Annotated in this window: 52 protein-coding genes, 1 tRNA gene and 1 pseudogene (2 of these 54 running past the window's edge); 23 read left to right on the top strand and 31 right to left on the bottom strand. The window is 68.0% G+C overall.

Annotation, left to right across the window (positions count from 1 at the left end; all coding sequences use genetic code 11):
* From PWF70_RS03700 to PWF70_RS03690, 3 genes are all read left to right on the top strand, one after another.
* Positions 1–52: the 3' portion of an RNA polymerase sigma factor gene (locus tag PWF70_RS03700; RefSeq protein ID WP_372512905.1), read on the top strand. 482 nt of this gene lie to the left of the window's left edge; only the last 52 of its 534 coding nucleotides appear in the window; its start codon lies off the left edge, out of view; it ends in the stop codon at positions 50–52.
* Positions 49–1374 carry a VOC family protein gene (locus PWF70_RS03695; RefSeq protein ID WP_042376238.1) on the top strand — a complete coding sequence of 442 codons (1326 nt, stop codon included), beginning with the start codon at positions 49–51 and terminating at the stop codon, positions 1372–1374. Before PWF70_RS03700 ends, PWF70_RS03695 begins: the two co-directional genes overlap by 4 nt.
* 163 nt (positions 1375–1537) lie before the next feature.
* Entirely contained in the window at positions 1538–3097 is a 1560-nt protein-coding gene (locus PWF70_RS03690) for an HNH endonuclease signature motif containing protein (protein WP_286352832.1), read from the top strand.
* Here PWF70_RS03690 and PWF70_RS03685 read toward each other — a convergent pair.
* The gene (locus PWF70_RS03685; protein ID WP_042376867.1) at positions 3094–3567 is read right to left on the bottom strand and encodes an anthrone oxygenase family protein; all 474 of its coding nucleotides are present in this window, start codon (positions 3565–3567) and stop codon (positions 3094–3096) included. The genes PWF70_RS03690 and PWF70_RS03685 overlap by 4 nt on opposite strands.
* Before the next feature lie 52 nt (positions 3568–3619).
* Here PWF70_RS03685 and PWF70_RS03680 point away from each other — a divergent pair, with 52 nt between their 5' ends.
* Positions 3620–4930 carry an outer membrane protein assembly factor BamB family protein gene (locus PWF70_RS03680; RefSeq protein ID WP_042376870.1) on the top strand — a complete coding sequence of 437 codons (1311 nt, stop codon included), beginning with the start codon at positions 3620–3622 and terminating at the stop codon, positions 4928–4930.
* Between the two features lie 185 nt (positions 4931–5115).
* Positions 5116–5882 (top strand): annotated as a pseudogene (locus PWF70_RS03675) (lytic transglycosylase domain-containing protein).
* 1 nt (position 5883) lies between these two features.
* Here the strand turns inward: PWF70_RS03675 and PWF70_RS03670 are convergent.
* The 4 genes from PWF70_RS03670 to PWF70_RS03655 form a co-directional block, all read right to left on the bottom strand.
* Positions 5884–7176, bottom strand: coding sequence for a M18 family aminopeptidase (locus PWF70_RS03670; RefSeq protein ID WP_042376872.1), 1293 nt, complete (start codon positions 7174–7176; stop codon positions 5884–5886).
* Between the two features lie 10 nt (positions 7177–7186).
* A complete protein-coding gene (purQ, locus tag PWF70_RS03665) occupies positions 7187–7867 on the bottom strand; it encodes a phosphoribosylformylglycinamidine synthase subunit PurQ (RefSeq protein ID WP_005201295.1) in 681 nt (226 codons plus the stop codon).
* Positions 7868–7872: 5 nt separating this feature from the next.
* Complete coding sequence (gene purS / locus PWF70_RS03660) at positions 7873–8112, bottom strand: phosphoribosylformylglycinamidine synthase subunit PurS (protein ID WP_005201292.1); 240 nt, start codon at positions 8110–8112, stop codon at positions 7873–7875.
* 68 nt (positions 8113–8180) lie between these two features.
* Positions 8181–8663 carry a glutathione peroxidase gene (locus tag PWF70_RS03655; RefSeq protein WP_042376874.1) on the bottom strand — a complete coding sequence of 161 codons (483 nt, stop codon included), beginning with the start codon at positions 8661–8663 and terminating at the stop codon, positions 8181–8183.
* Between the two features lie 171 nt (positions 8664–8834).
* Here PWF70_RS03655 and PWF70_RS03650 point away from each other — a divergent pair, with 171 nt between their 5' ends.
* Together PWF70_RS03650 and PWF70_RS03645 are read left to right on the top strand one after the other, a co-directional pair.
* Positions 8835–9329: a MarR family winged helix-turn-helix transcriptional regulator gene (locus PWF70_RS03650; protein ID WP_006358391.1), complete on the top strand. Its 495-nt coding sequence runs from the start codon at positions 8835–8837 to the stop codon at positions 9327–9329.
* Between the two features lie 61 nt (positions 9330–9390).
* Complete coding sequence (locus PWF70_RS03645; protein ID WP_006358390.1) at positions 9391–10938, top strand: DHA2 family efflux MFS transporter permease subunit; 1548 nt, start codon at positions 9391–9393, stop codon at positions 10936–10938.
* A gap of 76 nt (positions 10939–11014) precedes the next feature.
* Here the strand turns inward: PWF70_RS03645 and PWF70_RS03640 are convergent, their stop codons facing one another.
* Together PWF70_RS03640 and PWF70_RS03635 are read right to left on the bottom strand one after the other, a co-directional pair.
* On the bottom strand, positions 11015–13162 hold the full coding sequence (locus tag PWF70_RS03640) for a S9 family peptidase (RefSeq protein WP_042376877.1): 2148 nt from the start codon (positions 13160–13162) through the stop codon (positions 11015–11017).
* Positions 13159–14058 carry a phosphoribosylaminoimidazolesuccinocarboxamide synthase gene (locus tag PWF70_RS03635; protein ID WP_035751984.1) on the bottom strand — a complete coding sequence of 300 codons (900 nt, stop codon included), beginning with the start codon at positions 14056–14058 and terminating at the stop codon, positions 13159–13161. Before PWF70_RS03635 ends, PWF70_RS03640 begins: the two co-directional genes overlap by 4 nt.
* 61 nt (positions 14059–14119) lie before the next feature.
* Here PWF70_RS03635 and PWF70_RS03630 point away from each other — a divergent pair, with 61 nt between their 5' ends.
* Complete coding sequence (locus PWF70_RS03630; RefSeq protein ID WP_035751986.1) at positions 14120–14407, top strand: Rdx family protein; 288 nt, start codon at positions 14120–14122, stop codon at positions 14405–14407.
* A 3-nt stretch (positions 14408–14410) separates the two neighbouring features.
* Here the strand turns inward: PWF70_RS03630 and purB are convergent, their stop codons facing one another.
* From purB to PWF70_RS03615, 3 genes are all read right to left on the bottom strand, one after another.
* Positions 14411–15838, bottom strand: a complete 1428-nt coding sequence (purB, locus tag PWF70_RS03625; protein WP_006358386.1) for an adenylosuccinate lyase — start codon at positions 15836–15838, stop codon at positions 14411–14413.
* A gap of 65 nt (positions 15839–15903) precedes the next feature.
* Positions 15904–16290: a hypothetical protein gene (locus PWF70_RS03620; RefSeq protein WP_006358385.1), complete on the bottom strand. Its 387-nt coding sequence runs from the start codon at positions 16288–16290 to the stop codon at positions 15904–15906.
* Between the two features lie 55 nt (positions 16291–16345).
* On the bottom strand, positions 16346–16936 hold the full coding sequence (locus PWF70_RS03615) for a TetR/AcrR family transcriptional regulator (protein ID WP_197028075.1): 591 nt from the start codon (positions 16934–16936) through the stop codon (positions 16346–16348).
* A gap of 298 nt (positions 16937–17234) precedes the next feature.
* Here PWF70_RS03615 and PWF70_RS03610 point away from each other — a divergent pair, with 298 nt between their 5' ends.
* The 3 genes from PWF70_RS03610 to PWF70_RS03600 all read left to right on the top strand — a co-directional run bounded on the left by PWF70_RS03610 (position 17235) and on the right by PWF70_RS03600 (position 18974).
* Positions 17235–17504 (top strand): metal-sensitive transcriptional regulator, encoded by a 270-nt coding sequence (locus PWF70_RS03610; protein WP_005201272.1) that lies wholly within the window; start codon positions 17235–17237, stop codon positions 17502–17504.
* 32 nt (positions 17505–17536) lie between these two features.
* Positions 17537–17932, top strand: a complete 396-nt coding sequence (locus PWF70_RS03605; RefSeq protein ID WP_035752099.1) for a DUF302 domain-containing protein — start codon at positions 17537–17539, stop codon at positions 17930–17932.
* Between the two features lie 94 nt (positions 17933–18026).
* Positions 18027–18974, top strand: coding sequence for an alpha/beta hydrolase (locus tag PWF70_RS03600; RefSeq protein ID WP_286352831.1), 948 nt, complete (start codon positions 18027–18029; stop codon positions 18972–18974).
* Between the two features lie 25 nt (positions 18975–18999).
* Here PWF70_RS03600 and purD read toward each other — a convergent pair whose 3' ends face one another.
* From purD to PWF70_RS03585, 3 genes are read right to left on the bottom strand one after another with little or no spacing between them, the layout of a single operon-like run.
* The gene (gene purD / locus PWF70_RS03595) at positions 19000–20253 is read right to left on the bottom strand and encodes a phosphoribosylamine--glycine ligase (RefSeq protein WP_197028074.1); all 1254 of its coding nucleotides are present in this window, start codon (positions 20251–20253) and stop codon (positions 19000–19002) included.
* 55 nt (positions 20254–20308) lie between these two features.
* Positions 20309–22264 (bottom strand): ArnT family glycosyltransferase, encoded by a 1956-nt coding sequence (locus tag PWF70_RS03590; RefSeq protein WP_042376880.1) that lies wholly within the window; start codon positions 22262–22264, stop codon positions 20309–20311.
* Positions 22261–23514 (bottom strand): bifunctional glycosyltransferase family 2/GtrA family protein, encoded by a 1254-nt coding sequence (locus tag PWF70_RS03585; RefSeq protein ID WP_042376936.1) that lies wholly within the window; start codon positions 23512–23514, stop codon positions 22261–22263. Before PWF70_RS03585 ends, PWF70_RS03590 begins: the two co-directional genes overlap by 4 nt.
* A gap of 106 nt (positions 23515–23620) precedes the next feature.
* Between PWF70_RS03585 and PWF70_RS03580 the strand changes: the two genes are divergently transcribed.
* Positions 23621–25732, top strand: coding sequence for a RecQ family ATP-dependent DNA helicase (locus PWF70_RS03580; RefSeq protein ID WP_127961691.1), 2112 nt, complete (start codon positions 23621–23623; stop codon positions 25730–25732).
* A 28-nt stretch (positions 25733–25760) separates the two neighbouring features.
* Here the strand turns inward: PWF70_RS03580 and PWF70_RS03575 are convergent, their stop codons facing one another.
* Both PWF70_RS03575 and PWF70_RS03570 read right to left on the bottom strand, forming a co-directional pair.
* Positions 25761–27137 carry a wax ester/triacylglycerol synthase domain-containing protein gene (locus PWF70_RS03575; protein ID WP_006358376.1) on the bottom strand — a complete coding sequence of 459 codons (1377 nt, stop codon included), beginning with the start codon at positions 27135–27137 and terminating at the stop codon, positions 25761–25763.
* Between the two features lie 144 nt (positions 27138–27281).
* Positions 27282–27707, bottom strand: coding sequence for an HIT family protein (locus tag PWF70_RS03570; RefSeq protein WP_006358375.1), 426 nt, complete (start codon positions 27705–27707; stop codon positions 27282–27284).
* Here PWF70_RS03570 and PWF70_RS03565 point away from each other — a divergent pair.
* Positions 27682–28899: a DNA adenine methylase gene (locus PWF70_RS03565; RefSeq protein ID WP_006358374.1), complete on the top strand. Its 1218-nt coding sequence runs from the start codon at positions 27682–27684 to the stop codon at positions 28897–28899. The two genes, PWF70_RS03570 and PWF70_RS03565, sit on opposite strands and share 26 nt — an antisense overlap.
* 10 nt (positions 28900–28909) lie before the next feature.
* Entirely contained in the window at positions 28910–29752 is an 843-nt protein-coding gene (locus PWF70_RS03560) for a hypothetical protein (RefSeq protein WP_035751999.1), read from the top strand.
* On the opposite strand, the gene PWF70_RS03555 is transcribed toward PWF70_RS03560, so the two are convergent.
* From PWF70_RS03555 to PWF70_RS03540, 4 genes are all read right to left on the bottom strand, one after another.
* Positions 29745–31187: a sensor histidine kinase gene (locus PWF70_RS03555; protein ID WP_006358372.1), complete on the bottom strand. Its 1443-nt coding sequence runs from the start codon at positions 31185–31187 to the stop codon at positions 29745–29747. The genes PWF70_RS03560 and PWF70_RS03555 overlap by 8 nt on opposite strands.
* Positions 31187–31909 (bottom strand): response regulator transcription factor, encoded by a 723-nt coding sequence (locus tag PWF70_RS03550; protein WP_280088814.1) that lies wholly within the window; start codon positions 31907–31909, stop codon positions 31187–31189. Before PWF70_RS03550 ends, PWF70_RS03555 begins: the two co-directional genes overlap by 1 nt.
* A 91-nt stretch (positions 31910–32000) precedes the next feature.
* Complete coding sequence (locus PWF70_RS03545) at positions 32001–32687, bottom strand: DUF899 domain-containing protein (RefSeq protein ID WP_075862795.1); 687 nt, start codon at positions 32685–32687, stop codon at positions 32001–32003.
* Between the two features lie 74 nt (positions 32688–32761).
* Positions 32762–33964, bottom strand: coding sequence for a winged helix DNA-binding domain-containing protein (locus tag PWF70_RS03540; protein ID WP_279939904.1), 1203 nt, complete (start codon positions 33962–33964; stop codon positions 32762–32764).
* A gap of 441 nt (positions 33965–34405) precedes the next feature.
* Between PWF70_RS03540 and PWF70_RS03535 the strand changes: the two genes are divergently transcribed.
* On the top strand, positions 34406–38176 hold the full coding sequence (locus PWF70_RS03535; RefSeq protein WP_286352830.1) for an nSTAND1 domain-containing NTPase: 3771 nt from the start codon (positions 34406–34408) through the stop codon (positions 38174–38176).
* On the opposite strand, the gene PWF70_RS03530 is transcribed toward PWF70_RS03535, so the two are convergent.
* Positions 38163–39809 (bottom strand): carboxylesterase/lipase family protein, encoded by a 1647-nt coding sequence (locus PWF70_RS03530; protein WP_196222025.1) that lies wholly within the window; start codon positions 39807–39809, stop codon positions 38163–38165. The two genes, PWF70_RS03535 and PWF70_RS03530, sit on opposite strands and share 14 nt — an antisense overlap.
* Positions 39810–39894: 85 nt before the next feature.
* Here PWF70_RS03530 and PWF70_RS03525 point away from each other — a divergent pair, with 85 nt between their 5' ends.
* Positions 39895–40248 carry a hypothetical protein gene (locus PWF70_RS03525; protein WP_035752012.1) on the top strand — a complete coding sequence of 118 codons (354 nt, stop codon included), beginning with the start codon at positions 39895–39897 and terminating at the stop codon, positions 40246–40248.
* Here PWF70_RS03525 and PWF70_RS03520 read toward each other — a convergent pair.
* The 3 genes from PWF70_RS03520 to PWF70_RS03510 all read right to left on the bottom strand — a co-directional run bounded on the left by PWF70_RS03520 (position 40238) and on the right by PWF70_RS03510 (position 41124).
* Positions 40238–40495, bottom strand: a complete 258-nt coding sequence (locus PWF70_RS03520) for a hypothetical protein (RefSeq protein WP_006358364.1) — start codon at positions 40493–40495, stop codon at positions 40238–40240. The two genes, PWF70_RS03525 and PWF70_RS03520, sit on opposite strands and share 11 nt — an antisense overlap.
* A gap of 116 nt (positions 40496–40611) precedes the next feature.
* A tRNA-Thr gene (locus tag PWF70_RS03515) sits at positions 40612–40686 on the bottom strand.
* 51 nt (positions 40687–40737) lie between these two features.
* The gene (locus PWF70_RS03510) at positions 40738–41124 is read right to left on the bottom strand and encodes a RidA family protein (protein WP_035752015.1); all 387 of its coding nucleotides are present in this window, start codon (positions 41122–41124) and stop codon (positions 40738–40740) included.
* Positions 41125–41289: 165 nt separating this feature from the next.
* Between PWF70_RS03510 and PWF70_RS03505 the strand changes: the two genes are divergently transcribed.
* The 4 genes from PWF70_RS03505 (at position 41290) to otsB (ending at position 45392) form a co-directional block, all read left to right on the top strand.
* The gene (locus PWF70_RS03505; protein ID WP_035752109.1) at positions 41290–42771 is read left to right on the top strand and encodes a threonine/serine exporter family protein; all 1482 of its coding nucleotides are present in this window, start codon (positions 41290–41292) and stop codon (positions 42769–42771) included.
* Between the two features lie 113 nt (positions 42772–42884).
* Positions 42885–43046, top strand: a complete 162-nt coding sequence (locus PWF70_RS03500) for a hypothetical protein (RefSeq protein WP_005200235.1) — start codon at positions 42885–42887, stop codon at positions 43044–43046.
* 4 nt (positions 43047–43050) lie between these two features.
* Positions 43051–44610, top strand: coding sequence for an alpha,alpha-trehalose-phosphate synthase (UDP-forming) (locus PWF70_RS03495; RefSeq protein WP_005200237.1), 1560 nt, complete (start codon positions 43051–43053; stop codon positions 44608–44610).
* Positions 44607–45392, top strand: a complete 786-nt coding sequence (otsB, locus tag PWF70_RS03490) for a trehalose-phosphatase (protein ID WP_005200239.1) — start codon at positions 44607–44609, stop codon at positions 45390–45392. Before PWF70_RS03495 ends, otsB begins: the two co-directional genes overlap by 4 nt.
* Before the next feature lie 6 nt (positions 45393–45398).
* Here otsB and PWF70_RS03485 read toward each other — a convergent pair whose 3' ends face one another.
* Positions 45399–46208, bottom strand: coding sequence for a transglutaminase-like domain-containing protein (locus PWF70_RS03485; protein ID WP_035752111.1), 810 nt, complete (start codon positions 46206–46208; stop codon positions 45399–45401).
* Between the two features lie 69 nt (positions 46209–46277).
* Positions 46278–47405 carry an ROK family transcriptional regulator gene (locus tag PWF70_RS03480; RefSeq protein WP_035752017.1) on the bottom strand — a complete coding sequence of 376 codons (1128 nt, stop codon included), beginning with the start codon at positions 47403–47405 and terminating at the stop codon, positions 46278–46280.
* Positions 47406–47490: 85 nt separating this feature from the next.
* Between PWF70_RS03480 and PWF70_RS03475 the strand changes: the two genes are divergently transcribed.
* Positions 47491–48267 (top strand): SDR family NAD(P)-dependent oxidoreductase, encoded by a 777-nt coding sequence (locus PWF70_RS03475; protein ID WP_035752019.1) that lies wholly within the window; start codon positions 47491–47493, stop codon positions 48265–48267.
* Here PWF70_RS03475 and PWF70_RS03470 read toward each other — a convergent pair.
* Entirely contained in the window at positions 48264–49520 is a 1257-nt protein-coding gene (locus PWF70_RS03470) for a L,D-transpeptidase (protein ID WP_035752020.1), read from the bottom strand. The genes PWF70_RS03475 and PWF70_RS03470 overlap by 4 nt on opposite strands.
* 50 nt (positions 49521–49570) lie before the next feature.
* Positions 49571–50158, bottom strand: a complete 588-nt coding sequence (locus PWF70_RS03465; RefSeq protein ID WP_005200248.1) for a helix-turn-helix domain-containing protein — start codon at positions 50156–50158, stop codon at positions 49571–49573.
* A 48-nt stretch (positions 50159–50206) separates the two neighbouring features.
* Here PWF70_RS03465 and PWF70_RS24100 point away from each other — a divergent pair, with 48 nt between their 5' ends.
* Positions 50207–51982 (top strand): FAD-dependent oxidoreductase, encoded by a 1776-nt coding sequence (locus PWF70_RS24100; RefSeq protein ID WP_316042958.1) that lies wholly within the window; start codon positions 50207–50209, stop codon positions 51980–51982.
* Here PWF70_RS24100 and deoC read toward each other — a convergent pair.
* Entirely contained in the window at positions 51950–52696 is a 747-nt protein-coding gene (deoC, locus tag PWF70_RS03450) for a deoxyribose-phosphate aldolase (RefSeq protein WP_035752116.1), read from the bottom strand. The two genes, PWF70_RS24100 and deoC, sit on opposite strands and share 33 nt — an antisense overlap.
* Between deoC and purU the strand changes: the two genes are divergently transcribed.
* Complete coding sequence (gene purU, locus PWF70_RS03445) at positions 52655–53548, top strand: formyltetrahydrofolate deformylase (RefSeq protein ID WP_035752119.1); 894 nt, start codon at positions 52655–52657, stop codon at positions 53546–53548. The genes deoC and purU overlap by 42 nt on opposite strands.
* A 13-nt stretch (positions 53549–53561) precedes the next feature.
* On the opposite strand, the gene PWF70_RS03440 is transcribed toward purU, so the two are convergent.
* From PWF70_RS03440 to PWF70_RS03430, 3 genes are all read right to left on the bottom strand, one after another.
* Positions 53562–54554: an alpha/beta hydrolase gene (locus PWF70_RS03440; RefSeq protein ID WP_035752022.1), complete on the bottom strand. Its 993-nt coding sequence runs from the start codon at positions 54552–54554 to the stop codon at positions 53562–53564.
* Positions 54555–55317: 763 nt separating this feature from the next.
* The gene (locus tag PWF70_RS03435) at positions 55318–57096 is read right to left on the bottom strand and encodes an ABC transporter ATP-binding protein (protein ID WP_075862799.1); all 1779 of its coding nucleotides are present in this window, start codon (positions 57094–57096) and stop codon (positions 55318–55320) included.
* On the bottom strand, positions 57089–57390 hold the final stretch of the coding sequence (locus PWF70_RS03430) for an ABC transporter ATP-binding protein (protein WP_035752024.1). The gene runs 1462 nt beyond the window's last position; 302 of the gene's 1764 nt are visible here — the last part of the coding sequence; its start codon lies beyond the right edge, outside the window; the stop codon is at positions 57089–57091. The genes PWF70_RS03435 and PWF70_RS03430 overlap by 8 nt, the downstream gene beginning before the upstream one ends.

Below are 57390 nucleotides of genomic sequence, written 5' to 3'. Positions count from 1 at the left end.
GGCCTACCCCGAACCACAACGCCAGAGCAGCGGGAGAGGAGGTCACGCATGAGCCCCCGGAACAGCACACGCTTCGGCGAGGCACGGGATCCGTTGCACGTCCTGCGCGCAGCCGATACGCCCGGCTTCGACGATCCCGTCGAACCCGACCGCGGTTTCGCCGCGTCCTTGCGCGACCGACTCGAACGCGGGGCGACACTACCGCAAGGAGTCATCATGTCCACCGCAACACAATTCGACGAGGCCGCCACCGTAGAGGCGACGAGCAGCACGGTGCCCGTGGTCGAGCGACCGGGAGCGCTCCCCTACCTCACCGTGGCAGAGTCGCAGGCCGCCATCGACTGGTACACCGCAAACCTCGGTGCTCGGCTCCGTGGTGAGCCGATCGTGATGGACGACGGGTCCATCGGCCACGCCGAACTCGAAATCGGTGGCGGGGTCATCTATCTCGCCGGCGAGTTCCCTGACCTCGGTTTGCGGGCGCCCGCCCCGGGCCACGTCTCGGTGAGCCTGATGCTCGAGGTTGGCGACACGGACGCCGCGGTCGCCACCGCGTCACGCGCGGGCGCCTCCGTGACCCGCGAGCCCAACGAGGCGTACGGTTCACGCACCGGTGTCATCGTCGACCCGTTCGGTCACCGCTGGATGCTGACCGGGCCGTCGAAAAGCCGGCTGTCCAACCGGATTCGTCAGGGCGACATCGGCTACATGTCGCTGAACATCCCCGACGCTGCGCGCGCCCGACGGTTTTACGCCGCGGTCCTCGGCTGGGAGTTCGATCCCGAGGGTCGCCGCGTGACCAACGTCGGGCATCGACTCGGAATCTTCGAGACCGACGGCGCGCCAACGGTGTTCTGCGCGTATGCCGTCGACGATCTCGAGGCAGCACAAGCCCGTATCGTCGCGGCCGGCGGACAGGGCGAGTTCGGGACGAGCCCCGACGGTCACCGAGTCGTCGATGCCGTCGATGCGCAGGGCGTGCGTTTCGCAGTGTTCGCCCCCGAACCCGGCGACGTCCGACCCGACCAACACCCGCGCGGCATCGGAGCGATGAGCTACCTCACCGTGATGACCCCGGACAGCGCCCGCTTCCGCGACTTCTACGGTTCGGTACTCGGCTGGACGTTCCACGGCGGGCGGATCGACGACGGCTGGGAGGTCGACGACGGCCGACCCCAGGTCGGGATCGCCGGTGGCGCCGACACTTCCGTCGCAGTACCGATGTGGGTGACCGATGATGTCGAAGCAGCGGTCGAGCGTGTCCGCGCCGCCGGCGGCGGCGTCCTCGAGGAACCCCGCACTGCGCCATACGGCGTCTCGGCCCGATGCACCGACGACCAGGGAGCGGAGTTCTACCTCGGTCAGTTGTTCTGAGCGGCCCGACGGCCAGACTTCAATCCGAGGAGACCTGCTGCCGCACAACCGGTTACCTCGAATTTCCTGTGGATGAGGATCCGAGTATGTCGGTGGGTTGATCTACATTGGTTGGTAACAGATTCAGCCATCCAGGTTGGGCTGTAGACGTTGTGGGGGCAGCGTGAGCAAGTGGACCGATCTACCGAGCGGGTTCCTCGCCGGGGTCGATGCTGCCCACCCCGAATTGTCTGACACCGCAACCCATATGGAACGGTTCGGTTCGATCCGCCATGGTGAGGCTTATCTGGCGTGGTGCCGGTATGAGTCGATCGTCACCGTCTACGACCAGCTCGTGGTCAACACTCAGGGCGGGTTCTTCATCGACCGCTACACCGAGATGGTGACCCGGGTCTGCCGTGAAGCCGCCATCACCCGCTACCAGGCCGATCAGTGGGTGGGTGAAGCGCTCGCCCTGCGTGACCGGCTACCGAAGGTGCTGACCACCCTGCGCGACGGCATCCTGTCGCGGCAGTTGATCCAGACGGTCATCTCCCGCACCGACCTCATCTCCGACGCCGCGGCCATCGCGGACCTCGATACCGAGATCGAAACCATCCTGCGCACCAGGAAGGGCGCCTGGACCACACCGAAGCTGCGTGACATGGTCGACCGCCTCGTCTTCCGTCACGATCCTGATGCGGTGCGGGAGCGGCGTCGTGAAGCGTTGGACAAGCGCGGTATGTGGACCGAGAACTTCACCGACGGGACCGGTGAGATCACCGGCGTGATGGCGGCGGAGAACATTCGCATCGCGGCACAAGCGGTGAAAGCGTTGGCCGATACCGTGTGTGCGCACGACGGCCGGAACCGTAACCAGCGCAACTCCGATGCCATGTTCGCGCTGTTGACCGGCACCATCTTCGACTGCCAATGCCAGCGAGAGGACTGTGACGCCGAGATCCCCGACCCCGCCGAGGTGGTCCGGTCGGTGAGTACCGAGGTCGTCATCCACGTCGTCACCGACGCCGCCACCCTCGCCGGGGCACCAGGGATCGGTTGGGTCGACGGCGCCGGCGTCATCTCCGACGACCACGTCCGCGATCTCGCCGAACGGTCGGACTCCACCATCACACCCGTCACCCCGGTCCGCACACCACCGGCCCGCATCGTCGTCGAGGACGTCCCGTCGAAAGACGTCGTGATCGTCTATCCCGGTGCGCAAGCCGCCGACCCGTACAGACCCACGGCGGCGTGCGCCGATTTCGTGCGTGTCCGCGATGGGTACTGCACCGAACCCGGCTGCGCCCACTCAGCTTTCGGTAGCGATCTCGACCACGTCACCGAGTACGACCACACCAACCCCGCCCAGGGTGGGGCGACGGCGAGTGAGAACTTGAACGCCAAGTGCCGGTTCGGGCATCTACACAAGACGTTCGGCGACTGGATCGACGTCCAGTACCGCGACGACGACGGCCACCTGGTCACCGAATACCGCACGTCCGAAGGGTTCGTCATTCCCGGTGACGCCGAGAACCTCGAGGACTCCTTCCCCAACCTGCGTCGTATCCGCTACGAACAGCCACCCCAGGCCCCACCGACACCACGGGTCATCACCGGGGACGACACCCCGCCCACCAGCAACCGGCTCGCGCACAAACACGCACGCCGGCGGGCCGAACGTGCCCGCAACCTCCGCGAGCGCGAACGCCGCGAGGCCGCGGACGGCCCGCCCCCGTTCTAACCCACGAGCAACCCGACCACCAGGACGACGACCGCAGCGGTGGTGAGCACCGATCGAACGATGTTCCACGGCATCCACACTGACGTGAATTCCGCCCAGACCCGGTCTGCCTCCGTGCCGTGGACATCGGCGGCGGCATCGAGGCGGTTGTTGGCCGGGACGTTCACCGTCATGGTGATGACGATGCCGAGCAGCGTGAGGAGGGTCGCGGCGAGGACCCACCAGCGCAGCCCGTCATTCCATGCGGCCCAGGTACCGAGGGCACCGAACACGACTCCACCGCCGAAGATGACCGCGAACAGCGGATTGAGGATGGCAGTGTTCATTCGTTGCATCGTCACGACCGCGACGTCGGCGCCGGCGCGGGTCAGTCCGGGGATCACGGCGTAGCCGAAACCTGCCAGCACACCGGCGCTGAGTCCCGTGGTCACGACCGTGAGGGTCACCAGTACATCCTGCAGTGGGTCCATAGAGAACAGTGCACCTCGTGGCCCACGGAAACGCCATGGTTCACTCTTAGCCATGTCCTCACGCTCCCGCGCCCGGGCGCTTTCCGCGCGCCTGCCGTTCGGCATCGGGACGGCCGTACTGATCCTCTGCGCAGCAATGCTCGTCACCGTCGGAGTGGTGCTCTCCGGCGGCAAGTACCAGGTGGACGACGCCGAGTACGCCTACGGGGAACTGCGCGACTACCACCGTGCGCCGTCCATCGCCTGGACCATCGTCGGCCACGAGGATCTCCCCGACTATCGCGACGAGGTGACCATTCAGGTCGTCGACACCTCCGACGAGGGCTGGCTCATCGCCTACCCGTCGGGTCTGGGCCGCTCGTTCACGATGGTGGACCGCCGCAACGGCCGTCTCCTCTGGGACTCCCCGGTCAACGCCGGCCAGGGCGACTGCGCCTTCAACGAGGCCGGCCAGGTCGGGTGCGCTGTCCAACTCGGCACCCCGCTCGACGACGGCTTCTATCTCGTCGACGACGCCGGGGTCCCGACGCAGACGGCCCGATACCTCGACACCAAGAAGGTCGTGGGACTCGGCAACAACTTCCTACGGGTCAACCGGGTCGGTCACCAGCTCTCGTTGAACACGCCGGCCGGCAAGACCATCTGGGCACGCACCTTCGCGGCACCGGTCGTCGACATCGAGGTCACCGGCGACATCGTCGTCGTCAAGACCGCCGATGCCAGCCAGTTCCTGGTCAACCCGACGAACGGCGACAACCGCATCGCCTGCGACCAGTGCGACATCGCCCTCTATCCGACGGGCGTCACCGTCGAGCACCAGGACTACAACGCCGAGCGTGTCACCACGTACGCCACGATCAACGGACGCGTCGACCCCGACCCCGTCGACGACTCGGAGGGCCTGCAGGTCGAATCCGGGCCGTCGACGCTGCCGCTGCTGACCGCCTCCAACCGCATCTTCGCCGATCGCGGCGAGTACGAGGTGCGCGATCCGGCTCGGCAGGGCGCACTGTGGCGGATCAGCGACCGCGAACTGTCGAAGTCGGGCGCCATTGCCTGCGGCTCACTGGTGAACTTCGGACGCCTCGACGGGTCGCGGACGACGTACGCGCTCGCCGACGGCGATCACATCGGCAGCGGTCCGCCGCCCGGTCCGGAGCAGCCAATCCTGGCCAATCCGGCCTGCATCGGATCGACGGGCACCACCATGATCCTGTCGAACCAGGGCCAGCTGACTGCCCTGACACCTGAGAACAGTGTGGCCTGGGAACAGGGCGTCGGTTCGCCCGGATTGATCAAGGTCGTCGAGGGTTACATCGTGCTCAGCGAGGGTTCCACGATGTCCGTTCTGCGTCCGAATTGAGGCGCGTGTGGGCCGTCTCACATCGGAGACCGGCTGCCCCCGACTACCTGCGAAGACACAAACCTGACCCGCTGTCCATACCCTTGTTGGTCACGGGAAGATAACGCTTTGCTCACGACCACGTGTACGGTCGGCTCGGTTCCGAGAGCACGAACCACGAGCAGTACACGTGAGGTCAGTAAGTTTTGGGTAAGCATTCCAAGCCACGGAAGAAAACACGCACACCGCTGTGGGCCACGGCCCTCCTCCCCGTCGGAGTCCTGGCGGGCGCGGCCACCGCAGGAGCCGAGCTGTCGCACCCGACAGCCGCCCCGGAGCCCAGCAGCCTCTCCACGGGCGTGACGGCCACCGCGGCCCCCGCGCTCACCCCGCCGCGCGGGCGCATCCGATCGCCCCGGCCCCGACGCCGGCACCCGCCCCGGTCATCCGCCCGGCGAGCGTCACCTCCGGCGCGGTCCCCGTGACCAACTACGACGCCTACAAGAAGGCCGCGAGCACCCTCGCCGACACCACCCCGCGCTGCGGCATCGACTGGAAGGTCATCGCCGGCATCGGCAAGGTCGAGTCCCACCACGCCGACCAGGGCAACGTCAATCCCGACGGTGTGCTGCGCAGTGCCATCTTCGGCCCCGTCCTCGACGGCTCGCTCGGCGGCAACGAGGTCATCAGCGACACCGACGGCGGTGAGCTCGACGGCGACGCGGCCTACGACCGCGCGGTCGGCCCCATGCAGTTCCTGCCGTCCACCTGGAAGGCCTACGCCGCAGACGGCAACGGTGACGGCAAAGCGGACCCGCAGAACATCTTCGACGCCGCGCTGACCACCGGTCGCTACCTGTGCGACGAGGGTCTCGACCTGCGCAACCCGGCGTCGCTGACCACCGCGATCCTGCGCTACAACAACTCCATGGAGTACGTGAACAACGTGCTCGGGTTCGCCCGCTCCTACTGATTCAGTTCCGAGCCAAGAAGGCTTGCAACGCAGCGGAATACATCGGCACGTCGGCGGCACCCATCAGTTCGCGCGCGGAGTGCATCGCGAGCTGCGGCGCGCCGACGTCGATCGTGGTGAGGCCCGTGCGGGTCGCGGTGATCGGTCCGATCGTCGAGCCGCAGGGCAGATCCGCGCGGTGGACGTATCGCTGCATCGGCACGCCCGCATCGTCGCACGCCACCGCGAAGATGGCTTCTCCCAACGCATCCGAGGCGTAACGAAGATTCTGGTTCACCTTGAGCACCGGGCCGCCGCCGATCGAGATGCGATGGCCGGGCTCGTGGCGTTCCGGATAGTTCGGGTGCGTCGCATGCGCCATGTCGCCGGACAGGCACACGCTCCCGGCCATCGCTTGCAGATAGTCGGAGCGGGAACCGCCGCGCGACAACACGATCCGCTCGCAGATCGAGGCCAGGAAGTCCGATGCGGCACCACGCTCGGAGCCGCTACCGACCTCTTCGTGGTCGAACAGTGCCAGCACTCGCGTATGCGCCGACGACGAGCCGTCGAGCAGTGCGCGGAGTCCGGCGTAGCAGGTGCCCTGGTTGTCCAGACGCGGTGCGCTGAGCAGGTTCTCGGCCGCACCGATCACCGCCGACGGCGCGACGTCGTGGGTCATCAGTTCCCAGCCCAACAGGGTGTCGGGGTCGATGCCCGCGTACTCCGCGACCCAGCCGAGAACGTCCGGGGTGGCGTCGTCGAGACCCCAGAGACCGTTGACGTGTCGCTGCGGATCGGGTGAGACACCCTTGCGGTCCTCCGACAGGTGGATCGCCAGCTGCGGTACCCGCACCACCGCCTCGGTGACGTGGACGAGGGTGTGCGCCACCCGATCTCCCGCCCGATAGGCGAGCCGACCGGACAGACCGAGATCTCGGTCGAGCCAGGAGTTGAGCCAGGCGCCGCCGTAGGGTTCGAGCGCGATCATCGCCATCCCGGCCGACGTGCGGTCGGGGTGCTGCTTCAACCGGAGGTTGGGGCTGTCGGTGTGGCCGCCGACGATGCGGAAGGCGGGACCGTCGCCGGCCTCCCAGGCGATGATCGAACCGCCGCGGATCACATAGGACTTCGACGACGCCGCGCTGACCGCAGCCGGCCACGCCTGCTCCTCGAAAAGCCTTGTGTATCCAGCATTCTCGAGCTCGCGGGCGACCGTGGCGCAGACGTGGAACGGCGACGGCGAGGCGTCGATGAACTCACCGAGCCCGGTCGCCGACGCACTCGTCGGGATCTTCGGCGCTGCGTCGCTCATCCGGACGCACTCACACCGAGGCGAGGACCGAGTCGATCACCGAGTAGAACAGGCCGAGCCCGTCGTCGCTCGGGCCGGTCAGGGCCTCGGTCGCGTGCTCGGGATGCGGCATGAGACCGACGATCCGGCCGTTCGGGCTGGAGATCCCCGCGATGTCGAGTGCCGACCCGTTGGGATTGCGCTCCGGGTAGGTGAAGACGATCAGACCCTCGCCCTCGAGTTCCTCGAGCTTGCGCTCCGACGCCACGTAGCGGCCCTCGCCGGACTTCAGCGGGATCAGGATCTCCGCGCCGCGCTCGAAACGCGTCGTCCACGCGGTCGTGTTGTTCTCGACGCGCAGCCACTCGTCGCGGCAGATGAAGTGCAGACCCTCGTTGCGGGTCAACGCGCCCGGCAGGAGCCCGGCCTCGCACAGGACCTGGAATCCGTTGCAGATTCCCAGGACCGGCATACCCTTGCCCGCTGCCTCGACGACCGACCCCATCACCGGCGCGAAACGCGCGATGGCACCGGCCCGGAGGTAGTCGCCGTAGGAGAAGCCGCCCGGCACGATGACCGCGTCGACGCCCTTCAGGTCGGCGTCGCCGTGCCACAGCGCAACGGGTTCGGCGCCGGCGAGCCGGACCGCGCGGGCGGCATCGACGTCGTCGAGGGTGCCCGGGAAGGTGATGACACCGATACGAGCTGTCATGCCGCCTACTCCGAGACCCGGGAGACGTTGAAGTTCTCGATCACCGTGTTGGTCAACAACTCTTCGGCGATCCGCTCCAGGGTCACGTCGTCGACGGTGTCGTCGACCTCGAGCTCGAAGCGCTTGCCCTGACGGACGTCGCCGATCCCGGTGAATCCGAGCCGACCCAGTGCGCCGACGATGGCCTGCCCCTGCGGGTCGAGAATCTCGGCTTTGGGCATCACGTCGACCACCACTCGCGCCATGGCACCGCTCCTCAATCTCTGCTGATCAGTTCTCGCCTGGTCAGCTTACCGGGTGCCCCCAAATCGACTCAGAGCACGGATTCGATCGCGGCGACGACAGTCGGATCGGTCGGCTCGGTGCGGGGACGGAAACGGTTGACGACCTCACCGTCGGCGTTGACGAGGAACTTCTCGAAGTTCCACTGGATGTCGCCGGCCTCGCCGTCGGCGTCGGTGGCCTGGGTCAGCTCGGCGTACAGCGGATGGCGCGCGTCGCCGTTCACATCGGTCTTCTCCAGCAGCGGGAACGTGACGCCGTAGGTGGTCGAGCAGAAGGTCGCGATCTCCTCGGCGGTGCCCGGCTCCTGGCCCATGAACTGGTTGCAGGGCACGCCCACGACGGTCAGCCCCTTGTCGCCGTAGGTCTTCGCGAGCTGCTCGAGGCCCTCGTACTGCGGGGTGAGGCCGCACTTGCTGGCGACGTTGACGATCAGCAGCGGCCCGCCGAAATCGCGCAGCGAGACGTCGGAACCGTCGAGGGAGTTGACCGGGATGTCCTTGATGTTGCCCATGGGGAGAGATTAACCGGTCGCCAGAAGGCTGTCCGGCGCAGGACGAGACGGTCAAACTCTGTACCTGCACCGAGCCTCCCGTGAGACGGGGGTCACACCATCGCGCAGATCATGTGCGATCTCACGCATATTGCGCTTCTGCAATAGTTGCGTCGGAGTTACTATTTTCCGGTGCCTGAGGAACCCACGTGCGCAGCGAGCGCCGACGAGTCGATCGAATCCGCTTCGGCGGCGCTCGTCGCATTCCTCGACCGTCTGCTCGACCTCGGCCGGCCGGAAACCATGGAGAGTCTCGCCGCCACCGACATCACCTTCTCCCAGCTCCGCGTGCTCTGTGCGCTCGGCAGCCACGACGGGCCGATGCCGGTCAACGCCATCGCCGACCAGGTCCAGTTGTCCCTCGCGGCCGCGGGCCGGACGGTCGACAAGCTGGTCAGCTCCGGTCTCGCCGATCGTCGTGAGGACTCGGCAGACCGTCGCATCAAGCGCGTCTCGCTCACCGACGACGGCATGCGCTACCTCGAGACACACCTGGCACTGCAACACGACACCGTGCGACGGTTCGTGGCCGGCCTCCCCGCCGAACTCCGGGACAACCTGTGTTCGGCGCTGCGACCCATCGTCGACGACGGCGTCGACCACTTCTGCAATCTGGCCACCCGTTGACCGCGAACACCTCCCGACACCTACTTCTCAGTCGCATCCCGACCGATAGGACAAACACCGCATGACATCCTCCACCGGAGGCCATCTCCACGAAGGTCCACCAGACACCAAGCTGGACAAGAACGTCCTGCTGGTCGCCGGTGTGGTCGTACTCGGCGCGATCATGTCGATCCTCGACGTCACCGTGGTCGGCGTCGCCCAGAACACCTTCCAGCAGGAGTTCAACACCGACGCCGCGGGTGCCGCGTGGACCGCGACCGGTTACACCCTCGCCCTCGCCGCCGTGATCCCGCTGGCCAGCTGGGCCGCGTCGCGTTTCGGCACCAAGAAGGTGTACCTGACCTCGCTGGTCCTGTTCACCCTCGGTTCGATCCTCTGTGCCTTCGCACCGAACATCGGCATGCTGGTCGCGTTCCGCGTGGTCCAGGGCCTCGGCGGTGGTCTGCTGATGCCGATCGGCATGATGATGCTGACCAAGGCGGCGGGTCCCGAACGCGTCGGTTCGGTGATGGCCGTCCTCGGTATCCCGATGCTCCTGGGCCCGATCTCGGGTCCGATCCTCGGCGGCGTGCTCATCGAGCAGCTCAGCTGGCACTGGATCTTCCTGATCAACGTCCCGATCGGCATCATCGCCTTCGTCTTCGCCTGGATCGTCCTGCGCGACGACGCCGAGACCAAGCGGTCCTCGATCGACTTCGTCGGGTTGCTGCTGTTGTCGCCGGGTCTGGCGCTGTTCCTGTTCGGCATCTCCTCGAGCGCCGAACACCGCACCTTCGTCAGCGGCTCGGTGCTGATCCCGACGATCATCGGCGCACTTCTCATCGTCGCGTTCATCGTCCATGCGCTGCGCGCGAAGAAGCCGCTCCTCGACCTGCGTCTGTTCAAGAACCGGACGCTGAGCATCGCGGTGATCACGATGGTCTTGTTCATGATCGCGTTCTTCGGTGCCGCACTGCTGTTCCCGCAGTACTTCATCGGTGTGCGCGGCGAGTCGACATTGACCGCGGGTCTGCTGCTCGCCCCGCAGGGTCTCGGCGCCATGCTGACGATGCCGATCGCCGGCAAACTCACCGACAGGATGGGCCCCGGCAAGTTCGTACTCGCGGGCATCGTGTTGATCCTCCTCGGCATGACCGCGTTCACCATGCTCGGCTCGGACACCTCGTACTGGCTGATCTGCGGTTCGCTGTTCGTCCAGGGCCTCGGTATGGGTATGACGATGATGCCGATCATGTCCGCGGCGCTCGCCACCCTGAGCAACGCCCAGGTGCCGGACGGTTCGACGTTGATGAACGCCATCCAGCAGACGGCCACCTCGATCGGCACCGCGGTGATCTCGGTGATCCTCGCCAGCAGCCTGGCCGGCAAGCCGGAGGCCGGTCTCGCGATCATGGCGAACACCTCCGACAAGCCGCTGCCCCCGGGTGTCCCGAACCCGTTGCCGGAGTCGTTCTTCGACACCGCCGCCGACGTGTTCTCCAACACCTTCCTGATCTCCGTGGTGTTGATCGCGCTCACCGTGATCCCGGCATTCTTCCTGCCGCGCAAGAAGATCGCGTCCCCTCTCGTCGAAGAGGACATGGATCGCGGTCCGATCATGATGCACTGATCGACCTCCTGGTCGAAACCAGAAGAGCCCCACCGCCCGCGAGGGTGGTGGGGCTCTTCTGATTCCTCTGTACCTTCTAGCCGTCGAGTGCGCCGGACTGCTGCAGAATCCAGGCGATCTCGAAAGCGACTTCCTCCCACTGCTTGTAGCGTCCGCTGACTCCGCCGTGACCGGCCGTCATCTCCGTTTTCAGCAGGATCGGGTTGCCCGACGTCGACTTCTCCTGGAGCCGCGCCACCCATTTCGCCGCCTCGGTGTACAGCACCCGGGTGTCGTTGAGCGAGGTCAACGCGAGGATCGGCGGATACGGCTTCGCGTCGACGTTCTCGTACGGCGTGTAGGTCTTCATGTACTCGTAGACCTTCGGGTCGTGCAGCGGGTCGCCCCACTCGTCCCATTCGATGACCGTCAGCGGCAGCGACGGGTCGAGGATCGAGTTCAGCGCGTCGACGAACGGCACCGACGCCAGGATGCCGTTGAACAGCTCCGGCGCGAGGTTGGCCACCGCACCCATCAGAAGACCGCCGGCCGAACCGCCCTCGGCGACCATCTGCTGCGGCGTCGTCCATCCCGTCTCGACGAGATGGTGTCCGGCCGCGACGAAGTCGGTGAAGGTGTTCTTCTTGCTGAGGTCCTTGCCGTTCTCGTACCAGTAGCGACCCATCTCGCCGCCGCCACGGATGTGGGCGAGGACGAAGACCATGCCGCGATCGAGCATGGACAGCCGGGACACCGAGAAATAGGGATCGATGCTGGCCTCGTACGAGCCGTACCCGTACAGCAGCAGCGGGGCAGGCTTCGCTGCGTCGGTCTCCTTGCGGCGCACCACCGACAGCGGGATCCGGGTGCCGTCGTCGGCGACCGCCCACTCACGGGACTGGACGTAGTCGGCGGGGTCGTAGCCGCCGAGCACCGGCTGCCGCTTCAGCAGGGTGCGTTCGCCGGTGGCGACGTCGAGTTCGAACAACTCCGCGGGTTCGATGAAGCTGCCGTAGCCGATGCGCAGCTTCGGTGACCACCACTCGGGGTTGCCGCCGAGCCCGGCCGTGCTCAGTTCCTGATCGAAGTCGACCTCGTGGAAGTCGGATTCGGCGGGGATGCCGTCGATCCGGCGGAGGTCCGCAATGGCCAGGCGCGGCAGCGCCTCTCGCCGGTATGACAGCACCAGGTAGTCGGCGAAGGCGTCGAGGTCCTCGACGCGGCGGGCCGGATCGTGTGCGATCAGCGGACGCCGGTCCGCGGGGCTGTCCACCGGCGCGATGTCGATGGCGAAGTTCTCCGCCTTCTGACCGTCCACGACCTCGTTGTGCACGATGACGAAGTAGTCGTCGCCGCCGATGACGGCATGTTCGACGCTGTACTCGACGCCGTCGACGCGCGGCACGACGCTGCGGAACTCACCGGTCGGGTTGTCGGCTTCGAGAACGTAGCTCTCCGAGGTGATCTTGGAGCCGACTCCGATGACGAGGTATTTGTCGCTGCGGGTGGTGCCCATGCCGACCCAGAACCGCTCGTCGGGTTCGTGGAAGACCTTGACGTCCTCGGTGCCCGCACCGATGTCGTGTCGCCACACCGTGTCCGGCCGCCATGCGGCGTCGACCGTCGAATAGAAGACGTGGCGGGCGTCGGCCGACCACACCGCGCTACCCGAGGTGTCGGTGACGACGTCGTCGAGGACCTCGCCGGTACGAAGGTCCTTGATGCGCAGCGTGTATCGCTCGTCGCCGACGACGTCGGTGCTGTAGGCCAGCCAGTTGCCGTCGTCGCTGACGGTGAGCGCACCGAGGCTGAAGAAATCGTGTCCCTCGGCCTCGACGTTGCTGTCGAGCAGGACCTCCTCACCGGGCAGCGTCACACCGTCGTCGACCTTCGGCGCGGTCCAGTCGTCATCGCCGGCGATCGGGCACCGGCAGGACATCGAATACTGTTTGCCCTCTTGCGTTCTGGCGTAGTACCAGAAGCGTCCACGTCGGACGGGCACCGACATGTCGGTTTCCTTGGTGCGGCTCTTGATCTCGTCGAAGATCTGCTTGCGCAGATCCGACAGGTGACCGGTGTGCGCCTCGGTGAACGCGTTCTGCGCCTCGAGGTAGGCGGTCACCTCCGGATCGTCCTTGTCGCGCAACCATTCGTAGTCGTCGACGAAGGTGTCGCCGTGGTGGGTGCGTTCCTTCGGGACCTTCTTGGCGACCGGCGGTGTCGCGGTGTTTCGCTCGTCGGTCACGAGGCCACCTCCGCAGTGGGCCAGTCGGCGAAGGACTTCTGCGAAATCCATTCGTAGGCATCGATGTACCGCTGGCGCGTCTTCTCGACGACGTCGTCGGGCAGCGATGGCGGAGCGACATCGGAGGCACGGTCCCAACCGGATTCGGCGCTGGTGAGCCAGTTCCGGACGATCTGCTTGTCGAAGCTGGGCTGGACCTTGCCGGCCGCGTAGGTCGCGGCCTCCCAGTAGCGCGACGAGTCGGGGGTCAGAACCTCGTCGGCGAGCACGAGTTCACCGTCGGCGCCCCGGCCGAACTCGAATTTGGTGTCCGCCAAAATGATCCCGCGGTCGGCGGCGACTGCCGCGCCGCGTCCGTAGATGTCGAGGGTCGCCGACCGCAGCGCCTCGGCGAGCTCGGCACCCTCCTGTTCGACGACGCGCTCGAAGCTGATGTTCTCGTCGTGCTCACCCTGCTCGGCCTTGGTCGCCGGGGTGAAGATCGGCTCGGGCAACTTGCTCGCCTCCGACAGTCCCGCAGGCAGTTCGACGCCGCACACCGCACCGGTCGCCTGGTAGTCGAGCAGACCCGAACCGGTCAGGTAGCCGCGCGCGACGCATTCGACCTGCACCATCGGCAGTCGCTTCACCACCATCGAGCGACCCACGACCTCACCCGGGATGCGCTCGTCGGTGGGTCCACCGGCGAGATGGTTGGGGACGCCGAGCTCGTCGAACCAGAAGAAGCTCATCGCCGTCAGGATGCGCCCCTTGTCGGGGATCGCGGGACTCAGGATGTGGTCGTAGGCCGAGATCCGGTCGGAGGCCACCAACAGCAGGGTGTCGGCGTCGATCTCGTAGATCTCACGGACCTTTCCCGACGCCAGATGCCGGTAGGACTGCAGTTCAGGACGCATGGACTCGACCCTAGAGGTTCGGCGGGCGGCACGGGACAGCAGGCTCTGACATTCTTGACCGATGACCGGACCGCACATCACCATCACCTACTGCACCCAGTGCAACTGGCTGCTGCGTGCGTCGTGGATGGCATCGGAGCTGCTCAACACCTTCGGCACCGAGATCGGTTCGGTGACGCTCGTCCCCGGGACCGGCGGCGTGTTCCACATCGACGTCGGCGGCACGCAGATCTGGGAGCGCAAACGCGACGGCGGATTCCCCGGGGCTCCCGAACTCAAGCGACTGGTGCGCGACGTCGCGCTCCCCGACTGGAAGCTCGGGCACGCCGACGCCTCCGCGCCGGAGTGACCCCTAGAGGATGGGGGCAGGTGCGTAGGCCGCGGCCTCCGGGTACTGGCCGATGATCTTCTCCGCGGCGGCGATGACGTCGGCGACCTGCTGTTCGGCGGCACCCACGAAGACCGACTTGTCGGCGAGCAGCTCATCGAGCTGGGCCCGGTCGAGCGGGATGCGGTCGTCGGCGGCGAGGCGGTCCAGCAGGTCGGGCTCGCGGCCCTCCTCGCGCATGGCCAGGGCCACCGCGACGGCGTTCTCCTTGATCGCCTCGTGCGCGGTCTCCCGACCCACGCCCGCACGCACCGACGCCATCAGCACCTTGGTGGTCGCGAGGAACGGCAGGTAGCGGTCGAGCTCGTTGGCGATGACCGCGGGGTACGCGCCGAACTCGGCGAGGACGGTCAGGAAGGTCTCCATCAGGCCGTCGATCGCGAAGAACGCGTCGGGCAGTGCGACGCGGCGGACCACCGAGCAGAAGACGTCGCCCTCGTTCCACTGAGCACCGGCGAGTTCGGCGGCCATCGAGCCGTAGCCGCGCAGGACCACCGCGAGACCGTTGACGCGCTCGCAGCTGCGGGTGTTCATCTTGTGCGGCATCGCCGAGCTGCCGACCTGGCCGGGCTGGAAGCCCTCGGTCACCAGCTCGTGGCCGGCCATGAGCCGGATGGTGTGGGCCAGCGACGACGGCGCGGCGGCGACCTGGACCAGCGCGGACACCACGTCGTGGTCGAGGGACCGCGGGTAGATCTGACCGACCGAGGTGAACGACCGCGCGAAACCGAGGTGGTCGGCGACGCGCGCCTCGAGGTCGGCGAGCTTGGTGGCGTCGCCGCCGAGGAGGTCGAGCATGTCCTGCGAGGTGCCCATGGGGCCCTTGATGCCACGCAGCGGGTAGCGGTCGATCAGCTCACGAAGTCGGGTGAGCGCGATCATGAGTTCGTCGGCGGCCGAGGCGAAACGCTTGCCGAGGGTCGTCGCCTGCGCGGCGACGTTGTGGCTGCGGCCGGCCATCACGACCGAGGAGTACTGGGCGGCACGTTCGACGATGCGGGCCAGGACGGCGACGCCATGGGCGTGCACGTGCTCGAGGGAACGGAGGATCTGCAGCTGCTCGACGTTCTCGGTGAGGTCGCGGCTGGTCATGCCCTTGTGGATCTGCTCGTGACCGGCGAGGGCGTTGAACTCCTCGATGCGAGCCTTGACGTCGTGGCGGGTGACGCGCTCGCGGTCGGCGATCGAGGCGAGGTCTACCTGGTCGACAACGCGCTCATAGTCGGCGATGGCGTCGGCCGGGACGTCGATCCCGAGGTCGGCCTGTGCCTTCAATACCGCGATCCACAGTCGCCGTTCGAGGGCGATCTTGGTGGTGGCCGACCACAGCTCGGCGAGGTCGGTGGAGGCATAGCGGCTGGCCAGGACGTTGGCGATGACGGGCTTCGACACCCGCTCAGTGTAGGTCGCTCAGGAGCGGATCCCGAATTCCTCAACCCTGCCGACCCACACGACGCTCAGAACGCGAAGCAGGTGCCGTTGGACCCGTAGCCCTGTCGCACCTTCACGAGGGTGGGCTGCGAGGCCTTGCCGTTCTGGACGGCGTAGAGGTACTTGTCACCGATCCGACGGGGCACCCAGGTGACCGAGGCAAGGGCACCCGAGGGGAGATCGCGGCCGATGAATCGAGCCGGAAGACCCGGCTTGACCTCCCAGAACTCCACCCAGCCGGACGAGTTGACCGCGACGGTCACGGGGTAGGTGCACCCGGTTCCGTAGACCACCGACGACAACGGGACACCCGCGTCGACCCGACCGGCCGGCGCCGCCTGGGCGCCGGGAGCGACGAGCATCAGCACCCCGGCGATCGCGGACATGAGCGCGGCAACAAGACCTCTGCGCATACGGCGCCTACTCATCGAATCCCCCGACATCCGATTCCTTCTTCCTTTCCTGCGGTCACGCTCGCGGTGCCAGGACGTCGATCACCTCGAGCAGGACGTCGCGTACCGCGTCGATGGGCCGGACACCGTTCTGTCCGAGTGCGCCGACGATGGCGCCGTCCTCGATCCCGATCAGCTGGGCGATGTGGGCGGGGTCGGCAACCCGGCCGGACTTGGCGAGGACGTCGAGGTGACACATGGACAGCGTCTGCCACCTGTCGCTCACCACCTCGCGCAGCATCGGGTACCGCGCCGACAGCGCGATCATCTCGTAACGGGCCGACAGTTGCTGGATCGTGTCGTCGCCGACGACGACCTCGGCGAGGGCGGTCGAGGTCGCGGTCTTCCCGCGGCGTCGACGCGGAAGTGCGTTGCAGCGCTCGGTGACTGCCTCCGCGTCGTGGCTGCAGAGGCTGGCTGCCGCCTCGGCCATCAGGTCGTCGAGGGAGGCGAAGTAGTACGTCGTCGACGCCAGCGGCAACTGGGCACGTTCGGCCACCGCACGATGACGCACGGCGTCGAAGCCGCCTTCGAGCAGCAGCTCGCCGGCGGCCTCGATCAAGCGAGACCGCCGTCGCGCACCCTTGGGTGTCGCCGCCGACGTCATCATGTGGTTCATGCTGCCAAAGGCATCCGTACCGCCGTATTGCTTTTGCTCAAAGCGGTACAAGCACAGTCGATTTCCCGTATAAGACCCTGACACGCGTGGTGAATGCCCTGTTCAGGGCAGGTGCCAGTCGTCATCGGACACGAGGATCGCCTCCGCGGCCGACCTTCGCCGACTTCGCCACGCAGATGCCGACCGGACCAGACCGCTCCTCATACCCCAAGGGGTATGATCGACGTTTGTCGGGCAAGTCCACGCGTGCAGAACCACACGCGTGCAGAACCACAAGGAGGTCGTCATGGTCGGCGACGAAGAATCGATCGGCGTCGTGCTCAATCGGCTACGCCGCGCCCATGGACAGCTCGCGGGCGTGATCTCGATGATCGAACAGGGACGCGACTGCAAGGACGTCGTGACCCAACTCGCCGCGGTGTCGAGTGCACTGGATCGGGCCGGTTTCAAGATCGTCGCGACCGGCCTCCGCGAATGCATAACCGGTGAACAGTCCAAGGACTCGGAGCCGATGACGATCGATCAGATGGAAAAGTTGTTCCTGGCGCTCGCCTGACGCACGCGAGGAGCACCACGAGAGGAGTGATCATGAAACTCGGTTACCAGACGACCCTGAAGACGGACTTCGACGACGCGGTCGCGCGGACGCGGGAAGCGCTCAGCGATGTCGGATTCGGCGTGCTCACCGAGATCGACGTGAAGGCGACGCTCAAGAAGAAGCTCGACGAGGACATGGAGAACTACCTCATCCTCGGGGCCTGCAATCCGCAGTTCGCCCATCGCGCGCTCGGGATCGAGAGGCAGATCGGCCTGCTGCTCCCCTGCAATGTGGTGGTGCGCGACGACACCGACAACGCCGGGACCGTCATCGTCGAGGCGATGAACCCCGACATCATGGTCGCGGTGACCGACGCCCCGGGCCTGCCCGACGTGGCGTCCGGAGCAGCCGAACTCCTGCAGAAGGCCATCGCGTCGCTCGACTGAACGTCAAGTCCGAGACAGATTTCTCACAGCGGCGGCGAGTCGGCCGACTCGACGTTGCGTCGAGCCCGGGGTCCGCGATTACCCTGGTGCTTCGATGACGAGCGTGCGATCCCGATTCTCCGATGCAGCCGACCGCGACCTTCCGCGCGTGGGCCGTCGTGCCGTGCTCGCCGCCGGCGTCGGGGCCGCCGCGCTCGGACTGGCCGCATGCTCGGACAAGGCACCGTCGGCGTCGGTGCAGCCGCGCAACCTCGAAGGCCGTGCCGCCGACGACGAGCTGCCGATCGAGACCTCGCCGCCCCCGGTCACCAGTGGCCCCCCGCTGATCACCGGCAGCTTCAAGTCCGCCCGCATGGGCGGCCGCGACACCCGCTGGGCGGTCGCCCGACCCAACGGCGTGACCGGCAAGCTGCCCGTCGTCGTCGTGCTGCACGCGCTGAACACCAACGAGAAGACCATCTTCGGGTCGAAACTCGAGATGCAGACCGTGATGCAGCAGCACGTGGACAACGGCAACGCCCCGTTCGCGCTGGCCGCCGCCGACGTGGGCCGCAACTACTACCACCGACGGGCCGACGGCACCGACGGTGGCGCGATGATCCTCGACGAGTTCCTGCCGATGCTCGCGAACGATCCGCGGCTCAACCTGTCCACCGACCGCATCGGTCTCTTCGGATGGTCGATGGGCGGATACGGCGCGCTGCGTCTGGCGTCGATGCTCGGTGCGCCGCGCGTCGCCGCGGTGGCGGTCAGCTCGCCCGCGATGTGGGCCGATCCGCGCAACTTCCCCCCGCGCGCCTTCGACGGCCTCGCCGACTACCAGGCCAACTCGCTGTTCGGCGCGCAGCCGAGCTTCGCGAAGATCCCGCTGCTCATCAACATCGGTTCGAGCGACCAGTTCTACACCTACACCCGCCAGTGGGCCGCGGGCCTTCACCCGCCGGCCGCCTTCGGGACCGCCGCCGGTGGTCACACCAATCGGTACTGGCGCAGCGTGCTTCCCGAGCAGATCGAGTTCCTCGGCCGCAATCTCGCGAACTGAGTCCCCGACCCGCCCGGGTCTGCGGCTAGATGCTGATCTTGCCCTCGAGGGCGTTGCGACCGATGTCGGTGCGGAAGTGCGAGCCCGGCAGCTTGATCTTCGCGATCCGGTCGTAGGCCTGGGCGCGGGCCTCGGCGAGGTCGGCGCCGGTACCCACGACGGCCAGCACACGACCCCCGGCGGAGACGATCGCACCATCCGCATTCGTGGAAGTGCCGGCGTGCAGCACGCCCTCGGCGTCGGCGCCGGTGATGACGTCACCGGTGCGCGGCGTGCCCGGGTAGTTCTCGGCGGCGACGACCACGGTGACCGCGGCGCCGTCGTGCCATTCGAGTGCCGGCAGGTCGGCGAGGGTCCCGGTTGCGGTCGCGTTGAGCGCCGCACCGAGCGGGGACTTCAGCAGCGCGAGGACCGCCTGGGTCTCGGGATCACCGAAGCGGCAGTTGAATTCGACGACCGCAGGCCCGTCCTTGCCGATGGCGAGACCGGCGTACAGGAGACCCGAGAACGGGATTCCGCGCTTGACCATCTCGGCCGCAACAGGTTTGACGACCTCGTCGACGATGCGCTCGGTCATCTCGGCGGGCAGCCACTGCAGCGGTGTGTAGGCACCCATGCCGCCGGTGTTGGGTCCGGCGTCGTTGTCGCCGACCCGCTTGTGGTCCTGCGCGGGCAGCAGCGGCACCACGGTCTCGCCGTCGACGAGGCAGAACAGCGACACCTCGGGACCGTCGAGGAAGCTCTCCAGCAGGACGGGGTGTCCGCTCTCCAGGCACTCGGCGGCGTGGTCGCGGGCGACGTCGCGGTCGGCCGTGACGACGACGCCCTTACCCGCGGCGAGACCGTCGTCCTTGACGACCCAGGTGGGCCCGAAGCGGTCGAGTGCCGCGTCGAGGTGCGCGGGGTTGTCGACGATCTCCGCGTGTGCGGTGTGGACGCCGGCCGCGGCCATCACGTCCTTGGCGAAAGCCTTGGAGCCCTCGATCTGCGCGGCCTGCGCGCTGGGACCGAAGGTTGCGATGCCGGCTTCGCGCAACGCATCGGCGACGCCGAGAACCAGGGGCACCTCGGGTCCGATGACCACGAGGTCGGCTTCCAGCTTCTGCGCCAGGGCGACGACCGCCTCACCGGAGACCACGTCGACGGCATGGTTGGTGGCGATCGCCGAGGTGCCGGCGTTACCGGGAGCGACATGCAGGTCGGTGACCGACGGATCGTTCCTGAGGCCGATGAGAAGGGCATGTTCGCGGCCGCCCGAGCCGATCACGAGTACTCGCACGACCATGACTCTAAACGACTGCGTACAGGGCCCGCGTCACGCGCCGGTGAGCGCATCAGCCGGTCTGCTGGGTCAGGTCGTACATCGTGACCCCGTCGACCGTCACCGCGGTGAAGTTCTCCTGAACCCACGCACTGATCGACGATGCCGGACGTTCGGAGTCCGTGCCCATCGGGTCCCCGCCCATACCGGGCCCGCCACCACCGCCGAGGAAGTAGTGAATCCTTCTCTCGGCGACCAGTTTCTGGAACTCGGCGAGGGCCGGCGACGGATCGCTGCCGTTGAACCCGCCGATCGGCATCACCGAATGGCCGCTCTCGAGCTGGTAGCCCGAGGCGGACATCGACCCGACCGCCGCGGCCACCCACGTGTACCGGTCGGCGTCGGCGTTCAGCTTCTCGACAACGGCTGCGGTGGGGGTCGAACCGCGCAGCAGGCCACCGGGCCCGTCACCGCCGCGACTGCCGGGCATCCCCTGGCCGGGGCCTCCGCGTCCACCAGGGCCGAACTCGCCCTCGACCCGCGGGCCGGCGGTGATGATCGAACCGCTCTTCTCGGTCGTCACCGTGTCGATCGTGTACGCGACCGGACCGGCGAGTCCGGCGAGGATCGCACCGGTCACCGCTGCACCTGCGACACCGCGGAGGTTCGCGAAGACCATCGCGGCACCGGCGAGCAGGCCGACGACGAGGACCACGACGCGCAGCCACGGCACGAAGTCGGGGGTGCGGTTCAGCAGGACGAAGCCCCAGCCGGCCGCGATCCACACGGATGCGCCGAGAGCGATCCGGACCCACAGTCGGCCGCGGTGACTCCAGCAGACCGCCCCACCACTGGCGACGAGAGCAGCGACCGCCGGGGCGAGGGCTGCGGTGTAGTACTGGTGGAAGATCCCGGCCATGAAGCTGAAGACACCCATCGTGACCAGCAGCCACATTCCCCAGACCACGAGGTAGGCGCGACGCGGTTCGGTCCGTCGCGCACCGCCGATCAGGACTGCCGCGACAACGGCGAGTAGGAGCCCGGTCGGGATGAGCCACGCGATCTGACCGGCCTGCGCAGGTTCGAACATCCGCAGCCATCCGGTCTCACCCCACGGGCCACCGCCGGGGCCACGGGGGCCACCCATCTCGCCCATACCGGAACGGCCGGGGGCCACGGCCCCGGTCTCGTTGCCGTTGAGTCGGCCGAACCCGTTGTAGCCGAGAGTCAGCTCGAGAATCGAATTGTTCTGCGAACCACCGATATACGGCCGCGAGGACGTCGGCCAGAGTTCGACGGCGAGTATCCACCAGCCGGCGCTCACGATCATCGCTCCGAGCGCGGCGAACAGCTGACCCAGCCGGCGCAACCAACCACGCGGACCGAAGGCCAGATAGGTGACCGACAGTGCCGGCACGATCAACATCACCTGCAACTGCTTGGTGAGGAATCCGAACCCGATGAACACGCCGGTGAGGATCAGCCACCGCCACCGGCCGTCGTCGACGGCCTTCATCAGCGACCACACGGCCGCGATCATCAGCAGGATGAGCAGGGCTTCGGGGTTGTCGAAGCGAAACATCAACGCCGCGACCGGCGTCAGCGCCAGTACCGCGCCGGCGAGGATTCCGGCCCAGTGGCCGAAGTACTTTCGCGTGATCAGGTACAGCAACGCGACCGATGCGACGCCCATCAGGACCTCGGGCACCAGGATCGACCAGGAGTTGACGCCGAAGATCCGGGCACTGATGCCCGGAATCCACAGCGAGGCAGGTGGTTTGTCGACGGTGATCGAGTTCGCCATGTCGCTCGATCCGAAGAACCAGGCCTTCCACGATTCCGAACCGGCCTGGATGGCCGCCGAGTAGAAGGAGTTAGCCCAACCGTTGGTCGAGAGATTCCACAGATAGAGGACACCGGTACCGATCAGCAGCGTGGCCAGTGAGAGACGTGCCCACAGCACGTTCTTCGCGTGTGCATGCGTCTGCGGAGCGGAGTCGCGGGGTGGGTCGATGGTCAGTGTCGTCATGCGACAACCTCCGGGGTCTTGCGGAACACCCAGCGGAGACCGACGAACCGGGTGAGCGTGGCCACCAGGTTCGCGACCACGAGGATGATCAGTTCGATGTGTTTGGTCGCGTCCGGCGCGACGGTGTGCAGGAACAACAGGGAGCCGGCGGTGACCAGCCAGCCGAACAGGAACACCCCGAGACCGAACAACTGGTGGCGGAGTGCGTTGTCACGCCCGCGGACGCCGAAGCTGAACCGGCGGTTGGCTGCGGTGTTCAGGACGGCGGTGATCGCGAGGGCGACCAGGTTCGACACCTGCGCTCCCAGGAACGAATGCAACGCCAGGAACAGCACCGCGAAGGAGATCGTCGAGGCGACACCCACCACACAGAACCGCGCGAGCTGACCGACCAAACCCTTCGGCACACCGTCGATCTGGGGGCCGGCCGCCCGGCCGCGACCGATGGAGGCGCGGAGCTGCGCGATCGGCAGCCGCCCCATCGCCAGCGCGAGACCGACTCGCGCACAACCCTTCAGATCGGCGAGTGCGGTGGGCACGATGTCGACGGTGCTGTCCTGGTCGTCGACCCAGTCGACCGGGACCTCCGCGATCCGCAAGCCGATCTGCTCGGCGAGAACGAGCAGCTCGGTGTCGAAGAACCAGCCGGTGTCGACGACGAACGGCAGCAACCCGCGTGCGATGTCGGTGCGCATGGCCTTGAACCCGCACTGGGCGTCGGAGAACCTGGCGCCCATGGCGGTTCGGAGGATGAGGTTGTAGGAGCGCGAGATGAACTCCCGCTTGGGTCCGCGGACGACCCGCGACGACCGGCTGAGCCGGGTGCCGATCGCGATGTCGGAATGCCGCGACACCAGCGGGGCGATGAGCGGCATCAGCGCGTTGAGGTCGGTGGAGAGGTCGACGTCGCAGTAGGCGACGATCTCGGCGTCGCTGCACTGCCACACCCCATTGAGCGCACGCCCCCGCCCCTTCTCCTCGAGGTGGACGACGCGGACGCCCTCGAGTTCGTCGACCAGACCGAGGGCGATCGCGAGGGTGTCGTCGGTGCTGGCGTTGTCGGCGACGGTGATGCGCGCCGGATACGGCACGTGCTGCCGCAGATGGTCGGCGAGCCGGCGCACCGACGACGCGACGTCGGCCTGTTCGTTGTAGACGGGGACGACGATGTCGAGGACCGGGGTCGACGCCGAGCTGTCGGCGAGCGTGTACACCTGCGCCGTCCGGACCGGCGGTGCTTGCGGGATCATGAGGACCACGATCGGCTCGCACCCTCGAACCACTCTGGAACCCGGCTGCAGGGTTCCTGTGAACCGTCGATCTCCACTGTCGGCCGTCGCCACTACATTGGGGCTCATGACCGCCACCCTCGCCCCTGACCAGCTGACCGCCGCCAACCGCGTGATCACCAGCCTGGCCGGTGAGGGCGCCGCGCTGCGCGAGGACCAGCTGCGCGCGGTGACCGCGCTGGCCGGGGGCGAGCCCGGCACACCCGGCGCGCGGGTTCTCGTGGTCCAGGCGACCGGGTGGGGCAAATCCGCGGTCTACTGGTCGGCCACCGCGATCATCCGCGCCGGTGGCGGCGGACCGACGCTGATCGTCTCCCCGCTGCTGTCCCTCATGCGCGACCAGGTGTCCGCAGCGGCTCGTGGCGGCCTGTCCGCGGCGACGCTGAACTCGTCGAACGTCGACGAGTGGTCGGCGATCGAGGCGCAGTTGCGGGCGGGTGACCTCGACGTCCTGCTCGTCTCGCCGGAACGCCTCGCCAATCCCGGCTTCGGACGACGTGTGCTCGACGCACTGGCCGGCAACCTCGGACTCCTGGTGATCGACGAGGCGCACGCCGTCTCCGACTGGGGTCACGACTTTCGGCCCGACTACCGACGCGTGGCCGACGTGCTCCGCTCGGTCAACCCGACGACGCCGGTCCTGGCGACCACCGCGACCGCCAACGCGCGCGTCACCGAGGATGTCGCCGCCCAGCTCGACGCCGGTTCCGACGCACCGACACTCGTCCTCCGCGGGCCGCTCGCCCGGAAGTCGTTGCATCTCAACGTTCTCGACGGACTCTCACCCGTCCAGCGCTACGGCTGGGTGGCGCAGGCGCTCCCCCATCTCCCGGGTTCGGGCATCGTCTACGTCCTCACCGTCGCCGACGCCGACCGGCTCGTCGAGGCCATCCGCGCGGTACACGGCGATTCGGTCGAGGTCGCCGCCTATACCGGCCAGCTCGACGCCGACCGCCGGCACGAACTCGAAGATGCGTTGCTGCACAACAAGGTCAAGGCGCTCGTCGCGACGTCAGCCCTCGGGATGGGCTACGACAAGCCGGACCTGGGCTTCGTCGTACACGTCGGTTCGCCGCCGTCGCCGGTTTCCTACTACCAGCAGGTGGGTCGTGCCGGGCGTGCCCTGGACGACGCCGTCGTGATGTTGCTGGCCTCGCAGACCGACGACCGGATCTGGGATCACTTCGCCACCGCGACGATTCCCGATCCCGACAAGATGCGCGATCTGCTGGCAGCACTGGAGGCCGCCGACGAACCGCAGTCGCCCATCCAGCTCGAGGCCGCCACCCGCTTCCGCCGTACGCGAATCGAGTTGATGCTCAAGCAACTCGCCGTCGACGGCATCACCGACCGCACCCCCGACGGCTGGGTTGCCACCGGCAAACCCTGGACCTACGACGCCGCACACTACGACGGCGTGCTCGCGGTCCGTCGCCGCGAGGCCGACATCATGCGCTCCTACATCGCCGGGCGCACCTGTCTGATGCGACTGCTGACCGAATCGCTCGACGACCCACAGGCCGCCGACTGCGGTCGCTGCTCGGTCTGCCGCGGCGCGCTGAGTGAGGGACTCCCCGACTCCGTCGATGCGGAGGTGGTGCGCACCGTCACGTCGACGCTGCGCCGCAAGGCGTCGACCCTCGATCCGCGGAAGATGTGGCCGGGCGGCGAATTCGGCCGTCGCGGAAGGATTCCCGCAGACCTCCTCGCCCAGCCGGGTCGCGTCCTCGCACACGCCGACGCCCCCGAATGGGTGGAGGTGCTGGCCGCCGCCCGCAACGGCGACGAACGCGCACTGGCCGAACTCGGCGATGCCGCCGTCGCGACGCTGTCCTCCTGGGTCCGCGAGACGGGTATCCGCGCCGACGTCATCGTGTCGCTCCGCCTGACCGGCACCAATCTGGCCGAGACGCTCGCCGAACATCTGCGCACGGTCGGGAAACGGGGCGGCGGAACCTTCCCCGTCCACCTGGGCGATCCGCCGACCGATGCCACCGGAGCAGTCGAGGCCGCCTACTGGCGCGACCACCTCGGCGATCCACCCGAGGTCGCCGGACAGAACGTGATGCTCGTCGTCGACGCCAACAGCTCGGGCTGGCCGATCACCCTCGCCGCCGCGGCACTCCGTGAGGCCGGGGCCGGTGCCGTCCTACCGCTGCTGATCCACCGGACGGTCTGACCCTTCGAGACGCTCGCGTGCTCGTTCCTCAGGGAGCAGGTCGGGCGAGCGAGAGCACCTCGTCGAACCCGTCGACGAGGCACGAGTGGAAGACGTCGACATCGGCGATGGCGCCGGTGTCGACATCGATCCCCAGCTCACACGTGTCGATGTAGCTGAGCAGGGTGACGTTGACCGCGGCCCCGATCGTGGGACCGAAGGCGTACTGGGCGGTCATCCGGGCGCCGCCGAGGTAGAGCGGCACCGGAATACCCGGCACGTCACTGCACAGGAAGTCGACGTGACGCAGGACCGAACCGATGTACCAGCGCGGCATCAGGTTCATGGTGCCGGCGATGAGCTGGGTGTACGGCAACGAGCGCTCGTCGCGGACACGTGAGGTCCGCCGGTGGATTCGAGCGATCCGTTGCGCCGGATCGACTTCGGCGACCGGCACGTCGAACCGCATCAAGGTGATCCGGTTGCCGCCTGGGGCGTCCTCCTCGGTCCGCAGGTTCACCGGCATACACAGATGGAGGTCACCGACTTCGACGTCGTGTTTCTCGTGGTACAGACGAAGCCCTCCGGCGACGCCCGCGACGAAGGCGTCGTTGAGTGAGCCTCCACCACGGTGCCCGGCGTCGCGCAGTTGCTGCAGCGGAACCTCGTGGACGTCGAGATGCCGTACCAACGAGCGTTCCGTCATCAGCGGCGATCCCGTCTCGTTGACGGGCCGGACGGTGCGGAACACCGATGCAGCTGTCTCGACGGCGTCACCGGCGGTCGCGATCGGATGGCGAATCGTGTTGAACGCCAAGCCCGGTACCGATTTCACGACTTCCATCACGGTGTTCGAGGCGCGCTCGGCGTCGAATCGCATCGAGTCCAGGTAGTCCCGCCACCAGGCTTCACCGTTCGGCGGCGTGATGGCGTCGGGCGTGCCCGGCGGATGGTCGGATTCCTCGGTCAGGTCGAAGAGCCGCATCGCGATCTCGATGGCCCCCACCCCGTCGGTCAGCGCGTGGTGGAACTTGCAGACGACCGCGGCACCGCCGTCGGCGAGCCCGTCCACAAGCGTCGCCTTCCACAACGGCCGGGCACGGTCGAAGTCCTCCATCGCCGCGATCCGCGCCATCTCCAGCACGGTGTCGAAAGTGGCCGGAGCGGGTGCCCCGACCCGGCGAATGTGGAAGTCGAGATCGAAATCCTGGTACGGGACCCACCTCGGCGGCGCCGACAGCGGCGAGTACACGACGCGCTCGCGGAACATCGGCAGGTCGGCGCTGATCGTCTCGAACCGGCTGCGCATCGCATCCCAGTCCGGTGTGCGGTCGAGCAGGATGACCGTCACCACCGTCGATCGCAGGCGCGGGTCGGACTCCATCGACCAGGTGAAAGCGTCGCTGTTGCGCATGTACTCGGTCATGACTGCCTCCGGTCATGACCGTACTCAGCCGCCGATCACACGTTGTCGTTTCGGCTCACCAGAGGACTTTGTACCTCTGCGCCCCGGGCGGCGAAACCCGCTCCCTGAGTAACCACGGAGCTCGCGGAGGGGCGTATCGAAGGGTCAGTCGGCGACGTACTCGCCGTAGCCGAGCGAGCGCAGGCTGGCGCGGATCTTCTCGGCCGCGGCATCGAGGTCCTCGGGGCTGGCGTTCTTGTTCGCGTTGGCGAGGTCGAAGGTCTCGAGCGAGAGTCCCTGGAACACGTGGATGTGCACGTGGGGAACCTCGAGGCCGGCGATGAGCAGGCCGATGCGCGGAGCGTCGAAGGCGTCCTTGACGGCCCGGCCGACCTTCTGTGCGACGCCGCTGAGATGGGCGAACAGCGTGCTGTCCATCTGCTCCCAGTGGTCGACCTCGTTGCGCGGCACCACCAGAACGTGGCCGGGGGTGACCGGCTCGATGGTCAGGAACGCGACGGCTTCGCCGTCCTTCCAGACGAATCGACCCGGGATGTCGCCGTTGATGATCATGCTGAAGACCGATGCCATGGGCCCGAGTCTAGATGTTGTGGGGTTCGGCACCGAGGACGCAACCGTGTTCTCCACGGCGCTGTCGGGGGTCCATGACATTCTTTTCGGTGTGAGTGGGCCAGAATCCTCCCGACCGGGACGCAGCACCGGCAGACCTGTCGGATCCAGCGACGTCCTGGCCCGCGCTCAGCGCTTTCCGCGGTTGCGATACATGGGGTCGAAGTACCGGCTGCTCCCCCACCTCGAACGCACCTTCGCCGAGATCGGCGGGTCGACGGCGGTCGACGCCTTCTCCGGGTCGGGAGTGGTGTCGTACCTGCTGAAGGCGCAGGGATTCGAGGTCCTCAGCAACGACTTCCTCCACTTCCCGCATGTCATCACGCGTGCGTCGGTGGCTAATTCGAGCGTCCGCCTCGAGCCGGAGCTCGTCGAGCAGATCTGCGGGCCGGCCGCCGACGACCGCGACTACATCTCCCGCACCTTCGACGGCCTGTACTTCACCGCCGAGGACCGCACATTCCTCGACTCGGCGTGGTCGCACATCGACGCGCTGCGCGGCTACCGCCGCGACCTGGCCATCTCCGCGCTGGTCCTCTCCGCCGCACGCAAGCAGCCGCGCGGGGTGTTCACCTTCACCGACTCCACCCGCTATGCCGATGGGCGCCGCGACCTCACGATGTCGCTGCGCGACCACTTCCGGTTGCGCGCGGCCGCCGACTACAACGGCACGGTGTTCAGCAACGGCTGCAGCAGTCGGAGCGTCCAGGGCGACATCTTCGACCTCGCCCTGCCGTGGTCGGCGCCGCCGGATCTCGTCTACCTCGACCCCCCGTACGCGCCGCCCACCGACGACAACGACTACATCAAGCGCTATCACTTCCTGGAGGGCCTCTCCGCGTACTGGCGCGGGATGACCATCATGGAGAACACCAAGACCAAGAAGCTGCCCAAGCGCTTCACGCCGTTCGCCTACAAGCGGACGATCGAGGACGCCCTGCTGCGGACGTTCGAGCACTTCGAGGACGCGGGCGCGATCGTGCTGTCGTATTCGTCGAACGCGTTGCCGGGCAAGGACCGGATCGTCGACCTCCTCGGCAAGGTCAAACCCTCGGTCGAGGTGATCGCCATCGACCACAAGTACAGCTTCGGCACGCACGCCGCGGCCACTCGCCGTGACGTCAGCGAGTTCCTGTTCATCGGACGGGACTGACGCCGAGCACATGAGTGACGCAGTTGACTTCGAGGATTATCTGAAGTCGTTGGGACGGTTGACCTCTCACGTCGACCCCACCGCCTCCACGCCGGAGGCCGAGCGGATCGTGGAGGCCACCGGGAGTCTCGGCGGTCTCCTCGACACCGACATCACCGGACTCGCCGCGTGGGTACGCGACAATCCCAACGACGTCCCGGTGCTCGGGCTCGCGGTCGGATTGTCGCAGGAGAAGCTCAAGAACGCGTTGCGCGACCGGTTCGACACCAGCGGCTGGCACGGACTGGCACGCACCCAGCCCGTCGACCTGGTGACCTGGCTCGACGCGGAATTCGACCTCGTCCGGATGCTCCGCACCCAGCTGGAACGCACCTACACCTTCGCCGACATCCTCGTGGCGCGCGCCGGAACCCGTGCCACCGCGACCCGTGCCGGCGCGTCGGGCCGTCGTATCGAGGACGAGATCGAGGACATCGCACGCGATCTCGGCCTCGACTACACGACGCGATCGCGATTCGTCGGCCGCAACGGACGCACCGCCCCCGCCGACCTCATCGTGGGCGATCCGAACTCCGCCGACATCGTGGTGGCCGCCAAGGGATTCGACTCGACCGGCTCGAAGCTCACCGACGCCGTGCGCGAGATCGAGGAGATGGCCGAGGTCCGTCTCCCGACGCAGCTCGTGCTCGCGGTGATCGACGGAATCGGCTGGAAATCACGGCAATCCGACCTCCGACGCATCCACCAGCTCTGGGCCACCCGCCAGATCGACGGCATGTACACCCTCGTCACGCTCGACCAGTTCCGCACCGACGTGGCCGAGTTCGCGAGGTTGCGACGATTGATCAGCTGAGGAGCGGCAGTCGCACCCAGAAGGTCGCGCCCTCGCCGGACGTCGACTCGACGCCGACCCGTCCGCCGTGCGCTTCGACCAGCGCGGCAACGATGGACAGCCCCAGACCGTTTCCGCCGCCGGAACCCCGGTGGCGTGACTGGTCGCCACGGTAGAACCGCTCGAAGACGTGTTGCGCATCCTCTGCGGTCAGCCCCGGTCCGGTGTCGGCGACCCTCAGCACCGCCTCCAACGTGCCGCCGGAGTCGGCCTCGACCGACACCCCGACCGTGATCGACGCCTCGGCCGACGTGTGGTTGATCGCGTTGCCGATCAGGTTGCGGAGCACCTGCAGCAGCCGCGGCCCGTCGCCGGAGACCAGCGGCGGATGGTCACCGGTCGTCACCTCGAGCCGGATGTCGCGTTCGGGCGCGCCGACGCGCGCGGACGCGACGGCCTCGGCGGCCAGGCCGAGCAGGTCGACGGGTGCCGTCGCGAGGGGGCGCTGCGCGTCGAGGCGTGCCAGCATCAGCAGGTCCTCGACGAGCAGGTTCATCCGACCGGCCTCGTCGTTGATCCGGCGCATCGCATCGGAGACGTCGGAGACCCCGCCCTGCGAATACAGTTCGGCGAAGCCCTTGATCGACGTCAACGGAGTGCGGAGTTCGTGGCTCGCGTCGGCGACGAAGCGCCGCATCTCCTCCTCGGAGGCGCGGGCTTGACGCTCCGACGCCGCGGTGGTCGCGAAGGCCTGCTGGATCTGGCCGAGCATGGTGTTCAGCGAAACCGACAGACTGCCGACCTCGGTGTTGGGAGCCGCCAACGGAACTCGACGCGTGAGGTCGCCCGCCGCGATCGCGTGTGCGGTCTCCTCGACCCTGCGCAGGGGCCGGAGACTGGTCCGCACGAGCAGATAGCTGAGCAACCCGATGAGGACCACGACGATGGCACCGATGGCGAACTGCAACCAGATGAGCCGACTGATCGTGGCGTCGATGTCGGTCATCGGGGTGGCCACGGTCGTCGTGCCGAACATGTTGCTGCGCTTGATCACCCGCCAGCGTGGTCCGTGCGGCTCCACCGATCCGACGGTGACCGGGCCGACGTTGTCGCCGGTGACCCCGTCGAGGTTCGGCGCATGGTCGAACTGGTTGTAGACGTTGGTCGCCGAGATGCCGGCCGGACCCCGGAAAGTCGACTCCACGTAGTACGGCGACGGCGGACGACGCGGCCCCGGCGGGCCGGGACGCGGATCGTTGGCCGGCGAGCGTGGATCGGCCCACGTGCGCGTGGCGTTCACGAGACCCTCGTCCGTGCGCGAGATCAGGTCCTGCCGCATCGACGACGTGACCGCCACTCCCGAGGCCAGCAACCCGACGACCACGAGCGCAAGCGTGAGAGCGACCAGGGAGAGCCGCAGTGGCACACCGCGCCTGCGGACTTCGGACGCAGCCATCAGTCGCGCGGCTCGCGCATCACATAGCCGACGCCGCGCAGGGTGTGGATGAGGCGCCGCTCGCCGTTGTCGAGTTTGCGACGCAGGTAGGAGACATAGGACTCCACGACGTTGACCTCGCCGCCGAAGTCGTAGTTCCAGACGTGGTCGAGGATGCGGTGTTTGGACAGCACCGTCCCCGCGTTGACCATGAAGTACCGCAGCAAGGTGAACTCGGTCGGCGAGAGCTGGACCGGTTGCCCCGCCTTGAAGACCTCGTGCGTCTCGTCGTCGAGTTCGATGTCGGCGAAGGTGATCCGGGACGAGGACTGCTCCGCTTCGCCGAAACCACTGCGGCGCAGCAACACCTGCAACCGGGCGACGACCTCTTCGAGGCTGAACGGCTTGGTGACGTAGTCGTCACCGCCGATCGTCAGGCCGTTGACCTTGTCCTCGACCGAGTCGCGGGCCGACAGGAACAGGGCGGGCGCCTCGACCCCGTCCGCGCGGAGACGGCGCAGCAGTCCGAAACCGTCCATGCCCGGCATCATCACGTCGAGGATCAGCACGTCGGGCTTGCGGCTCCGGCACCTGTCGATCGCCGCCGGTCCGTCGGCGGCCGTCTCGACGTCGTATCCCTGGAACTTCAGCGACACCGACAGCAGCTCGCGGATGTTCTCCTCGTCGTCGACGACGAGCACCTTCGCGCCTCGGGTTGCGTCGTCCTGGGCCGGTCTGGTCACTCTTCCACTGTTCCAGAGGGGCCTGGGACCTCACTGTCCGGACACTGGGAGGTTCCTGTGAGTGCCGACCTGCGGTTCGATCGGTGAAACCTCACGCGGTGGGATCTCCGTAGGCGGCGGCGATGGCCTCCGAGTCACGCCAGCGCGAGTACGTGGGGCTCTGGGGCCAGCCGTCGGGTGAGTCCTGCCATTCCTCCTGACGCCCCCACGGGAGGACGTCGAGAAGCCCGAACGTGAACCCGAGCTGCTCGGTGCCGCGGCCGGTCGTGTGCCACGTGCGGTAGACCTTGTCACCGTCGCGGAGGAAGACGTTGATCGCGAATCCCTCGCCGGGCCCCGCGCCGACGTCGGCGGAGAACGTCGTGCCCGCCGACGAGTACCAGTCCATGCGGTTACCGACGCGCTTCTTGTAGGCAAGGGCCTCCTCGATCGGGCCGTGGGTGATGATCACGAACCGGGCGTCGTAGTCGGCCAGGTAGTCGAGTCGACTGAACTGCGTCGTGTACCCGGTGCACCCCGGGCACTGATAGGTCTCGCCGGGAGACCACATGTGGTTGTAGACGATCAGCTGGGAGCGCCCGTCGAAGACGTCCACGAGACGGATCGGCCCGTCGGGTCCGGTCAGGGTGTGGTCGGGCATCTCGACCATCGGCAGCCGCCGCCGCTGCGCCGCGATCGCGTCGAGTTCGCGCGTGGCCGCCTTCTCGCGGACCCGCAGTTCCGCGAGGGCCTTCGCCCAGGTGTCGTGGTCGGTCACGGGTGGGAGTTGATCGCTCATCGCGGCGCCTTTCGATCGATACGGGTGTTCTGCAGAGACAGACCGCGACTCGGAGCCCAACTCATCGCCTCGACTCAACGCCGCCGCATGTACGGCGCGGCGTACCCGATCTTCATGGAGCCGCCGCCGAGCCACGCCGCGAGCTCCTCGGCCCGCGCGCCGAGTTTCCTCCGGGCGTCGGCGGGCAGGGGCTCGAGCGGGTGGATCGCGATCGAGTTGTCATCCCGGCGATACCAGCCGCCGACGATCCGGCCGTCCCACCACGCGGTCTGGCCGCCGTTGCCGACGGAGTCGAAGATCTCGGGACCGTGATCGCCGAGGTAGAAGCCGCGCTCCTTGAACCCCATCGTGGTGGGGTCGAGTTCGGGCAGCAGAACCGCCTGCGGTTCGCAGTCCTGGTCGCCGGCCTCGTCATCGGCCTCGCCGGGGAGGTCGTCGGGCAGCACGTGTCCGACGCCGCCGCCGTCCAGTTCGGCCTCGACGGTGCCGAGGTCGGCGAGGGCGGCTCGCACCGCGGTCTTGGTGGAACCGAGCCACCACACGAGATCGGTCTCGGTCCCCGGTCCATAGGTGCGCAGCCAGCGTTGGACGAGCGCCCGGTGGCCGTCGTGCACACTCGGCGCGTCCGGGGTCTCGCCGAGCCACACCTTCATCGACGTCCACGCCGGACGGGACAGGTGCCAGTCGAATCGGTTGGGTCCGCGGACGATGTCTCCGGAAGCGTCGAGCATGTTCAGCACTCGCGGTCCGAAATGACTCTTCCCCGCCCACGACTTGCCCTCGCCGAAGGTGATCGAGCCCTCCAGGACGGGCAGCCGGGCGCGGAGCTCGGTCGACGTGAGCGATTCACCGCCGGCGAGTTCGGTGAGGACCGCGTCCCGCGCGGTCTCGATCCAGCCCTCCGGGTCGTCGACGTCGGGACTGCGGCGGAGATCGCGAAGCATGTTGGTGCGCTCGGAGGCCGAGATCCGGGGCCCGAGCGCACCGATCGCCTCGGCGAGGACGTCGCGGGGGAAGGCGAAGAGGGTCCGGCGCATCGCGAGGTGTTTGACGAGGGTCCGGTCGTCGTAGAGCGCGGTGTCGATGTCGGCGCGGGCCAGACCGTCGACGCGCGCCCACGCGGACAGGTAGACCGTCGACGGGGTGGTGGCGTGGAGACCGACCATCGTCGCGGCAACGTCGACGGCGGACCCTGCTCGCGACGCGGCGTCGAGGTGCATGCGGCGCATCAGCCGGGACCGGCGCGTGGTGTCGGTGATCCGGGGGCGCACTGGCATGCCGCGATCCTAGTGAGCCGACGAGGCGGTTGAAGCCGGGAGAGGAAGAGGGGAAGCGGGTGCCGGCTCCGGCCGACCCCCATCGACCCGGTGTTCCGGCACCCGCCCGGTTGCGTGGGCCGGACGACACACAGCCCCCGACGGGCAGTGCCTGAGAACACCTCCGTGTGTCCTGCGACCAACGCATCCTTACGCTCCCGACCCCCGTCAGGAACGCCCACCCAGGAGACCCCACCCCGCGTCCGGAGTACAGCCCCGTTCCGGATCGAGGGGCGAACACCGAGGTCAGGCGGCAAACGGACTATCCGGACCGGACACATCCGAATCCGGATCCGGACGTGTCCGTCGCCACCTTTGCCCTCCGACGGTGGCGCACCGGGGTCACCTGTCGCATGATGGATCGGTCGATCAGTCGTGCGGTCTGAGCGTGGAGTCGGGTGAGTGGATTTTGGTGAAGCGCTCGCGCGCCTTTTCGTGCAAGCGGGGCGCCCTACCCTCCGGGCGTCGGCGGCCCGGGCCAAGGTCTCCGCGCAACGGATCAGCGACTGGCGCAACGGCCGCCATCTCCCCCGCGACTTCGCGACCGTCGAGCCTCTCCTCGTCTGGCTGACATCCCGCGCGGTGGCCGCAGGCGTCACCGACGTCCTCACGATTCCCCGGTGGAAAGAACTGTGGGACAGCCATCTGAGCCAGGACGCGCCCGGGACCCCGGAGCCGCCCGCCCAGCACGCCCGCCCCTACGCCGGACTGGCGACCCTCACCGCCGCCGACAGTGAGCTCTACTTCGGACGCGACGACCTCGTCGGCACGCTTGTCGACACGATCCTCGCCGCCGGCTCGGAGTCCGCGCCACTGTCGCCGGCCTCCCGGCTCGTCGTCGTCACCGGGGTGTCGGGGTCGGGCAAGTCGTCGTTGCTGCGTGCCGGTCTGGCCCGCGATCCGCGGATCTCGACCCCGCGTCTCGCCGAGATCATCCCGGACGGTCTCTCCATCGCGCCGCCGGTCGACGGCGAGAACGACGCGGTCATCGTCATCGACCAGTTCGAGAACGTCTTCTCGCTCGAAGACGAACTGCGGGCGACGACGATGCGCGAGGTCGAGGAACTCGCCGCCGACACCGTCGTGGTGGTCGGCATACGCGCGGACTTCTTCAGCCAGTGTGTGAAGTACCCGGTGCTGGCGGATGCCTGGCAGCACCGCTGCGTGATCGTCTCGGAGATGACGCGTACCCAGCTCCGCGAGGTCATCACCGCCCCGGTTCGCCTCGCCGGCGGACGCATCGAAGAGGGCCTCGCCGACGTGATGATCACCGACCTCTATGAGGCGTCGACGGTCGGTGACCGCGCCGGCCGGCTGCCGCTGCTGGCCCACGTCCTGCAGGCGACCTGGGCACGCCGCTCCGGCAACCGCATGACGCTGTCCGGGTATCGCGCGACCGGCGGCATCGCACGCGCCGTCGCGGACACCGCGGAAGCCGCCTGGGAGGCCATCGCCCCTGAACATCGCGACCTCGCCCGCGCGGTCCTGCTGTCGCTGGTCCACGTCGGTCCCGCCGGGATCGCGCTGCGGGTGCCGTTGTCGACCTCGACCATCGGCAGCCGCTTTCCTCCCGAGGTCTCGACCGTCATCGACGAGTTCGCGCAGGCCCGATTGCTGACGGTGTCCGCGGAGTCGGTGATGCTCGTGCACGACGTGGTGCTGACCGCGTGGCCGCGACTCGCCACGTGGATCGCCGACGACTCCGACACCCACGTCTGGTGGCAGCAACTCGACGCCGACACCCAGTCGTGGGTGGCCAACGGCCGCAGCCGCTCGTTCCTCTACACCGGTTCGCGACTCGACGACGCCAAGAGCCACCGCGAAGCACTGCGCAGCAACTACGTCCACCTGCAGAGCCGGGAGAACGACGAGTTCCTCGACTCAGCGGTCGCGATGCAGCGACGCCGCCGGTTGCTGCAACTGGGCGCCGTCTCGGTCATCGTGATCCTCGCGATCGCGGCATCGATCATCGCGGTCTTCGGGTTCCGGCAGGCGCACGACCTGCGACAACAGCGCAACGCCGCCGAACGCGCGGCCCTGCTGTCCCACATCGACAGCATGGAGCACTCCAACCCGTCGCTGGCCGCGCGTCTCCTGCTCGTCGCCCATCAGCTCTACCCCGACGATCCGACGGTCGTCGGTCATCTGCGTGGCGCGGCCACCAGCCCGCTCGCGACGCAGGTCACCGGCCATACCGGACCGGTCTACGACCTGGCGTTCGACCGGACGGGCCGCTATCTCGCCTCGGCGAGCGGCGACCGCACGGTCCGCGTCTGGGAGAGCACCGACGCCACCCCGCAGTATCGCGAGGTGGCGACCCTGCACGGTTTCGGCAACTACGTCACCTCCACCGCCTTCCACCCCAACCGACCGTTGCTGGCCTCCTCGAGCGGTGACGGTGCGGTCCGGATGTGGGACCTCTCCGATCCCCGCCGGCCGGCGCTGCGGGAGACCGCATCACTCGGCCGCGGCACCGTCTACATGGCCCGCTTCTCCGCGGACGGGCGGACACTCGCCGCGTCGTCGGACGACGGTTCGATCACCGTGTTCGCGGTGTCGCCGACGGGGACCCTGCTCCAGACCGCCGTGCTCCGGGGCCACAGCGCCGCCGCACGAACACTGTCCTTCAGCCCCGACGGGCGGCTGCTCGCGAGCGGCGGGGACGACCGCGTCGTGCGGCTGTGGACCACCGGACCGGACCCCGCGCCGCTCGGCGAACCCGTCACCGGGTTCCCCAGCATCACGCACGCGGTCGCGTTCAGTCCCGACAGCCGCTCCCTGGCCGTCACCGGCGACAGCCCGAACGCGCAGCTCTGGGATGTGAGCAAGCCGCTGTCCCCGCGGCCGCTCAGCACCTCTCTCCCGACCGCGACCGCGGGCTCCTGGTCCATCGCCTTCGACCCGACCGGTTCGCAGGTCGCCTCGGCCCGCGCCGACGGCATGGTGCGGGTCTGGAACACGACCAACCCGGCTTCACCCACGGCCCAGTGGGCGCTGCAGACCGCATCGGAGCAAGGGTCGGTCCGCACCTTCTCGGCCACCTTCGACCCGACCGGTGACCGCCTGGTGTCCGGGCGTTCCGACGGGACGATCGACGTCTGGTCGTTGCCGGACCGTTCGGTCCCCGACCGCGGCGGCACGATCAGCGGGGTGGCCACCGATCCGGCGCAGCGCATCCTCGCGACCGTCGGCTCGGACACCACCCTGAACGTGTGGACCCTCGACGACGGCGAGATGTCGTTGCGCTCCCGCACTCCCATCCAGCGTCGGGTCAACGACCACCCGCGAGTCTCGGTGAACGAACGCGGCACCCTCGCGGCGACGGCCAACAACAACGGCGGCCTCGTGGAACTGTGGGACATCGGCGACCCGGACGCCCCGCGGGCCGCCGCCCGGTTGCCCGTCTCGACGCGGTACTCGTTCCCGGTCGCCTTCGCACCCACCGGCGATGTCCTCGCGACCGGCGACACCGACACCACGATCGCGCTGTGGAACACCGCCGATCCCACCTCGCCGAGGCGGATCGGCGCATCCCTGCGCGGTCCCGCCGACCTCATCCGCAGTGTCGCCTTCAGCCCCGACGGCACCCGCGTCGCGGTGACCTCCGACGACAAGCGGGTGTACCTCTACGACCTGGAGTCCGGGAACCCCGACCCGGTGACGGTGATCTCCGATGACGCTCCCGTCACGCAGGCGGCCTTCGACGACGGCGGAGAGGTCCTCGTCGTGGCGGCCCGTGACCTGTCCACCTGGCGACTGCCGGCGACGCACACCGACGGTGAACCCGAACTGATCGACCGCCACGAGGACATGTTCGCCAACACGCTGTCGATGTCGCCCAACCGGATCGCCGTCGGTACTTCCACGCACGACCTGATCAGCTTCGCGCTCGCCGACGACGGCACGCTCGGTGATCGACAGGCGGTGGGAACACTGCTCGACTCCACCGACACCACCACGACGTGGCAGGTGCCGGTCCGGCTCCCCGCCGACGACGAGATCATCGCCGGTGGCGACACCACCGGCAACGTCTACGTGCACACCCTGGACGTGCCCGACGCCCGCGAATGGATCTGCGGGACCTCGACTCCCATGACCGAGGAACAACGGTCGACGTACCTGCCCCGCGCCTACCTCCGAAGCGATTGCGACGCAACGGTCAGCGGAAGCTGAGCACCTCGTCGCCCCACGCCTCCCAGAGGTCGCCGTCGAGGTTCTGGACCACCCGGTCCTCGGCGTCGATGCGCAACACCGGACGGCGGCCGGTGTCGTAGGTCGGCCACTCGTCGCCGGGTGATCCGGTATCGGGTGCGCGACCGTGCGCGAACGATGTCCACCGGCGGATCAACCTCTGCGACACGGCTTCTCCGTGCTTGCGTCCGCCGAGCAGGAAGGTGATGTCGCGCGGACCCGAACCCAGGTTCCCCCACACGTAGGGCACCTCGGTGGCATGTGCGGCACCGAGACCCAGCAGCCGGAACATCCTGGTGGTCCAGTCGTAGCGGTACACGTAGACAGGAGCCCGGCGGGCGTGGGCGTCGGCGAGCCACAGCGTCGGCATGCGGAACGCGACGTCGCGGGCCACGCCGAGCCCGGTGACCTTGGGACGCAGGCCCGAGTACGCCGAAAGCACCTGTGCGCGTTCGGGTAACACGATGTCGGGGTACTCCTCGCGCATGCCGGCGAACATCCGCTCGATCTCCTCGGCGGTGATCGGCATGAGCGGCGACTTCATGTACTTGAAGAGGTTCGCCTCGTCGCGGTTGGTCCCGATGATCAGCGGTACGGGCAGTGCCCGGCCGTTACGGATGACGTCGAGGGGATGGTCGGGCAGCAGGTCGCCGTCGACGACCGGCGCGAAGGCGATGGTGCCGGGAGATTCGGTGGGCACCTTCTCGAACAGCTCGGTGGTGAGCGTCGAACACCGTGCGGCGTCGAGGGATTCGAGTCGTTTCACCACTTCCGCCGAGTCGCCCGGGTCCTCGATCCCGGCGGCGTCGAGCAACATGCGCGCGACGCGGGCGGCCCGGTCGGAGCCGTACATCGACGTCACCGGGGAACTCTGGGCGATGGCCCGGCCGAACATCCCCTCGGCCGCGGGCACCGTCAGCAGCGCGGTGACGAGGCCGGCGCCCGCCGACTCGCCGAACACTGTCACCTTGTCGGGGTCTCCGCCGAAGGCCGAGATGTGGTCGCGGACCCATGCCAGCGCGGTGAGGACGTCGCTGAGCCCGACGTTCGACTCGAAGCGGGGATCGATCGACGAGAGGTCGGCGAACCCGAGGACACCGAGCCGGTAGTTCAGCGTCACGATCACCACGTCGCCGGTGGAGGCGAGCGCCGCGCCGTCGTAGTAGGGCTGACTGCCGGAGCCGAGTACGTATGCCCCGCCGTGGAGCCAGACCATGACCGGCAGTGCGACAGCGTCGTGTGCGTGTGTCGAGGCACCCGGCGGCGTCCACACGTTGAGGTAGAGACAGTCCTCGTCCATCACGACATCCGGACCGAGCCGGACCGCGGGATTGAGTTCCTGGGGGCAGACGGCCCCGAAGGAGGAGGCGTCGATGACGGTGTCGGAGCTTCCGTCGCCGTCGGCAGCGCCACGGTTGGGGAGCAACGGCTGGGCGCGACGCCATCTCAGTTCACCCAGCGGAGGTCTCGCGTACCGGATGCCGCGCCACACGTCGGCGCGCTCACCGGCGATTCCGCGGTAGGTGCCGAGGGCGGTACGCGCGAGCGGGTCCGCGGCCGATGATGCCGAGGCCGCCTCGGCCACGGCCGAGGTACCCGGTTCGTCGTGTTCCATCCATACATCGTGCACCGAGAACCCGTTTCCGGGCACGCGTTCCCCGCGGCGGGAATGTCGGGCACCGGCTGGGTAGAGTACGGCCATGGATGTACTACGCAACGTCGTAATTCTGCTGCACATCGTCGGCTTCGCCGTGACGTTCGGTGCCTGGTTCTCACAGGTGGTCGCCCGCGAGTTCCGCTTCACCCGGGCCATGGACTACGGCATCCTGCTCTCGCTGCTCACCGGCCTGGCACTGGCGGCACCGTGGCCCGCCGGAATCGATCTCAACTACCCGAAGATCGGCATCAAGCTGGTGATCCTGCTCGTGCTCGGCGCGATCCTGGGCATCGGCAGTGCCCGTCAGAAGCGCACCGGCGAACCGGTTCCGCGGGCGCTGTTCTGGACGGCCGGCGCCTTGTCGCTGCTCGCTGCCGGACTCGCCGTCATCTGGTGACCATCTCCAGGCGATAGACACACATCGTCGGTTCGGGCCGGACGGTGACCAGGTCGTGATTCGTCTTCTCGGCGGGACGGCCGAATGCGCCGACATGGGTGATGACCCGAAAGGACACCACCCGGTCGCCGTCCGGTGTGTGCGCGACGATCTGACCGATCGAGGATTCCTTGACCTCGGACCCGGCGCCCGAGTGCCGCAACTGCTCGACCAGCCCCAGCAGGGCCACCGCCGCGACGAAACCCACCAGCCACCACCTCGTGCGGCGTCGGTGTCGGTGTCGCGCAGGCGGGCGGGGCCATCGACTCTCGGGTCCGGTGTGACCGTTCGTCATCTGGCTCCCCCCGCGGGCCGGGGCCCTCGTGGAGCCCCCTGTCAGGATTGAACTGACGACCGCTCGCTTACAAGGCGAGTGCTCTACCACTGAGCTAAGGAGGCGTGCGTGCGCGAGTATAGCCACCGCGCATGCGCCTGCCCCAGCGGACCCGGTCAGCCCGGGATCGCGGCGACCGCCTCGATCTCCACCAGCTGGTCGTCGTAGGCGAGGACCGAGACGCCGAGCAGACTGCCGGCCGGCTTGTGATCGCCGAAGGCCGCCGTCACCGCATCCCAGGCGACCACGAGGTCGGCCTGCAGGTGTTCGGCGACGAAGACGGTCACCTTGGCGACGTCGGACAACGACGCCCCGGCCTCGGCCAGCGCCGCCTCCAGGTTCACCATGCACTGCCGTGCCTGTTCGCTGACGTTCCCCGGGGCGACGGTGGCGCCCTGTTCGTCGATCGGCGCGGCACCCGCGGTGAAGACGAGACTGCCGGGGGCCACTGCCGCACTGCGGGTGTGACCGTCGAGGGGACCGTTGATCTGCACTGATGACATGCCGCGATCCTAGAGGGCGGCGGGCACGCCGCACGCAGCGTGACATCGGCCGTGTCCGGGTAGTTCACATCTGAGATCGATTCGGTGCCAAGATCGAAGCGGCAGTCACCGATGATCGACGACTCCCGACCGAACGCGAATGCTCGACTGACAAAGGAGGCATGGGTGCGCGAGTTCCTCGGCCGCGCGCTTCGTCGACTCACCGGAACCCGGCAGGCGACGATCGACACGATCGAGCCCGGCAGCATCATGGTGTCGCCGCGCAAGCCGATCGAACCGTTCGACGTCGCGGCGATCACCGAGGTCCTCGACCTCGCCACCAAGATCGGCGCCGTGCTGCTCGACTCCGGTACCGGTGCGATCGACACGCAGACCCAGATCAAGTTCGTCGCAGGTGTTTACGGCCTCGAGGACGTGGACGTCGACGTCACCTACAACACGATCGTCGTCAGCGCACGTCGCGGCGCGACGCTCCCGCCCATCACCACGATGGAGCAGGTCTACTACCGCTCGATGGACTTCACCCGGCTCGCCCAGGTGGATCGGCTCGTCCGGCGCATCCGCGACTCCGGCATCACGCCCTCGACCGCTCACCGCATGGTCGACGAAATCATCACCGCCCCACACCCGTACCCGCACTGGGTCGCGACGGTCGCCTGGGGCGCGATGGCGTCGGGCATCTCCGTCCTGCTCGGTGGCCAGTACCTGGTCGCCGCGCTGGCCTTCGTCACCACGGTCGCCATCGTCCTGGTCAACCGGAACCTCAACCGGATCGGTACGCCCGTCTTCTTCCAACAGCTCTCCGGCGGATTCATCGCCGTCGTCCCCGCGGCCCTCGTCTTCGGCGCGGCCGAGAGACTCGGCGTGGAGATCGCACCCTCACAGGTCATCGCCGCGGGCATCGTCGTCCTGCTCTCGGGGCTGTCGCTCGTCGGTTCGGTGCAGGACGCCATCACCGGCGCCCCGATCACCGGCGTCGCCCGGTTCTTCGAACTCCTGCTCATGACCGGCGGCATCATCGCCGGCGTCGGTATCGCCATCCGACTGCTCGAGGCGGGCGGCATCTTCCTGCCCACGATCACCACCTCGACCAGCTTCGAGGCGGTCGAGTTGCCGGTACGGGTGGCCGCGGGCGCCGTCGCCGCCTGCGCCTACGCACTGGCCAGTTACGCCGAGACACGCGCGCTCGGCGTCGCCTTCCTCGGCGGCCTGATCGGCACCGCGGTCGCGGCGTCGGCAACCTTCACCTCGATCGGCGACGTCATCGCCAACGGTCTCGCCGCGGCCTTCGTCGGCCTGGTCGGCGGCCTCCTGGCCCGTCGTGCGCTGACGCCGCCGCTCGTCGTCGCGGTCGCCGGCATCACCCCGCTCCTCCCGGGTCTCGCGGTCTACCGCGGCCTGTACGGCATCCTCAGCGAACAGACGCTCAGCGGCTTCACCTGGATCGCCAACGCCCTCGCCATCGGCTGCGCGCTCGCGGCCGGCGTCACCCTCGGTGAGTTCGTCGCCCGGTCGCTGCGCCGCCCCCAGCTAGCTCCGCGACCCAACTGGAGTCTGCGGCGTCGACTCCTCGCCCAGCGCGAGGCACGCGAGGGCCGGGCGATCCGTCAGAACCGTCGTTGGCCGCCGCCACCGCGGCGGTTCTGAGCACCCCCGCGACCCGGGTAGAATGGCGAATCGGGCGCGCCACCCATCGGCCGCTCCAGCCCGCACGGCCTCGAGCCACACCGCGACACCGCACGCACTACGAGGGGACTCACATGCCCGCGAAGACCACCGACATCGCCGACGAAGAACTGGAACCGGTAGCCGACGAGACCGCCAATTCGGCGCGACGCGTCGTGGCCGCCTACGCCACCGACGCCGACGAATGCCGGATGCTGCTCGCAATGCTGGGGATCGCACCGGGCGAGAACGCCTGATCCGGTGACGCCGCGACCGGCTGGAACCGGGACCGACCCCATCCGAGACAACGCGTCCGGAGAGGGGCCGAACCGGGCTGCCCCGCACGATGGCGCAGAGTTCGTCGTCGTCGCCAACCGTCTCCCCGTCGACAAGGAGATCCTGCCCGACGGCACGATCAACTGGAAGCGGAGTCCCGGCGGTCTCGTGACCGCCCTCGAACCGATCCTGCGCGCCAACACCGGCGCCTGGGTCGGATGGTCGGGTATCCCCGATTCCGACGACAATCCCCCGGACATCGAGGGCATCGACATCCACGCGGTGCCGCTGTCCACCCAGGAGATCGCCGAATACTACGAGGGCTTCTCCAACGCCACCCTGTGGCCGCTGTATCACGACGTGATCGTCAAACCCGAGTACCACCGCGAATGGTGGAACACCTACGTCGAGGTGAACCGTCGGTTCGCCGAGGCCGCGTCGCGGGCGGCCGGCGAGGGTGCTGTCGTGTGGGTGCAGGATTACCAGCTGCAGCTGGTCCCGAAGATGCTGCGCATGCTGCGGCCGGACGTGAAGATCGGCTTCTTCCTGCACATCCCGTTCCCGCCGGTGGAACTGTTCATGCAGATGCCGTGGCGGACCGAGATCGTCGAAGGCCTCCTGGGCGCCGACCTGATCGGGTTCCACCTCCCTGGCGGCGCACAGAACTTCCTCTTCCTCGCCCGCCGGCTGGCCGGCCAGGCCACCAGCAAGGGCACCGTCGGCGTCCGCTCCCGCTTCGGCGTGGTGCAGGTCGGTTTCCGCACGGTGCGCGTGGGCGCGTTCCCCATCTCGATCGACTCCGGCGAACTCGCGGCCAAGGCCAAGACCAAGAAGATCCGTGACCGGGCCGCCGAGATCCGCCGGGAACTCGGCAATCCCAAGACGATCATGCTCGGCATCGACCGGCTCGACTACACCAAGGGCATCGACGTCCGCCTCAAGGCGATCTCGGAGTTGCTCGACGAGGAACGGCTCGACGCTTCCGAGACGGTGATGATCCAGCTCGCCACGCCGAGCCGCGAACGCGTCGAGAGCTACAAGCGGATGCGAGCCGGGATCGAGCAGCTGGTCGGCAACATCAACGGCAACCACAGCCACACGGTGAGCCGCCCGGTCGTCCAGTATCTGCACCGTCCGGTGCCGCGCGACGAGCTGATCGCCTTCTTCGTGGCCGCCGACGTGATGCTGGTGACCCCGCTGCGCGACGGCATGAACCTCGTGGCCAAGGAGTACGTCGCCTGCCGCAGCGATCTCGGCGGCGCTCTGGTTCTCAGCGAATTCACCGGTGCCGCAGCCGAACTGCGCTCGGCATATCAGGCCAATCCCTACGACCTCGACGGAGTCAAGGACGCCATCGAGGCCGCGGTGAACCAAAGCGAACACGAGGGCCGCCGCCGCATGCGGGCACTGCGTCGTCAGGTGCTCACCCACGACGTCGACAAGTGGGCACGCAGCTTCCTCGGCACGCTCAGCGAGAACTCCGAGACCGAGTTGGAACCCAACCGTGGTGTGCACCTGGTCGAAGACTCCCTCGACAACACATGAGCGACAACGGGATTCCCGTGGACCTGCGGGCCGCTCTCGGCGCGGCCGCACGTGCTCGTCGGCTGCTGGTCGCGTCGGATTACGACGGATGCGTGTCGCCGATCGTGTCGCGCCCGGAGGACGCGGTCCCGAACCCGGCGTCGATCACCGCACTCGAAGTGGCCGCAGCACTGCCCGACACCGAGGTCGCGGTCATCTCGGGTCGTGAACTCGCCGTGCTCGCAAGCCTTTCCGGCCTGGGTGCACCGGTGACGCTGGTCGGGAGCCACGGCAGCGAGTTCGACACCGGGTTCGCGGTCGAGGTGACCGACGCCGCACGCGCCCTGCTCGTCCGGATCGTCGACGAACTGCGTGACATCTCGGCTCGTTTCCCGGGTTCGACGGTCGAGACCAAACCGGCGAGCGCCGTGTTGCATGTGCGCAACGCCGATCCCGACGACGCCGTGACGGCACTCGAAGGCGCGCGGACCGGCCCCGGCTCCTGGGACGGCGTGCATTCCACCGAGGGCAAGAGCGTGCTCGAACTCGCGGTCATCGAGACCAGCAAGGGGCACGCGCTCGACACCCTGCGGGTACGGCTCGACTGCGACGTAGTCATCTACCTCGGCGACGACGTGACCGACGAGAAAGCCTTCGCACACCTGCGGCCCGAGGCCGGCGACATCGGCATCAAGGTCGGCGACGGTGCCACCGCAGCCGGATTCCGCATCGAGGACACCGACGACGTCGCAGCCGTCCTCGACTACGTGGCCACCGAACGCCGAGCCGCGCTCGACGCCTGAGCCGGTTCAGCCGATCATGACCCGGGCGGTCGAGTCGTCGTAGGGCAGCGCACCGCGAACGGTCGCGGTCACCTCGTAGTTGTTGAGCGTGATCGTGCCGCGGTGGTTGTCGAGGAATGCGGTGTCCGCGGCGTCGCGCCCGGTGGCGATCCGCACGAGCGATTGCCGCGGCGCCAGACGCGTCGCGTCGACGACCACCCATTCGCCGTCGATGATCGCCTCGGCGACGGCGTGGAAGTCCATCGGGGAGCACCCCGGCGCGTATACGGCGACGAGCCGGGCGGGGATGTTCAGCGCCCGCAGGAGCGCCACGACGAGATGCGCGTAGTCGCGGCACACACCCGCCCCGGCGAGCAGGGCGTCGACCGCACCGTCGATGGGATCGCTCGCCCCGGGCAGGTAGTTGAGCCGATGCTCGACGAAGGCCACCACCTGGTTGAGGAGCTCCTCTTCGGGCAGCGACAGATTGAACTGGCCGGCCACGAATCCGAAGAACTTGTCGCACTCGGCGTATCGGCTGGGGCGCAGGTATCGCGACCGGTCGGTGCTCTCCACCGGGATCGGGTCCGCGGGGGTGAGGATCTCGGCGGTGTAGTCGATCGTCAGCAGTCCGCGGTCGAGCTGCATCCGGTGGATTCGCGATCCGTGATCGGCGACGAGCTCCTCCACGGCGACCGGACTGCCGCCCAGCTCGATCTTGAGTTCCTCCTGCAGTTGCAGGCCGGGCAGCTTCGCCACCGTGATCTGCATCTCGAGTTCGGTCGGGTCGTCGATGCTCACCTCGAGTCGGGCGGACACATCGCGGGGCAGGGTCATGTCCCCACCGTAGGTGATGACTTCCCGCCCGGCACATACGGCGGTGCCGCACGCGAACGACATGCCGTTTCAGAGTGTGGCGACAGCGGCGATCGGATCGGCGTAGATGACGCTGAGGGCGACCACGACCGCGGCGCTCTCCTGAACGTGCACACCGAATCTCGACGGCGCGATCTCCAGCGGCCGGTCGAGCGTCGACGCCTCGTCGAACGACGCCTGCACCGGGGCAAGTCCGTGCGGGTGCGCTGAGAACGCGTCGCCGGCGACGACGATCGTGTCCGGGTTGATCACGTCGCGGATCATCGCGACCGCCTCCCCGAGGACCCGCGCGCGTTCGTCGACGATGCGCGACGAGTCCGGATCGATGCCGAGGCGGTGGGCTGCCGCCTGTGCGGCGGCGTCGCCGATGACGTTCTGCAGCCGCACCCGGGTGTGTCCCGGGGCGAGCACCGGCGCGGACACGGGCAGATGCGCGATGGTCCCGGCCCCTCGCTCGGGGACGTGGACCCGGCCTTCGAGAGTCATTGCCATACCGGCGGTCTCGCGTGCGTAGAAGAACAGTCCGGTGCCTGATTCGTCGCGCGATCCGGCCAGCAGGAGTTCCGCGGCGGCCATCGCCTCCACGTGCTCACACACCGACACCGGGGTGTCGAGTCGGTCCGCAAGGGTTTCGCCCACCGGAAGTTGGTGCCACCCGAGAACCCGGTGATCCACCACACCCGTCTCCGCGTCCACCGCACCGCCGAGCGCCACACCGCCCCACAGCAGACGGCGTCCGCCGAACCGGCCGGCGAGTTCGGCGAGCTGCGTGCACAGTTGCTCGATCGCCTCCTGGTGGTCACCCGACGGGGTGAGCACGGCATGGCTGTGCAGGGTGCGTCCACCGAGATCCGCGATGACCAGGACCGCGCGCCGCGCACCGATGTGCAGTCCCGCGACGCACAGCGAATCCCGGTCGATGGTCAGCGGGTTCTTCGGCCTGCCAATGGTTTTCGGCCCCACGAGATCGGGACGTTCGGTGATGAGACCGTGGGCGGCGAGCGCATGGACCTGACGGTTGATCGTCGCGGCGGACAGCCCGGTCGTCGAGGCGAGCTGATCCCTGGTCACCGGCCCACCGACCCGGATCGCGTGCAACACCGCGGCCGCCGGAGTGGACGTCAGTTGCAGCGCCGCCGGGATCACTCCCCCACGCATGGGACGAATGTAGCAGTGCGCGAGTGCACGCCGAGGCTTCCGGCGGTGTCATGGGCGAGGTTGGCACGCATCGTAAGGTGGGCCCATGAGCCCTGACACCGCCACCGACGCCACCGCCCAGACCACCGACCAGCGACCGATCGCCGTCGTCACCGGCGCGAGTTCCGGGATCGGTGCCGCCACTGCTCGCCAACTGGCGGAGCAGGGCTACCACGTGGTGCTCGGCGCACGACGCGTCGATCGCGTCGAGGCGCTCGCCGCCGAGATCGGAGGAACCGGAAAGCAGCTCGACGTCACCGACGAGGACTCGGTCGCCGCGTTCGTCGAAGGCCTGGACCGCGTGAACGTGCTCGTGAACAACGCCGGCGGCGCCAAGGGCCTCGACCCGGTGTCCACCGCGAACCTCGACGACTGGCGCTGGATGTGGGAGACCAACGTCCTGGGCAGCCTGCGGATCACGAAGGCCCTCCTCCCCGCACTGATCGCATCCGGGGACGGACTGATCGTCGCGATCACCTCGATCGCAGCGCTGGAGGCCTACGACAACGGCTCCGGCTACACCTCGGCCAAGCACGCCCAGGCGGTCACCCACCGCACTCTGCGATACGAACTCCTCGGCAAGCCGGTGCGTCTCACCGAGATCTGCCCGGGCATGGTCGAGACCGACTTCTCCCTCGTGCGGTTCGAGGGCGACAAGGAACGCGCTGACGCCGTCTACCAGGGCCTGACCCCGCTGACCGCGGATGACGTCGCCGAGGTCGTCGGCTTCGTCGCGTCACGGCCGCCGCACGTGAACCTCGACCAGATCGTCCTCATGCCGCGCGATCAGGCGTCGGCTCGCCGGAACATCAAGACCGGCTAGCGGGGTGCGGGAACGTTGGAGGTCGGGGCGCCGCTCGGCGTCGCCGGCACCGACGACTCCGTCACCTCACCCTTGATCGCCGACATGCCCTGCCAGGTCTCCCAGTCGAAGATCCAGTCGTAGATGTCACCGTCGGCCTCCGACAACGGGATTCGCGTACCCGAGACCTCGACCGGGTCACCGTAGACGGCCACCCGGAAGTAACGTTCGGCGTCGGCCTCGGACAGGTTGATGCACCCGTTGGTGACGTTCGCCGTGCCCTGGACGTTGACCGTCTCGGGGTTGGCGTGGATGAACTCGCCGTTGTTGGAGATGCGCACGGCCCAGCGTTCCCGGATGTTGAAGTAACCGGCCGCCGGGTTGCTCATGAAGAACTCTTCGTACTTCTCGGTGACCACGTGGATGCCGGAACGGGTGACGTTGCGGTCGAGGTCGCCGCCGCCGTAGCTGCAGGGCAACGACATCAGTTCGACGCCGTCACGCAGCACGTCGATGCGGTGCGAGGACTCGACGGCCCTCACGACCTGCGCGCGGCCGATTGAGAAGTCGCTCGTCACGTCCGCGGCCCCAAAGGCGCCGCCACCGTGATCGAGGCCGTACAGCTTGGCGTCCATGTGGACTCTGGTGCCGGGTGCCCAGTACTCGCGGGGACGCCAGTGGACACGTGAACCGTTGTCCTCGCCGAGCCACGCCCACGACCCCTCGGTGGGCGGCGTGGTCGTGACGGTGAGCGCCCGCTCCACCGCTTCCTTGTCCTCGACGGTTCCGTTGAACTTCAGGATGATCGGCGCGGCGATACCAACCTCCTGACCATCGCCGATGTTGACCACGACGTTCAGCTGGCTCGACGGTTCGAGGGTGGTGAAGCTCCCGGCGACCGGCTCGGTCTTGCCGTCGGTCCCGATGGCCGTCCCGCTCCAGGTGTATTCGGTGCCGTATCCCAGGGGCTCGGCGATGGTGTAGCTCGTCCGGTCCTCCGACAATCGCCCGTTCACCACCCGCCCACGGGGGTTCGTCAGCTTCACGTCCGGGTTGAGCGTGCCGCCCTCGGCCTGCACGCCGATCTCGGCGATCGGACTGGGCGCCTCACCGTCGAGCGGAGGGGTGAAGGTCAGTTGGACCTTCGGCTCGGCAGGTTTGTCGTCGCCCGGGCCGGAACCGGAACCCGTACACGCCGCGATCGCGACCCCGAGTACGCCGACCCCGGCCGCGGCGAGCACAGCACGTCGGTTCACCGGGGCCTGAGAAGTCATCACCCGAACAAGCCTACCGATCTGCGGTTGTCGTTCGCGGAGCTGACGACTCACGGTTGCGGATCGTCGGCGGCGGTCGTCGCGGACGGCATGTGGGCGCGCTCGCCCGCGTGGTCCATGATCGACAGCACCTCGGCCGGGCCGTCGTGAGCGCAGATCGCATGCGGGATCATGGTCGAGAATTCCGCCGCATCCCCCTCCGGGACGATGATCGCGCGGTCGCCGAGCAGGAGCCGCACCGTCCCGGAAAGCACCGTGAACCATTCCCGACCGGGGTGAACCCGCAGGTCCCCGAGCGGTTGTTCACGCTCGAAGCGCATCTTCGCGACCGTCACCCCCTGCGGGCTGTTCTCCCGGGACAGCAGCCATATCGTCATCCCCTCGGCGGTGTGCGGCTGGGGACGGATCACGACGTCGGTGTCATCGGCGGGTTCCACGAGCTGATCCAGTGTCGTTCCCAGCGCCCGTGCGATCGGGACCAGCTGGTCCAGCGCGACCCGGCGGTGACCGGTCTCGATACGGCTCAGCGTCGACGGGGAGAGGTAGCACCGCGCGGCCAACGCATCGAGGGTCCAGCCCTTGGCCAGCCGGAGACCACGAATGCGCTGCCGGACCACCGCGTCGAGTTCTTGCGTCATAGGCAAGAATATATGCCCATCGAGCATGGGTGCGCTACCGTCGACGCCATGACCCACTCGCATTCCCGCTCCCATGGACACGACCATGACCACGACCACTTGGCGTCGGCGCTCGACCTCGATGCCGAACTCCTCGGCAGCTACATCGACGACGCGGCCACCGTGATCACCCGACATCTCGGACGGGCACCGCAACGGATCGTCGACCTCGGCGCAGGAACCGGCACCGGCACCGAGGCCCTCGCCCGCCGGTTCGGTGCAACCCACCTCATCGCGGTCGACAGCTCCGCGGAGATGATCACTCGCGTCGGCGAACGGGCCCGCGCCGGCGGATTCGAGTCGCGAACCACCACCGTGGTGGCCGACCTCGACGACGGTCTGCCACCGCTGCACTCCCCCGACGTCATCTGGGCCGCGTTGTCGCTGCACCATGTCGCCGACCCCGCGGCTCTCCTGCGCGAGGCCGCGTCCGCGCTCGCTCCGGGCGGCGTCGTCGCGATCGTCGAGATGGACGGCCTCCCTCGCTTCGCGCCCGATGCCGACTCGGCCCTGGGCACGCTCGAGGACCGCTGCCACCAGGCCGCGGCCGGTGCCGGATGGGAGGCGCTCGCCGACTGGACCGAAACCCTCGGCGAGGCAGGCTTCGACGTCGTCCACCGCGACACGATCCGCATCGCACGCACCGGCCCCAACGAGACCATCGCCCGGTACGCGGTCCACTGGTTCGGTCAGTTCCGGCACCGGCTGGCCGAGGTGCTCGCGGATTCCGACCTGGCACTTCTCGATTCCCTCATCGACCCCGATGACCCCGCGTCGCTGCATCGGCGCGCCGACCTCACCCTCACCGCCGGACGCCGGCTGTGGATAGCGCGGCCGGCCGGCGATCACGACGTCGCCATCATCGGCGGGGGCTCCGCGGGGTTGAGCGCCGCGACCACACTGGCCCGTTCCCTGCGTTCCGTCGTCGTCATCGACAGTGGTGATCCGCGCAACGCACCGGCCGAGGGTGCACACAACGTGCTGGGTCAGGAGGGCATCTCCCCGCTAGAGCTGCTGTCCAGGGGACGCGACGAGGTCCGCGGCTATGGCGGAGAGGTCCGCTCCGACACCGTCGTCGACGCCCGCCCGGACGGCGATCGGTTCATCCTCTCGCTGGCATCCGGCGGAACGGTGCGGGCGCGACGCCTCCTGCTGGCGACGGGCCTCGTCGACGAGTTGCCCGAGATCCCGGGCGTCGCCGAACTCTGGGGGCGCGACGCGCTGCACTGTCCGTACTGCCACGGCTACGAGGCTCGCGGTTCACGGGTCGTGGTGCTCGCGACGAGCCCGATGTCCGCCCACCAGGCATTGCTGTTCACACAGCTCAGCGACGACGTCACCCTCGTCGCGCAGGCTCCGGATGCCATCGGCGACGAGGACCGCACGAACCTGGCCGCCGCCGGGGTGTCGATCATCGACGACACCGTCAAGCGGCTTCGCACCCGGGACGACGCCGGTACAGCTCGCCTCGACGGCGTCGAACTGTCCGACGGCACGGTCCTGAAGGCGGACGCCGTCGTCGTCGCACCGAGATTCGCGGTGCGCGGCGACCTCTACGAACGACTCGGCGGCACGCTGTCGCAAACCCCGATGGGCGAGGTCATCGAGACCGGACCGATGGGCGCGACCGCGATCCCCGGCGTCTGGGCGGCGGGTAACAACACCACACTCAACGCGGTGGTGACCGTCGCGATGGGCGAAGGGGTGTCGGCCGGTGCGGCGATCAACGCCGATCTGGTGATGGCCGACGTGCTACGCGGGAAAGCCGTCGAGCACGGCCGCTGACGACGACAGGCCCAGCCGGGTGGCGCCCGCCGCGATGAGTTCGGCGGCGAACTCGGCCGTCCGGATGCCACCGCTCGCCTTCACCCCGACGCGGTCGCCGACCGCGGCGCGCATGAGGCGAACCGCCTCGACGCTCGCGCCGCCCGCGGGATGGAAACCGGTCGAGGTCTTCACCATTCCCGCGCCGGCCTGCTCGGCACGGCGGCACACCTCGGTCACCGTGTCGGGACCGGCGAGCTGCAGGAGCGCCGCGGACTCGATGATCACCTTGAGCAGCGTCGAATCCCCGACCGCCTCGCGCACGGTCAGGACGTCGGCGAACACCTCGTCGAACCGGCCGTCGACCGCCGCGCCGACATCGATCACCATGTCGACCTCATGCGCCCCGGAGTCCACCGCCAGCCGGGCCTCGGCGGCCTTGACCAGCGAGTGGTGCTTACCCGAGGGAAAGCCGGCGACCACGCAGGTCCGCTGCTCACCGGTGTCGATCGGGAGCATCGACGGCGACAGGCACACCGCGAACACGCCGAGACGGGCGGCTTCGGCGACGGTGGCCTCCGCGTCCGCGCGGGTGGCCTCGGGCTTGAGAAGTGTGTGGTCGATGATGGCGGCGACGTCGCTACGCCGCAGGTCCGTGTTCGTCACATCGACGAGCTTGGCACACTGTGGGTCGTGACAAGCGGACAGCTGACCCCCACCGACCAGACCGAGCATCGCTATGTGCTGACGCTCGGCTGCCCCGACCGCACGGGCATCGTCGCCCGCATCTCGACCTTCCTGACCGATGTCGGGGGCTGGATCACCGAGGCCGCGTACCACTCCGACGACGACACCGGCTGGTTCTTCACCCGGCAGGCCATCCGCGCCGACGAGGTGTCGTTCACCGCCGACGAACTCCGCGCGCGCTTCGCCGAAGAGGTCGCCTCCGAACTCGGCCCCGAGACCGAGTGGCGCCTCACCGACACCCGTGACACCAAGTCCGTCGTGCTGCTGGTGAGCAAGGAAACCCACTGCCTCATCGACCTCCTCGGTCGTGCGCATCGAGGCGAGCTGCCGGCGACCATCCGGGCCGTCGTCGGCAACCACCCCCAACTCGAAGAGCTGGCAACGCGTTTCGAGATCCCGTTCCACCATGTCCCGTTCGGTGAGCGCAAGGCCGATGCCTTTGCCGAACTCGCCCGGATCGTCGACAGCTACCAGCCCGACGCCGTGGTCCTCGCACGGTTCATGCAGATCCTGCCCCCGAAACTGTGCGAAGCGTGGGCCGGCCGTGCGATCAACATTCACCACAGCTTCCTGCCGAGCTTCATCGGAGCCCGCCCGTACCACCAGGCATTCGCCCGGGGCGTCAAGCTGGTCGGTGCGACGTGCCACTACGTCACCGCCGAACTCGACGCCGGACCGATCATCGAACAGGACGTGATCCGAGTCGATCACAGCGACTCGGTGACCGACATGGTGCGTCAGGGCCGCGACATCGAGACGCTGGTCCTGTCCCGCGGCCTGCGCTGGCACCTCGAGGACCGCGTCCTCGTTCACGGCCGGAAGACCGTGATCTTCAACTAGTTCGGAACTTCGACTAGTTCAGGGCCCGCTCGTAGAACGACCACGAGCGGTGCAGCTGGTCCTGCCAGTAGCCCCAGGAGTGGGTGCCGGTGGGCGGCAGGTCGACCGTCGCCGGGATGTTCAACTGCTGCAGCCGGTTCACCAGCTGCAGGGTGCAGGTCATGGTGCCGCCCTCGATGGCGCCACCGACCAGGATCTGATCGGCGAGGGTGTCGGTCTTCTTCACGTACGCCGGGTTGTCGTACTGCCCGGGCAGGCCGGTCGCATTGGAGATGTACAGCTTGGTGCCACGCAGCTTGTGGGCGTTGATGACCGGATCGTGCTTACGCCAGCCGGGTCCGTTGTACGGGCCCCACATGTTCCTGGCGTCGCCGCCGCCGCGGACCTCGACGACCAGCCGGATGCTGTTCTGGCCGAACGGGTCGGCGGTGGTCGGGCAGCCGCTGTAGGAACCGACTGCCTCGTAAAGACCCGGATGCTCGATCGCGAGGTTCAGGACCGAGGTTCCCGACGAGGAGATGCCACCGATCGCGTTGCGCCCGGAGGTGTTGAAGTTCGCGTCGAAGACCGGAGGCAGTTCCTTGCCCAGGAACGTCGACCACTTGTGGACGCCGAGCTCGGGGTCGGGCTTCTCCCAGTCGGTGTAGTAGCTGAACTGCCCCTGGTTGGGGATGACGACGTAGAGGTTCTTGTTCTTGGTGAACTCGACGATGTCGGTCTTCGCCAGCCAGTTGGCGCCGTCCTCGCCGCCGCCCGCGCCGTTGAGGAGATAGAGGACCCCACGTGGCTTGGACTCGTCGGCCGGCTTGATCACCGTCAGCGGGATGTCTTTGTTCATCGCATCGGAATGCACGACGATGTCGGTGACCCGTTCGGTGGGCGAACCCGCGGTCACGAGACTCGGCGCCGCGGCTGCCATGCCGGCGGTGCCGGTGGCCGACAGCGTGAGCCCGATGCCCAGAGCGACCGCGATCGCGGCGCCGCACCTGCGCAGACGCTGGTTCATGCATTCCTCCTCGTCGAGTCCCCGACAGGCCCCGGGGCGGGCATGGGTCTTGTCAGATGGACCGTATCGTGTCGGGCTGCCGGGCGGACACGCACCGCGGATCATTCAACCGCCCGGACTCCCCGCTGACGACTGTTCGGCCCCGCTCGACACGAATCGCCTCACAGCCGGGGCCGTGAGGCGATTCGAAAAGACTGGTCGGACTACTCCGGCGTGTCGGAACCGCTCTCGAGCGAGCCGGTGAACACACCGAGGATCGCTTCGGTGATCGCGTCGGTGACGGCACCTTCGATTGCATCGCCAATTCCAAAGCTCATGGGAACTCCTTCGTTCGTGGGGGAAAGATTCGATGTGAGCGCCTGCTCCCACCTGTGCGGCGGCTCGAGACAGAGATTACATATCCGTCTCGACAATGTCTCCATTATTCCCGGGGACTTGTCACGAATACTTCTTTCGCCATCGACCGATGTCACAAAAGTCCAGCTCACACCACTGCGTTAATACGAACAATGGAATTCAGTGGGACGATCGTCCATCAAACCCGCGAAAACAATGGCCATTAGCAACGTTGATGCAACGTTTCGGTGGCGTATCGACTCAAAATCGCGCCAAACCTCCGTCACCGTAACTTTCCGATCGGTAGGTTTCGATTCCATACTCCATCGGTAAGTGGGTCAAGCGCTTGTTCAAATGGGACGAATACGCCAATGCGTTTCACGAAACGGATTGTTATGCACGCAAAAGGACCCTGACCTGTGGCGATTCATTCGGCACGCGATGCCGAATCGACGCCGCATCGTCGCGCATAGACCCCGCCGGCGCTGATCAGCTCATCGTGCGTTCCCGATTCGACGATCCTCCCCTCCTCGAGAACGACAATCTGGTCCGCGAGCGCGGCCGTGGCCATCCGGTGGGTGATCAGCAGCGTCGTCGTGTCGGCGCGCAGACGTTGCAGCGCCCGCTGCACGAGCAGCTCGGTGCGGGGGTCGGCGGCGCTGGTCGCCTCGTCGAGGATGAGGATGCGGGGCGATGCCGCGATGGCCCGAGCTACGGTGACGAGCTGTTTCTCCCCCGCGCTGAGGTTCTCCGATTCCTGGCCGATGACGGTGTCGATGCCCTGGGGCAGCGTCGCGACGATCTGGTCGAGATGTCCGTCGTGGACCGCACGGTCCACCGCGTCGTCGTCGGACATCCCGTAGGCGATGTTCTCGCGGACGGTCCCGGTGAACAGCCATGGCTCCTGGGTCACGACCGCCATTCCGTCGCGCACCCGTTGCGGGCCGAGGTCGACGGCATCGTCACCGTCGATGGTGATCGAACCGCCGGTCGGACGGTAGAAGCCCTGCAGCAGGTTGGTGATGGTCGTCTTGCCCGCGCCGGTCGAGCCGACGATCGCCGTCGTCGTACCCGGCTCCATCCGGAAACTCACGGAGCCGAGCACCGGCATGCTCTCCTCGTAGGCGAAGGCGACGTCGTCGAACACGATCTCCGGCGGTCGACGATGACGCCCAGCCTGGTCCGGCCCCACCTCGCCGGTCTCCGACGCGCCGTCCTCCGGCTCGTCGAGCACCTCGCGCACCTTGCCCGCCGACACCGTGCCCGACTGCACCTTGGTCACGAAACCAGCGAGTTCACGTACCGCCGAGGACAGCTGCTGGGCGAAGATCACGGCCACCTGGGCGGCACCGAGACTCAGGGTTCCGTCGACGACCATGAGGCCGCCGAGGACCGCCAGGGTCAGGAACACCACGGCGTTGATCGCAGTGAGGACCGGCGCGAGTGTGCCGGCGGCCCACTGGGAGGAACGCGTCGAACCGAAGAGCTTCTCGTTGAGGGCGTCGAACCGACGCCGGGCGATGGGTTCGGCGTTGTACGCCTGCAGCATGCGGCGCGTGCTCAGCTCTTCCTCGAGGTGCCCGGTGAGGGCGGCCGTGGTGGTCCACCGGGTCTCGAGGAACGGTCGTGCCCGCCGCGCGATGACGACCGACACCGCTGCCGACACCGGCGCGGCGACAAGCGCGACGGTCGCCAACAGCGGCGAGACGACGAACAGCACGACGGTGACCACGAAAAGGGTCAGCACGTTGGTGGGCACGGTGACCAGCACCGGAGCGATCACGGTGGCGGCATTGTCGGTGTGCGCGGTGAGCTTGCTGACGAGCACGCCACGGTTGTTCGACTCGAAGTAGCGCAGCGGGAGCCGATGGACCTTGTCCTCGATGCGCGCGCGCAACCCCGCCACCGACCGCTGCACCGCGATGGTCAACATCTGCCCCTGCGTGAACGCGAGGCAGGCGACCGCCACATAGATCGCCGCCTGCACGCCGAGCACTGTCCAGAGTCGCCGCCAGTCCATGCCTTCCGCGCCCATCGTCCCGTCGACGATCACGTTCGTGACCACACCGAACAGGATCGGTCCGACGACCGCGCCCAGCGACGCCACGATCGCGCACAGCGAGATCGCGACGGCGCGACCCCGACTCAGGTGGAGTTGCCGCATCAGCCATCGCAGTGAACCGTCGCGCCGGTTCGTATCAGGCATCGGTCACCGCCTGGGCGTAGGCGATCTCGCGGTAGATCTCACTGTCGGTGCGCAGGGTCTCGTCGGTGCCGACGGCGACGAGACGGCCGTCCTCCAGCACGCCGATGGCGTCGGCATGCCGGACCGACGAGACCCGCTGGGCCGCGATCAGCACCGTTGCCTCCGGGTGGGCTCGTCGCAGATTGGCGATGACCTCGCGCTCGGTGTCGACGTCGAGGGCGCTGAAGGGATCGTCGAGCACGTACAGCGCGGGACGTCGGAGGACGGCGCGGGCCAGCGCCAGGCGCTGTCGCT

The sequence above is a fragment of the Gordonia sp. Swx-4 genome, assembly GCF_030316175.1.
GTDB lineage: Bacteria > Actinomycetota > Actinomycetes > Mycobacteriales > Mycobacteriaceae > Gordonia > Gordonia alkanivorans.
The sequence above is the reverse complement of the archived record's forward strand: the minus strand, read 5'-3'. Positions and strand labels throughout refer to the sequence as shown.

Coding starts and splice junctions, on each gene's coding strand:
- PWF70_RS03695 (WP_042376238.1), top strand. CDS start 49: ATGAGCCCCCGGAACAGCACACGCTTCGGCGAGGCACGGGATCCGTTG.
- PWF70_RS03685 (WP_042376867.1), bottom strand. CDS start 3,567: ATGGACCCACTGCAGGATGTACTGGTGACCCTCACGGTCGTGACCACG.
- PWF70_RS03680 (WP_042376870.1), top strand. CDS start 3,620: ATGTCCTCACGCTCCCGCGCCCGGGCGCTTTCCGCGCGCCTGCCGTTC.
- PWF70_RS03670 (WP_042376872.1), bottom strand. CDS start 7,176: ATGAGCGACGCAGCGCCGAAGATCCCGACGAGTGCGTCGGCGACCGGG.
- purQ (WP_005201295.1), bottom strand. CDS start 7,867: ATGACAGCTCGTATCGGTGTCATCACCTTCCCGGGCACCCTCGACGAC.
- purS (WP_005201292.1), bottom strand. CDS start 8,112: ATGGCGCGAGTGGTGGTCGACGTGATGCCCAAAGCCGAGATTCTCGAC.
- PWF70_RS03655 (WP_042376874.1), bottom strand. CDS start 8,663: ATGGGCAACATCAAGGACATCCCGGTCAACTCCCTCGACGGTTCCGAC.
- PWF70_RS03645 (WP_006358390.1), top strand. CDS start 9,391: ATGACATCCTCCACCGGAGGCCATCTCCACGAAGGTCCACCAGACACC.
- PWF70_RS03635 (WP_035751984.1), bottom strand. CDS start 14,058: ATGCGTCCTGAACTGCAGTCCTACCGGCATCTGGCGTCGGGAAAGGTC.
- PWF70_RS03630 (WP_035751986.1), top strand. CDS start 14,120: ATGACCGGACCGCACATCACCATCACCTACTGCACCCAGTGCAACTGG.
- PWF70_RS03620 (WP_006358385.1), bottom strand. CDS start 16,290: ATGCGCAGAGGTCTTGTTGCCGCGCTCATGTCCGCGATCGCCGGGGTG.
- PWF70_RS03615 (WP_197028075.1), bottom strand. CDS start 16,936: ATGACGTCGGCGGCGACACCCAAGGGTGCGCGACGGCGGTCTCGCTTG.
- PWF70_RS03610 (WP_005201272.1), top strand. CDS start 17,235: ATGGTCGGCGACGAAGAATCGATCGGCGTCGTGCTCAATCGGCTACGC.
- PWF70_RS03605 (WP_035752099.1), top strand. CDS start 17,537: ATGAAACTCGGTTACCAGACGACCCTGAAGACGGACTTCGACGACGCG.
- PWF70_RS03600 (WP_286352831.1), top strand. CDS start 18,027: ATGACGAGCGTGCGATCCCGATTCTCCGATGCAGCCGACCGCGACCTT.
- PWF70_RS03590 (WP_042376880.1), bottom strand. CDS start 22,264: ATGACGACACTGACCATCGACCCACCCCGCGACTCCGCTCCGCAGACG.
- PWF70_RS03585 (WP_042376936.1), bottom strand. CDS start 23,514: ATGATCCCGCAAGCACCGCCGGTCCGGACGGCGCAGGTGTACACGCTC.
- PWF70_RS03580 (WP_127961691.1), top strand. CDS start 23,621: ATGACCGCCACCCTCGCCCCTGACCAGCTGACCGCCGCCAACCGCGTG.
- PWF70_RS03575 (WP_006358376.1), bottom strand. CDS start 27,137: ATGACCGAGTACATGCGCAACAGCGACGCTTTCACCTGGTCGATGGAG.
- PWF70_RS03565 (WP_006358374.1), top strand. CDS start 27,682: ATGATCATGCTGAAGACCGATGCCATGGGCCCGAGTCTAGATGTTGTG.
- PWF70_RS03570 (WP_006358375.1), bottom strand. CDS start 27,707: ATGGCATCGGTCTTCAGCATGATCATCAACGGCGACATCCCGGGTCGA.
- PWF70_RS03560 (WP_035751999.1), top strand. CDS start 28,910: ATGAGTGACGCAGTTGACTTCGAGGATTATCTGAAGTCGTTGGGACGG.
- PWF70_RS03555 (WP_006358372.1), bottom strand. CDS start 31,187: ATGGCTGCGTCCGAAGTCCGCAGGCGCGGTGTGCCACTGCGGCTCTCC.
- PWF70_RS03545 (WP_075862795.1), bottom strand. CDS start 32,687: ATGAGCGATCAACTCCCACCCGTGACCGACCACGACACCTGGGCGAAG.
- PWF70_RS03540 (WP_279939904.1), bottom strand. CDS start 33,964: ATGCCAGTGCGCCCCCGGATCACCGACACCACGCGCCGGTCCCGGCTG.
- PWF70_RS03530 (WP_196222025.1), bottom strand. CDS start 39,809: ATGGAACACGACGAACCGGGTACCTCGGCCGTGGCCGAGGCGGCCTCG.
- PWF70_RS03525 (WP_035752012.1), top strand. CDS start 39,895: ATGGATGTACTACGCAACGTCGTAATTCTGCTGCACATCGTCGGCTTC.
- PWF70_RS03510 (WP_035752015.1), bottom strand. CDS start 41,124: ATGTCATCAGTGCAGATCAACGGTCCCCTCGACGGTCACACCCGCAGT.
- PWF70_RS03500 (WP_005200235.1), top strand. CDS start 42,885: ATGCCCGCGAAGACCACCGACATCGCCGACGAAGAACTGGAACCGGTA.
- otsB (WP_005200239.1), top strand. CDS start 44,607: ATGAGCGACAACGGGATTCCCGTGGACCTGCGGGCCGCTCTCGGCGCG.
- PWF70_RS03485 (WP_035752111.1), bottom strand. CDS start 46,208: ATGACCCTGCCCCGCGATGTGTCCGCCCGACTCGAGGTGAGCATCGAC.
- PWF70_RS03480 (WP_035752017.1), bottom strand. CDS start 47,405: ATGCGTGGGGGAGTGATCCCGGCGGCGCTGCAACTGACGTCCACTCCG.
- PWF70_RS03475 (WP_035752019.1), top strand. CDS start 47,491: ATGAGCCCTGACACCGCCACCGACGCCACCGCCCAGACCACCGACCAG.
- PWF70_RS03470 (WP_035752020.1), bottom strand. CDS start 49,520: ATGACTTCTCAGGCCCCGGTGAACCGACGTGCTGTGCTCGCCGCGGCC.
- PWF70_RS03465 (WP_005200248.1), bottom strand. CDS start 50,158: ATGACGCAAGAACTCGACGCGGTGGTCCGGCAGCGCATTCGTGGTCTC.
- PWF70_RS24100 (WP_316042958.1), top strand. CDS start 50,207: ATGACCCACTCGCATTCCCGCTCCCATGGACACGACCATGACCACGAC.
- deoC (WP_035752116.1), bottom strand. CDS start 52,696: ATGCTCGGTCTGGTCGGTGGGGGTCAGCTGTCCGCTTGTCACGACCCA.
- PWF70_RS03440 (WP_035752022.1), bottom strand. CDS start 54,554: ATGAACCAGCGTCTGCGCAGGTGCGGCGCCGCGATCGCGGTCGCTCTG.
- PWF70_RS03435 (WP_075862799.1), bottom strand. CDS start 57,096: ATGCCTGATACGAACCGGCGCGACGGTTCACTGCGATGGCTGATGCGG.